Raw genomic sequence first — 57,164 nt, forward strand, 5'->3', positions numbered from 1 at the left:
CGGTCAGTTCCTCCCCGTCACCGACATCCATCGCCTGGCCCGCACCTCCAGCCTCACCCGCCTGGTCATGAACTCCGACGGTGAAGTCCTCGACGTCGGACGCAAAGCCCGCCAAGCCACCAGAAGGCAACGCCGCGCCATCCTCGCCCGCTACACCAAATGCATGGTCGACGACTGCGCCCTGCCCGCCCACCTCTGCCAGATCGACCACGTCACCAACTGGTCGGACGGAGGAGCAACCGACCTGCGCAACCTCGGACCCACCTGCCAGTTCCACAACCGCGACCGCTACCGCAACCCCCAGAACTACCGCCTCCACCGGGTGGGCAAAGACCGATGGGGATTCACCTACATCGGCCCCCGAGCCCAACGCCTACAGGCCGGATGACACCACCGCGCGTGCCAAGGGTTCCACTACATCGGCCCCGCCGGATGCGTGCCGACAGGGCGACACCAACGGGCGGATAAGGGGCCGGTGGGGGTCCACCACGTCGACCCCGCCCGATGCGTGTAGGGCCGTGTGACACCACCGGAGCGCGCAAGGGGCCGGTAGGGGGTTCCCCTACGCTGGCCCGTCCGATCGCGTGCGGGCCGGGTGACACCACCGGCCCGGCATGGACCAGTGGAGATCCACCTACATCGGCCCCCGTTCCAGAGGCCACCACGACCGGCAGGACCAAGCACGACATCTCACATGGCTCGACACCAGCCGCTTGATCTCCAGCACCGCCCCGGGGCAGGCAACCGGCCTCAGCACCACCACTCTGGGGGCATGCGTACCGGTCCGGCCTGAGCGGGGGCCTGACCGGGTGCCAATCCCCTCACCAACACCGCCGGAGGTCAAGCAAACACACGCCTGACCCCCAGCACCACCAAGTAGACGACAAGCCCCACCCCGAAGCATGCGCACCCGGTCCGGCCTGACCGGGTGCCAATCCCCTCACCAGCACCACCGGAGGTCAAGCAAGCACACGTCTAACCTCCAGCAGTAACACACCGGGGGCATGCGTACCGGGTCCGGCCTGAGCGGCGGCCTGACCCGGCGCCGGCCGCCTCACGAGCACCACGGGAGGCGACCGGCCTACCACCACCGGGTAGGCGACCGGCACCAGCGCCACCAGCCAGGGAGCATGCGCACGGCCTCCGGCCGAGACCACCTGCCCGAGCGGCACCAACCCCCGTGCGCGACCTTCGAGCACGTGGTCACCGTGGCGGTCGCGCACCGCTCTGGGGCCTCGGGAGCCTCGTCGGCTCGATCGAGGTGGGCAAGGCAGCTCTGGCCGTGACTGGGAGTCAAGCCGGAGGGGTGGTCACCGTGACCGGCGGCGGCGTGCCTTCACCCTTCGGCTCGGCGAGTCACGGGACGGGGCCGTCAGCCGAGGGCTCCCGGGATGCGTCCGAGGACGTCGAAGGAGGCCAGGCCGTAGGCGTAGAAGTCGACGGCCTCGGCTCCGGCGGCCTTGGCGGCACGGACCTTGGCCGCGAGCCGATCCTCTGAGTCGGTGTCGGGCGGCCCCGGACGCAGGACGGCGCGCAGTTCCCGGTCCTTGCCGACCGACCGTTGGTAGGCGGCGACGTCGTCGGCCACCCGGGCGGCGTCCCTGGCGTACGCGAGCACCGCGAACGACGGCACGATGTCACCGAGGGCGACGAGGTCCACCCCGAGCTGCCAGGCGTCGTGGGCGGCGAGACCGGCGGACGGCAGGCCGTCGGCGTAGCCCTTGCAGGCGCCGGTGGCGTCCATGAAGGTGAGCCGCGCGCCTTCGGCGCTCACCGCCTCGGAGACCTCGGCCACCAGTGACGTCACCGTCTCGGAGCGAGCCCGGGCGTAGGCGACGACCTCGGGTCCGGCGTACGCGGTCAGCGCGGCGCGGGTCACCTCGCCCTGGGCGGGCGGGTCGCCGTCCAGGACCCCGCCCACGATACGGGCGCATTCCTCGCGGGCGACCTCGGCGTTCACACCTAGGTCGGTGGCCCGGCGCATGCAGTGGTCGCAGAAGCACAGTCCGAAAAGGAACGCGTCCATCGGCCCGAGCGCGACGAAGCATCGCTCGTGGTGGTAGCCGTGACCGAAGGTGCCGAAGTGCAGCGCCTCCGCGACGACGCTGTCCACCCCCTGCCGGGCGGAGGCACGGCCGAGCGCCACCGCGTACGCGCGGACGTCGGGGTGCGCGGGGCAGAGGTCGGCCGGGGATCCCCGGTCGCCGAAGCAGTTCCGCACGGTGACGTCGGGGAAGGCCAGCCCGAGCGTCGTGTTGTGCAGGAAGATCGTCCAGCTGTGCGTCTTGAGCCCGCGTTCGGCGCAGGCGCGACGCAGTTCGGCGACCGGCTCCTCGTCGGCGCCCTCCTGCACCGGGGGGACCAACCGCAGCCCGTCGAAGAGGTCGCCCGGCGGCGGGAAGTGGACGCCGTCCCGCCTTAGCGTCACCCGGGAGGCTCCGTGCGGCGTGACGTCCCTGGCGCGGTGGTAGGCGGCGGCGATCGTCACCCCCTGGACGCCGTACGCGGCCGCCCGGTCGAGGACCTTGTCCGTTCCCTCGCCGCGCAGGTCCTCGACGAAGACGTAAAGCGAGCTGTCCACGTCAACGGCCCTTGTACGCCACGAAGTCGATCTCGACCAGGATGTCCATCAGGTCGGAGCCGACCGTCGTCCGCACCGGGTAGGGCGGGGTGAAGTACGACTTGTAGACCTCGTTGTACGCGGGGAAGTCCTCTTTGAGGTTCTGCAGATGGACGGTGGCCTTCACGACGTCGTCGAAGGTCAGCCCCTCGGCGGCGAGCACGGCGCCGAGGTTACGCATCGTCCGGTGCGTCTGGGCGGCCACGTCCTCGCCCACGACCTCCCCGGTCTCCGGGTCGAGCGGGCCCATGCCGGAGGTGTAGAGGAAATCACCGATGACGAGCCCCTGCGAGTACGCCCCGACGGGGGCGGCGCCCTCGGTGGTACGGATCTCCCGCTTCATGTCACACAACTCCTGGTAGTCCCTAGAAATACGTTTTGATCAAATCAGTCACGACATAGTCGTCGTCAACCACCGGGATGACCCGCCACTTGTCGAACGCGGTGCAGGGATGCGACAGGCCGAACGACACCAGATCTCCCGGCCGGATCCCCGTCTCCCCCGGCGGGAAGCGCAGGTAGGTGTGCTGGTCCAGAACCTTGACGACCTGTGCCTCCTCCAGCCACCCGACCGTCCCGCCGTTCAGGGTCCGCACCGCCGGCAGGTCGATGTCGTACGGAACGTCCCGCTTGCCCATCCCGAGCAGTGCGAGGCCGGGCTCGGGCACGGACAGCACCTGCGCCCAGGCCTCCAGGGCGGGGAGCAGGTGGCCGTCGATCCGGTTGTACGGGGTGACCTCGCGATAGAAGCCGTCGTCGTGGGCGACGTAGGCGCCGCTCCGCAGGAGGACGAGCGCGTCGAGCCCCGCCTCCTCGCGCGGGCGGGCCAAGGGGGCCAGTTCCTCGGCGACCAGGTCGAACCAGGCGCTCCCGCCGGCGGAGACGACGACCCGGCCGCCAGAGCACGGGGACGCGGACAGGGAGGCGGGCGGCGAGGCGGGCGGGGAGAGAGGGGGGACGTGGGGCGCGACGGCCTCGGCGGCGGCACGCAGGTCACGGAGGATCCCCCGCACCTCGTCCGGGCCCGGGCAGGTGCCCTCGTAGCACGCCACACCGGCCAGTTCCACGCCGGGGGATCTCCGTACGGCCTCGGCGACCGCCAGCAGCTCGGGGAGGCCACGGCAGCCGGTCCGGCCACCCGGGTGGCCCAGCTCGACCAGGACCCGGAACGGCACCGCGCCGGCGGACTCGGAGAGGATCCGCACCCCTTCGACAGAGTCGGCGTAGCAGAGGAACTCCAGCCCGCGTTCCACCTCATCGGCCAGCATCCGCAGTGCGGCTCTGTCGACGATCTCGTTGGCCAGGAGCACCCGCGGCACGCCGAGGCGGCGGTAGACGAGCGCCTGCCCCGGCGTCGCCGCGCTGATCCCCCAGGCCCCGGCGTCGAGCTGAGCCTTGAAGATCGCGGGAGCCATCGTGGTCTTGCCGTGCGGAGCGAACGCGATCCCGTGGGCGCGCGTGAAGGCGGCGAGCGTCGCGATGTTGTGGTCGAGCGCGGACCGCTTCAGGACCATGACCGGCCAGGTGAACGACCCGTCGAACAGGGAGTGCCGCGCCGCGGCGAACTCCCGCCCGCTGACGGGCTCACCGGCGTGCAGGAAGCCGCGCGTGCTCCAATCGATCACCACGTCAGGATCGGCGGCGAGATCTCCGGCCCGATCCGCGCCGGGGCCGCCGAGATCATTCGCGATGTGCACACCGTCCCCCTTGCCCCGGTATAGACCACCTGGGTGGATCGTACTGGACCGGGGACCCGTCAGACGGGTCGCAGCGCCCGGCCCGGGGTGGCGCCGGTGAGCCGACCCCCCGCGAGCACCGGAACACCGGAGACCAGCACGTCGTCGATGCCGACGCCGACGGAGCGCGGATTCTCGTACGTCGCGGTGTCGGCGACCCGCAGCGGATCGACCACGATCACGTCCGCGACCTGGCCGGGCCGTACCAGGCCACGCTCCGGCAGACGGAAGCGGCGGGCGGGATGGGACGCGAGATGGACGGCGGCCTGCTCCCAGGTGAGGTCGCCGAGTTCACGGACGTGCCGCCCCAGATAGCGGGCGAACGCCCCGAACCCCCGCGGATGCGGATGCCCTCCGACATAGATGCCGTCGGAGCCGCCGGTGTGCCCGGGATCGCGCAGGATCGCGCGGACCGACGCCTCGCCCTCGGGCCCCTCGTCGGGCCGCGCCGCCACGCAGCCCGCTTCCAGGCGCGTCTCGATCAGGAGCGTACGGCAGAAGCCGGCCGGGTCGGTGCCGTGCCGTTCGGCGGCGTCGGGGAGCGTCATTCCCTCCGCCCACTCGAATCCGGGCGCGTGGGACAGCGTGATCCGCCCCCACAGGCCGGCGAACCCGGCCCAGTCCCGTGCCAGCCGTTCCGGCTCGGCCCGCAGGGCGGCGACCGCGCGTTCGGGGTCGGCCGCGGGCACCCACGACGGCAGCACCACCATGGCGAGGATGGTGCTGCTCCGCAGGTACGGATAGGTGTCGAAGGTCAGGTCCACGTCCCGCCGCCGGGCGTCGTCCAACAGCGGCAGCAGCGTGCTCGCCGGGCCGTGGTAGTGCGAGACGTGCACCGGCGCGCCCGACCTGAGGCCGATCTCGGCGGCCTCCGCCATGCCGGTCGCCGCCGTCGCGCCGTACCCCCTCATGTGGGTCACGTACGGCAGGCCGCCCAGCGGCTCGCACAGGTACGCCAGCTCGGCCGCGTCCGCGTACCGCCCGGGTGCGTACTCCAGCCCGGACGACAGGCCGGCGGCGCCCTCGGACAGGCCGCGTTCGACGCGTTCCCGCATGGTCCGCAGCTCGGCCGGGTCGGCGGGCCGTTCCGCGGGCCCGATGACGTCGAACCGGATGGTGCCGTGCGGCAGCAGGTACGCGGTGTTCAGCGCGGTCGCGCGGTCGTAGCCGTCGAGCAGCTCGGAGACGGTCACCGGGCCGTCGACGCGGGGGTGGGCCCCGTTGACCGCCGCGAAGTAGCGGCTCGCGTACTCGAACCCCGCGCGGGTCGTGGTCGGCGCGAAGGACAGCCCGTCCTGCCCGAGGACGAACGTGGTCACCCCTTGCCGCAGCGCCGCGAGCTGGATCTCGGGGTCGAAGACGACGGCGTCGCCGTGCGCGTGGCAGTCGACCAGCCCGGGCAGCACGTACCGGCCGGTCGCGTCGACGACGGTCGCGGCCCGGACCACGTCGTACGGCCCCGCCGGGTCGGCGCCGGACTGGGACGGATCCCTCGCGTCACCGGCGGCGACAGAGGTTTCGGCGACCGGGGCGGTCGGGTCGCTCTGTCCCGGTTCTCCCTGGAGGCGCCGGGTGGCGGAGGTGCGCAGGCGGCCCACCGCCGCGATCCGGCCGTCCACGATGCCGACATCGGCCCGGAAGGGCGGCGCCCCGGTCCCGTCGACCACCCAGCCACCGGTGATCAGCACGTCAAGATGCACAGTGCCCGATTCAATCACTTTCTCGAGAAATCAGCCCTTTTCGTGGTGTCCCGGCAGGAAGACCGGCCGACAAGACCAGCCGAGAAGACCGGCCGAGAAGACGGGCCGACAGGACCGGCCTACTCGACGGGTCAATAGGAGAATCTCTCCGTACGGTCCGGGCACTCGACGTCCGCGCGCACCGGATGCCGTCGCAGCACGTCGCGCGCCTGCTCCCTGGCGAGATTCCAGCCGTTCCAGGGGTCGGGCCGGTCGAGACGGTTCTCCGCGACCACGTCCCGCAGGACGCAGCTTCTGAGCGGCTCGGGCAGCCGGTCCAGGACCGGTACGGCCTCCGCGGCGAGACCGGCCAGATAGGCGTGGTCCAGCCGGGTCACCCCGCGCACGGAGAGCTGGGTCTCGGCCACCCGCGCCTCGGGGTTCCCTACGGCGAAGGCCAGCAGCGACAGGCCGGTGACGAGCACGAGCGTCCGGGAGAACCACGCCGTGCCGTGACGCGCCAGCCGTACCGCTCCCGCGACCAGGACGAGCACGAACACCGCGGCCAGCCACCAGAGCGTCGCCTCGACGATGGCGCGCAGCCGGGACACGCCGTACGCACCGGTGTAGAGGTCGAGACGATGCAGCGCCGAGGCCAGGATGACCAGCGTGAACGCGCACAGCGGCCCGAGCAGCCCGGCGAGCAGCCACCGGTCGGCGGCCCCCTTGAGGTGGAGGAAGACGACCGCGGCGGCCACGACGCCGAGGACGAACACGCTCACGGTCACCAGCTCGAAGAACCCCGACCGCGCGTACTCGGCGTAGGTGAGGCCGGCCGTGGAGATGACCCGGCGGCTCCCGCCGAACAGGACGGTGATCTGCACGGCGACGAACGACGCGAAGAGCAGGTTGAGCCCGGCCAGCGGGACCACCCAGACCATGCGGCTGACCGGAGCCCGCAGGTTCGGGGGCTCCGGCTCGGCGACGGGCCGCAGGCCGACCAGGACCGCCGCGACCACGAGCAGCCCGAACACCGCGAAAAGGACCATCCGGTACGGCAGGTCCGCCGTCCAGTCGGGGGCCCGCAACAGTTCGCGCGCGAAGGTGGAGAACACCGCGTCGGCCGAGCTGAACAGCAGCCCGAACACCCCGAGGAGCACGACGGTGAGACCGGCGCTCGCCAGCGCGGACAGCAGCCACCTGCCCTTGAACAGCCGTTTCGCCGGCGCGGAGAGGAACCACGGCAGCGGCGGCAGCGCGAGCAGCACCGACAGCCCGCCTCGGATCACTCCCAGCCATCCGGCGCCCGCGCCGGACAGGCCGAGCGAGGCGACGCCGAAGGCGGCGAGCAGCAGCGGCGTCACCAGCCAGTCGGCGTCCCGGAAGATCGCCACGGACACGAGCGCGTACGCGAGCAGGCCGAACCCCACCGTCCAGGGAGTGAACCGGTGCCGCGCCGTCGGCAGCAGCGTGAGGAACGCGGCCGTGCCGAGGCTGACGGCCGCCACCACGATCCCGAGCCCCATCGGCGCGTACGGCGTCGCCACGGACGCGACCAGGCCGCCGACCGCCGCCGCCGGGAGCATCCATCGCGGCGCCCGCGGCAGTTCGGGGCGCGGGAACAGCGACGGAGGCACGTACACGGGCGGCTCCGGAGGCCGGCCTCCCTCGGACGGGGACGACTCCGCCCCAGAGCCGTCGACCCCAGAGCCGTCGGCCCCGGAGTCGTCGGACCTGAAGTCGCCGGATCTGGAGGTGCCAGCCCTGGAGTCGTCAGACCTGGAGGCGCCGGCCCTGAAGTCGTCGGACCTGGAGGCGCCGGCCCTGAAGTCGCCGGACCGGCCCCTCCCCGGCTCGGGCGTTGCCGGCTCCGGAGCCGCAAGCCCGGGCCCCCCGTCCCCGTGAACGTCAACCCCAGGTCCCTCGGCCCCGGGAACCCCGTGTCCCGGCACCTCGGCCCCGAGGGTCTCGTACGCCGGAACCTCTGCCCGGAGATGCTCATGAACCCCGGCCTCATGAACCCCGGCCCCATGAACCCCGGCCCCAAGAAGCCCGGGCCCAACAAGCCCGGCCGCGAGAACCTCGTGCCCGAGAACCACCGGGCCCTCGGTGCCCTCGATGGCCTCCCAGACGTCGCGGACCTCGACAGCCTCGCAGACCTCCAGGACCTCCCGGATCTCGCGGACCTCCCGGACCTCGCAGACCTCGACGGCGGCCTCGTGGACCTCGTGGACCTCGCGGACCTCGGGAACCTCGCGGGCCTCGGAGAGCTCGGATCCCGGCACCTCGGACATGAGGGTCCTCGACTCGGGCCTCCCAGAGACAGGCACCCCGGCCACGGCCGTCCCGGTCACGGGCACCGCGCCCACGCCCACCTCGGCAGCGCTCCCCCCGGCGGCGTCAGGAGCAGTCACTCCCGCCATGAGCCGCCCAGGCTCCGGGTCGCCCGTCGCACTCCCCTCGGACGCACTCTCCTCGGCCGCACTCCCCTCGGCCGCGTGACTCGCGATTCCGTGGGGCGCTGGCGCGGGGCGAATGCCGGCGGGCGCGAGAGCACGCCCCGAAGCGGCCCCAAGCGTGCCCACGGAGGCGTCGGCGGCAGAGTCCCCGGAGGAAGCCGTCCCCGCGCCCCCCGATGACACGAAGGCGCCACGCTCCCCGGCAGTCCCGGCGGAAGCCGTTCCCGTGCTCCCCGATGACACGAGTGCGCCGGACGCCCCGGCGGTGCCGGATGCCGGTGGTCGTGCCAGTCCGGGCAGCTCGATGACCATGTGGCAGCCGGGGCCGTCCGTGATGCGGATCCGGCCGCCGTGCAGCTCGACGATCTCCTTCGCGATCGCGAGCCCGAGACCGGCGCCTCCGGCGTCGGCGGCCCGACCCGCGTCCAGCCGGGAGAACCGTTCGAAGACCCGGGCGCGTTCCGAGGCGGGAATGCCGGGTCCCGCGTCCACGACCGCGACCTCCATCATGTCCGTGCCGGACGCGCGTGCCGTCAACCGCACCGTCCCGCCGGGCGGGCTGTGCCGTACGGCGTTGTCGAGCAGGTTGGCCAGCACCTGGGCGAGGAGGCCGGGGTCGGCGACCAGCCGGGCGCCGGGCGGGACGTCGCTCTCCACGATGACGTCGTCGCGGGCGAGCGCCGCCTCGCCGGCGGCCTGGCGGCACAGCGACACCAGGTCGAGCGTCTCCGGCTCGATCAGCCGGGCGCCGGAGTCGAGCCGCGACAGGTCGAGGAGCTGGGCGACCAGGCGACCGAGCCGCTGCGTCTGGGCGAGTGCCGTGCCGAGCGTGTCGACGTCGGGAGGCGACACGCCGTCCACGACGTTCTCCAGCACGGCCTGCAGGCCGGTGATGGGGGTGCGCAGCTCGTGGCTGACGTTGGCGACGAGCTCGCGCCGCTGCCGGTCGACCTCACCCAGATCGGCGGCCATGGCGTTGAAGGCGCGCGCCAGCTCGCCCACCTCGTCCCTGGACGTGGCCGACACGCGCATGCCGTACCGGCCTTTGGCGATCGTCTGGGCGGCGGCGGCCATCTCGCGGAGCGGCTTGGTCATCCCCCGCGCCAGCAACTGGACCATGATCAAGGCGAGGACGACCGCGATGGCGATCCGGATGTCCCTCGACAACCCGGAATTGATGCCGACCTCGTTCACCACGAACGCGGCGACCACGGCGAGCACGATCACGATGCCGAGCTTGACCTTGATCCGGCCGAGGAAATCGAGGGGCCTCATGAACGGACCAGCGCGTATCCGACACCGTGGACCGTACGGACGACCTGGGAGCCGAGCTTGCGGCGCAGGGCGCGGACGTGGCTATCCACGGTGCGCGTGGCGGCGGCCTCGGAGAAGCCCCAGATGTCCGAGAGGAGCCGTTCCCGTTCGAAGACCTGGCCGGGACGCTCGGCGAGCCTTCTGAGCAGGTCGAACTCGGTCCGGGTGAGCTGCGCCTCGGCCCCGCGCACGAAGACGCGCCTCTCGGCGGTGTCGATCTCGATCTCGCCGACCCGGATCACCGCGTCCTCGTGGGCGAGGACGGCCGCGCGCTCCACCCGGCGGAGCAGCGTGTGGATCCGGGCGACGAGCTCCCTCATGCTGAACGGCTTGGTGATGTAGTCGTCCGCGCCCACGCCGAGTCCCACCAGTACGTCGGTCTCCTCGCCGAGCGCGGTCAGCATGAGGACGGGCACCGGCCGGGCCGCCTGGATGCGGCGGCACACCTCCAGGCCGTCCAGGCCGGGCAGCAGGCGGTCGAGGACCACGACGTCGGGCTCCGCCCTGGCGTACTCGGCGAGCGCGGCCTCGCCGTCGTGTACGACGCGTACGTCGAAACCTTCGGCGACGAGCCGGTTCCGTACGGCCGCCGCGATCGTCTCGTCGTCCTCGACCACGAGGACACGCCGATGCTGTGAGGGAACCATGCCGGCAGCCTAGGACCGCCATGTGCAGAGAGATCGGGTTCGGATGTGCAGATCCGGTGCAATACGCCCCACCCCGCGTCGTAGTCCTGTCATCCCCTTTCGTACTCGGGGGCTCGACGCCGGGGTCCGCGGTGGCCACCGGTTGTACCGTGAGCGGGTGATCGACCGATATCTCCGCCGGCTGGGCCTGAACGACGACGGGCCGCCCAGCGTGGAGGGCCTCTTCCGGCTGCAGAGAGCCCACGTCGAGCGTGTGCCGTACGAGAACCTGGAGATCTGGCTGGACCGCCCGACGACGGTGGATCCGACGGAGTCGGCCCTGCGGATCGTCTCGGGGAGAGGCGGATACTGCTTCCACCTCAACGGCGCGTTCTCCCTGCTGCTCTCGCGCCTGGGATACCAGGTCACCCGGCACATCGGCGGCGTGCAGAACACGCCGGACGAGCAGCCGGGCGCCGACGGCAACCACCTCGTGCTGGTGGTCTCGGGGCTGCCGTCCGCCGACAATCCGGAGGGCCGGTGGTTCGTGGACGCCGGGCTCGGCGACGCGATCCACGAGCCGCTCCCGCTGGTGGAGGGCGTCTACGAGCAGGGCCCGTTCCGGTACGCGCTGCGTCCGTCGGAGGCCGAGCCGGGCGGGTGGCGCTTCGAGCACGATCCCCGGGGCTGCTTCACCGGCATGGACTTCCGGCCCGAGCCGTGCGAGATGGACGCCTTCGCGGCGAAGCACGAGTACCTGTCCACGTCGCCGGACTCGGGGTTCGTCCGGGTCGCCGCGCTCCAGCGCCGGGACGCGACCGGCCTGGACAAGACGACCGGCCTGGTCCTGACACGGATCGGCGCGGGGCCCGAGTCCTCGCTGACGCTGGACCGGCCGGGCGACTACTTCGCGGCGCTGGCCGACGTCTTCGGCCTCACCCTCGACGACGTGACCGCCGCGGAACGGGAGAAGCTGTGGCAGCGCCTGTACGGGGCGCACGAGCGCTGGCTGAGCCGCGACGATCCCTCCTGAGAGGTTTCGGCTGGTAGGGGCGGGTAGGCCCACTCAGGACCCGGAAGGAGGAGCACATGGACCGCCAGACGACGCCTGAGACGATGCGGGAAAACGACGTCATCGACCTGCTCCTGCGGCAGCACACCCTCATCAGGGACCTGTTCGACGAGGTCGACAAGAGCCAGGGGGACTCCCGCAAGGAGTCCTTCGCGCGGCTGCTGCGCCTGCTCGCCGTACACGAGACGGCGGAGGAGGAGATCGTGCACCCGTTCGCCCGGCACAAGCTGGTCGACGGGGAGTCGATCGTCGACAGCCGCCTGCACGAGGAGCACGAGGCCAAGGAGATGTTGTCCAGCATGGACGGCATGGACACCTCGACTCCCGAGTTCTCCCGGCAGTTGCAGATCCTGCGGGCCTCGGTGTTCGCGCACGCCGCCGCCGAGGAACGCTACGAGTTCGCCGAGTTGCGGGCCTCGACGAGCCAGGCCGAGCGGCGCGCGCTGGCCGTGGGGGTCAAGGCGGCGGAGGCGCTGGCGCCCACCCACCCGCACGCGGGGGTCGAGTCGGGCGCGGCGAACCTGCTGCTCGGGCCACCCGTGGCGATCATGGACCGGGCGCGGGACGTGATCCGCAAGGCGATGGGCAAGACGACCACCGGCGAGTAGACGAGCGAGGAGAACGGCGGACAGGACGGGCCAGGAACTCGGCCGGCTCCGCGGACGTTGTCACAGGCGACGCTCTGGACGGAAAGGCCCGGACAATGTCTCCACTCGGGAAGTACTACATCGGCGCGGCTGCGGTTTCCGTGCTCTCGCTCTGGCTGCTGCCGAGCCTGATCGCCTGGCTCGTCGTGATCGGCGTGCTCGGCGCTCCGGTCGTCGCCTACTTCATGCTCGACGAGTCCCAGCGGAAGCGGCTGCGCCGGATCAGAGGCCGCCAGATCGGACGCTGACCCGCCGGCTCACGTCGGCTCTCGCTGACGACACGCGACGGCGCCCGCGACCTTTCGAGGTCACGGGCGCCGTCGTCGTTCTGCCTCGCCCGTCTTCACCCGGGAACCGGGGTCACGCTGGGGAGGTCACGCTGTGGACGCGGCCGCCTCGATGTCGCGCTGCACTCGCACTGTGGCGTTCTTCTCGACGACGAACGACAGGAACGGGATCGTGCCCGCGATCAGCACCAGCAGCAGGTAGCCCACCGGCCAGCGTGCCTTGAGCCCCAGGTTGAGCGCGGCCAGCAGGTAGACCATGTACAGGAAGCCGTGGATCGGCCCCACCACCGCGACGAGGGCGCCGTTGTCGAACACGTACTTCACGACCATGGCGACGCAGAGCAGGAGGAGCATCACGCCGACGATGTAGGCCATGACGCGGTACGGCTTGAGCGCTGATTGCACGACGATCATTACCTCTGCTGGGAAAATCTGTCCTCACACGATATCCGCGACCGGCGCCGGTCCGTCCGCCGGTCCGGCCGCCCCGCCACGGGGACCCGCCTGCGGCGCCTCTTCCCGTGACCGGCGTACGGCGTCGCGGACGAAGTGGTACCACATGAACACCGCGAAGATCGCGAAGATCCACCACTGCGCGGCGTAGGCCAGGTTGCGCCAGGTGAGCCCGCTGCCGATGACGGGACCGGGCACCGCGACCGGCTTGGCGGCCGAGGGCGGCTCCTGGGCGGTGGCCACGACGTAGCCGCTGCGCACCTTTCCGTCCGACCACAGGTTGATCAGCTCGCTGGTGGAGACGGTCGCGACCTGGCCCGCGGGCAGCGTGCCGGACCGCTGCACGGCGTCGGTCTGCTCGGACGGGCGGAGCCGCCCGGTGACCGTGACCGTCCCCTGCGGCACGGCGGTCGCCGGATCGGTCGCGGTGGGCACCCAGCCCCGTACGACGGGGATGATCGTCCCGTCGGTCAGCCGCAACGGCGTGAGCATCCAGAAGCCCCGCCCCTTGGCGACCCGGCCGCCCGGCGCCGAGACGTCGGCCTCCCGGTCGGCGACCAGGAGCTGGCCCTGAGCGTCGAAGGCGCCCTGCGCGGTCACTTTGCGTCCGGCCACGTCCGACTCCGTGTGGCCGTCCAGCCGGGCGAGCTCGGTGACGGCGACGGGCGCCGGGTCGGCGGCCGCCTTGGGCAGCCCGGACGCTTCGAACTCACCGAGCTGCCAGCGCCCCAGCAGGTAGAAGGAGACCAGCACTCCGACCACCAGCAGGTGAAGGCCCATCAGCCGGGGCGAGAACAGGGTGCGGAGCATGGCTAACACGCTATCCGGCGCCCGCACCGGTCCGGCACGCGCGGTCCCGCGCCCGGATCCGCGCAGATCCGCGCCCGGATCCACGTGCGGGACCGCGCCGCGCGGCGCTCCGGCCGGGCCGGTCCGCGGAGGCCGCCGGCGTCTCGAAATCCGACAAAACGGTGCCATGGAGGCGAGAGATCTCGGTAGAGTGCCCCTCATGTCCGAACCGCAGATTGACCCGGCCGGGAACACGCAGGCGTTCCGCGCGTTCGCTCGCGAGCAGGAAGTCGAAGCCGCCAAAGAGCAGCCGTCCCGGTTGCCGATCTGGATCGTCGTGGGAGTCGTCGCGGTGGTCGCGATCGCCGTCGTGGCGTACCTCCTGATCTCCTGACGTCCGGTCTCCGACCGCGCTCTCCAGACTCCTCCGTCTCCCGCCGCCCGTCTCTGCACGGCGGACATCCGCGCACCCGCCGCCGACGACCGCGCCCGTCGGCGGCTTTCGCGCGTCTCCGGTCACGCCCGCGCCCCGCCGCCTGGCCGTACGACGTTCTGGACCGGGCGGGCCACCGGGATTAGAGTCGGGACTGAATTGGACAATTATTCCAATTGAGGTGTTTCCCGAGGGTGTGAGCAGGCCGAGGGGGTCGCATGGGGATCGCGATCATCGGGGCGGGCTTCGCGGGGCTGTGCATGGCGATCAAGCTCAAGGGAGCGGGCTACCACGACTTCGTGATCCTCGAGAAGGCCGCCGACCTCGGCGGGACCTGGCGGGACAACACGTATCCGGGGTGCGCCTGCGACGTGCCGTCGCCCATGTACTCGTTCTCGTTCGAGCTGAACCCCGGCTGGTCGCGGATGTTCTCCCCCCAGGAGGAGATCCGGGCGTACCTGCGCGGATGCGCCGAGAAGTACGGCGTGACCCCGCATCTCCGGTTCGGCGTCGAGGTCACCGGACTGGAGTACGACGACGAGCGGCACGTGTGGCGGGTGTCCACGAACACGGGAGAACCGATCACGGCGAACGCGGTCGTCTCGGGGATCGGGGCACTGCATATCCCCTCATTTCCCGATATTCCCGGAAAGTTCGGCGGGCCGGCCTTCCACTCGGCCCGATGGGACCATTCCGTCGATCTCGCCGGAAAGCGGGTGGCGGTGATCGGGACCGGCGCTTCGGCGATCCAGTTCGTGCCCCGGGTGGCCGAGGTGGCGGCCGAGCTGCGCCTGTTCCAGCGCACGCCGCCGTGGATCCAGCCCAAACCCGACGTGGTGCTCTCCGAACGGGCGAAGCGCATCCTCCGGCTGCCCGGAGCGGCCAGGACGGCCCGCAACGCGATCTACTGGCTGCTGGAGACGCGCGCTCTCGGCTTCACGGTCGACCCCCGGCTGATGAAGGCCCACCGGCGCATGGCGGAACGGCACCTCGCCCGGCAGGTGGCCGACCCGGCGCTCCGCGCGAAGCTGACCCCCGACTACACGATCGGCTGCAAGCGCATCCTGCTGTCCGACGACTACTATCCCGCGCTGACCAGGGACAACGTCGAACTCGTCACCGACCCCGTCACCGAGATCCGCGACCACTCGGTCGTCGACGCGACCGGCCGCGAGCACGAGGTCGACGTGATCGTCTACGGCACCGGCTTCAAGGTCGCCGACGCGCTGAGCGAGCAGCGGATCGTCGGCAGGAACGGCCGGAAGATCCAGGAAGCCTGGCAGGACGGCGCCGAGGCGTACCTCGGCATCACCGCCTCCGGCTTCCCGAACCTGTTCTTCCTGCTCGGCCCCAACACCGGCCTCGGCCACAACTCGGTCGTCTTCATGATCGAGTCCCAGGTCCGGTACGTCGTCGACTGCCTGCGGCTGCTGTCCAGGACCGGCGCCAGGGCGCTCGACGTGCGGCCCGAGGTCCAGCGGGCGTACAACGAGCGCCTGCGGCGGCGGCTGGACCGCCTGGTCTGGTCCGACGGCGGCTGCACGAGCTGGTATCTCGATGAGCGCGGCAGGAACAGCACGATCTGGCCCGGTTTCACCTTCGAGTACTGGACCCGCACCCGCAGGATGCGGCCGAGCGCCTACGAGCTGCTGGGATAGGCGGGGGCGCGCCCCGGTTCATCGGCCGCGGTCAGAGCCGGGTGGTCACGTAGGTCTTGCGCACGGTCTCGTGGACGTGCCACTCCCCCCGCCAGCCCTCAGGCATGATCAGCGTGTCTCCGGGGCCGACCTCCTGCCTGGTGCCGTCCGCGCCGACGACGGTGGCCCGCCCGGCGAGGATCTGGCAGACCTCGTGATAGCCGTCGCGTACGGCGGTGAAGGTGCCGGGGGTGCACTCCCACACCCCGGCGGCGGTCCTGCCGTCCGCGGAGGTCCACGCCCTGAGCGTCGCCTCCCGCTGCACTCCGGCGATCGGGTCTCCGGCGATCGAGGTGGGCTTGGGGGTGTACGGCCCCAGGTCGGCCGTGATCGCGTCCGACACGACGATGCTCCGCAATGCTCTTCTCCTTCTCAGCGAGTTACCGGCGAATCCGGTCAGTGGCGGCGGGCCACCATGTCGGCGACCTTGGCGATGGGCGACGTCGTGGGACGGCCCTCCACGATCTCGGCCCGGTCGGCGGCGCGGTAGGCCGCGTACATGCCGCGCACGCCGATCCAGCGCAGCGGCTCCGGCTCCCACTTGCGCACCTTCCGGCCGACCCAGGGCAGCCGGGTGAGCTCGGTGTCCGCGCCGAGGACCAGGTCGCGCAGGGTGCGGCCGGCGAGGTTGGTGGTCGCCACGCCGTGCCCCACGTACCCGCCGGCCCAGCCCAGCCCGGTCCTGCCGTCGAGCACGGCGGTGGAGCACCAGTCGCGCGGCACGCCGAGCACACCGCACCAGGCGTGCTCGACGGCCGCGTCGCGCACCGCCGGGAACAGCCGCACGAGGGCGTCGCGGAGCGCGCGCACCGTGGCGGCGTGCGTGCGCCCGTCGTCGTCCGTGCGGGAGCCGAACCGGTACGGCACGCCGCGCCCGCCGATCGCGATGCGGTCGTCGGCGGTCCGCTGGGCGTAGATGTAGGCGTGCGACATGTCGCCGAGCAGCTCGCGGCCCTCCCAGCCGATCTCGTCCCAGATCCGCTGGGGCAGCGGCTCGGTGACGATCAGCGAGGAGTTCATCGGCAGCCAGGTCCGGCGCTCGCCGCTCAGCCCGGCGGTGAACCCCTCCGTCGCGCGCAGCACGAACTTCGCCCGCACGGCGCCGTACGGCGTGCGCGCCTCGTGCGGCACGATCTCGGTGACGGGGGTGGACTCGTAGATGCGCACGCCGAGGTCCTCGACGACCCGGGCCAGCCCCTGGACGAGCTTGGCCGGCTGCACCCGGGCGCAGTGGGGGCTGAACGAGGCGCCGAGCGCGCCGTCCACGCGGATCCTGGCGGTGGTGCGCCGGGCGTCGAGCAGTTCCAGGTCGTCGTCCCCCCAGGAGCGGGCGGTCCGCACGCCGGCCACGAGCCGCGCGAGGTGCGACGGGGCGTGGGCGACTCGCAGGATGCCGCCCTTGACGATGTCGGCGTCGATGCCCTCGGCGTCCGCGACCCGGATGACCTCGTCCACGGTGTCGTTCATGGCCCGCTGGAGGGCGTGGACTCCCTCGCGGCCGTGGGTCTTGGCGAATCTGCGGGGCGATCCGGCGAGCGCCGCCGTCAGCCAGCCGCCGTTGCGCCCGGACGCGCCGTATCCGGCGAACTTGCGCTCCAGGACGACGACGTCGAGCCCGGGGTCGGCCTTCTTCAGGTAGTAGGCCGTCCACAGACCGGTGTATCCGGCGCCGACCACGCAGACGTCGGCCGTGGTGGAACGCTCCAGCGGAGGACGCCGGGCGGGGAGCCCGGTCTCTCGGTACCAGAACGACACTCCGCCGTTGACGGTCACGTGAAGATCCTTTCAATGGTCGGGTCGTCGGGCAGCAGGACGCCGTCGTCCGGATGCCAGGTCAGGGTGGCCCGGTCGCCCGCGCGCAGCCCGCTGAGCGCGCCCGCCTGCTCGCGTACGAGGCCCCGGGCGCCGCCGGGCAGGACGACCTCCAGCTTGCGGGCCGCACCGAGGTAGATCTCCTCCAGCACCGTGACGGGGACGGCGTTCCCTCCCGGCGTGCCGCCGGAGGCGCCTCGGCCCGCGCTCCCCGGCTCGTCCGGGATGAGCCGCAGCCGCTCCGGGCGCACGACGAGCGCGGCGTCCCGGCCCGCGTCGACCCGGCCCGGCGCCCGTACGGCGAAGCCGTCGCCGGTCAGGGTCGAGCCGGCGCCCTCGGGACGCGCCGCGCCGCGCAGGATGGTGGACTCGCCGAGAAAGCGCGCCACGAACAGCGTGGCGGGCCGCTCGTAGAGCTCGTGGGCGGTGCCGACCTGCTCGATCTTCGCGTTGTTGAACACCGCGATCCGGTCGGAGAGGATCAGCGCCTCCTCCTGGTCGTGGGTCACGAAGACGAACGTGGACCCGACCTCCCGGTGGATGCGCTTGATCTCCAGTTGGAGGAACTCGCGGAGCTTGCGGTCGAGCGCGCCGAGCGGCTCGTCCATGAGCAGGACGCGCGGGCTGAACACGATCGCCCGGGCCAGGGCGACCCGCTGCTGCTGCCCGCCGGACAGCTCGCCCGGGTAGCGGGCGGCGTGGCCGGGCAGCTGCACGGTCTCCAGGGCGGCGGCGACCAGCCGCCGGCGCTCGTCCTTGGAGATCTTGCGCTGGCGGAGCGGGAACGCGATGTTCTCCGCGACGGTCATGTGCGGGAAGAGCGCGTAGTGCTGGAAGACCACGCCGATGTCGCGCTTGTGCGCGGGCGTGTCGCCCACCGGGCGGTCGTCGATCTCCAGCGTGCCGGCCGTGATGTCGGTGAACCCGGCGATCATGTTCAGCGTGGTGGTCTTCCCCGAGCCCGACGGGCCGAGGAAGGTCATGAACTCCCCCGGCTCGACGGTCAGGGTGACGTCGTCGACGGCGACGGAGCCACCGAAGCGCTTGGTCATCCCACGCAGGTCGATGCGGGCCCCCTTGACGGCGGGCGTGGTCCGGTCAACGGGCACGGTTCCTCCTTGAGGACAGGGCGAGTCCACCGGTGACCAGGACCGTGGTGAGCGCCAGGATCATGGTCGCCGCGGCGGCGAGCGTCGGGTCGGTCTCGCGGGTCACGCTCGAATACATCTGCACGGGCAGGGTGACGAGGGACGGGCTCTGGATGAACAGCGAGACCACGACCTCGTCGAACGAGGTCACGAAGGCGAACAGCGCGCCCGACACGACGCCGGGCATGATCAGCGGCAGCGTGACCCGGCGGAACGTCGCCAGGCGGCCCGCGCCGAGGCTCGCCGCGGCCGTCTCCAGGCGTACGTCGAAGGTCTGCAGGGACGCCGTCACCGAGACGACCACGAACGGCAGGGCGAGCACGGTGTGCGCGGCGACAAACCCGGCCAGGGACCCGGCGAGCTGGAACTTCAGGAAGACCGCGTACACGCCGATGGCGACGATGATGCCCGGGACGATCATCGGGGCCAGCAGCAGCACGCTCGCCGCCGCCGCGCCGCGCCTGCTCGTCCAGCGGGTGAGCCCGAACGCGGCGGCGGTGCCGAGGACGGTCGCCACGACGGCCACCAGCACGCCGACCAGCAGCGAGTTGGCCAGCGCGGCCACCCAGGCGGGGTCGCCGAAGAAGTTGGCGTACCAGCGGGTGGACCAGCCGGTCGGCGGGAAGGTCAGCGAGACCTTGTCGGTGAAGCTGAGCGGGATCACCACCAGGGTGGGCGCGACCAGCCAGGCGGCGACCAGCACGCCGGTCACCCACAGCGCGGCGCGCGCGAGCCGGGCGCTCATCGGGCGCCTGCCCGGGTGCGGCGGCCGGCGCGCATGGCCAGGCCGAGCAGGCCGGTCAGCAGGAGCGTGGTCGCGAAGAGCACCACCGCCATGGCGCCGCCCCTGCCCCACATGAGCATGCCGCTGACCTGCGTGTACATGAACTGCGAGATCAGCGCCTCACTCGGCGAGCCGAGCAGCGCCGGGGTGACGTAGAACCCGAGCGAGGTGATGAACACCATGGTCGATCCGGCCGCGACCCCGGGCAGCGACAGCGGCACGAAGATCCGCAGCAGCGCGACGACCGGCCGGGCCCCGAGGCTCTGGGCGGCGGTCAGCAGCCGCCGGTCGATGCCGCTCATCACCGAGTACAGCGGCAGCACCATGAACGGCATGAGGATCTGCACCATGCCGATGAGCACGCCGGCCTGGCTGCGGACGAGGCCGACCGGCCCCAGCCCGAACAGCCCGAGGAAGCCGTTGACCACGCCGGTGTCCTGCAGCAGCACGAGCCAGGCGAAGGTCCGCACCATCAGGCTGGTCCAGAACGGCAGCATCACGATCAGCAGCAGCGCCGCCCGCGCCCTCGGCGACGCCACCGTCATCAGGTACGCGTACGGGTAGGCCAGGGCCAGGCAGATGAGCGTCGCCCACAGCGCGGTCGAGAACGTCCGGGTCAGCACGGCGACGTTGGCCGGCGAGCCGAAGAACCAGGTGAAGTTCTCCGTGCCGGGCTTCGGCGTGGTGAACGCGCCGACGAACGTGTGCGCCACCGGATAGACGAAGACGGCCAGCAGGACGAGCAGCGCCGGAACGATGAGCAGGAACGGCCAGTGCCGCCCCACCCCGCCGGACCGCCCGGACGGCGGGGGCGCCGTCCGGGTCTGTCCTCCGGGGGCGACGGGACTCAGGAGAGCAGCCACTGCTGGAACCTGTCGTTGACGGCGTCCCGGTTCTCGCCCCACCACACGTCGTTCACCTTGATCTGGGTGTCGAGGTGGGTCGTGGGCAGGTTGTCCTTGGCCGAGGGGTCGATCTTGTCCTGCGCCCCGACGTTGACCGGCCCGTACGGCAGGTACTTGGTCAGCTCGGCGGTGGGTTCGGCGGAGGTCATGTGCGCGATGAGCTTCATCGCCTCCGCCTTGTTCTTGGTGCCCTTGGGGACCACCCAGTAGGCCTCCTGCGACAGCCACGAGTCCCAGGCGATCGCGATGGGCGCGTTGGCCGCGGACTGGAGGGCGCGGGCGATCCACACCATGCCCATGACCGCCTCGCCGCTCTCCAGGTACTGCTGGGCCTGGGCGCCGGTCTCCCACCAGATGAGCTGGTCCTTGATGGTGGCGAGCTTCTTGAGCGCCCGGTCGACGTCGATCGGGTAGAGCGCGTCGGGGGCGACGCCGTCGGCGAGCAGGGCCATCTCGAAGATGCCGCCGCCCACGGACTTCCACGCGGTGCGCTTGCCCGGGTACTTCTTCACGTCGAAGAAGTCGTCCCACGGCTTGGGCGCCGCGCCGCCGGTCTTGTCCGAACGGTAGGCGAGGACGGTGCCCTCGACGTCGGCGCAGATCCGGTAGGTCTGGGCGTACCCCTCGATGATGGACGCCTTGTCGATGACCGAGTAGTCGATCGGCTCCAGCCATTTCGCGTCGGCGTCGCTGCCGAAGTCGTTGCCGACGACCACGATGTCCCAGGTCGGGTTGCCCGACTCGGCCTGCGCCTTGATCTTGGCGTTGTCCGAGGGGCCGTCTTCCTTGATCGTGATGCCGTTCTTCGCCGCGTACGGCCCCCACAGGGCCTTGGCCTGGAACTTCTGGTAGTCGCCGCCGTAGCTCGCGATGGTGAGGGTGGTGCCGCCACCGCCGCCGCCGTTCGAGGACGAGGAGAAGCCGCCGCCGCAGGCGCTGAGCAGGCCGGAGGCCGCGAGCAGGCCGAGCCCCTGGCCGCCGCGGACGAGCAGGGTCCGGCGGGAGAGCCTCCCGTGGGCGCCGGTGTCACTCACTGGTTCCTCCTGAGGAAGATGGCCGCCCAGCCTGGCCGGGCGAGAGGGGGTGTTTCGAAATTTCCGCCGGTGCCTCCGGCTGTGCTCCCGGGCGCGTTTCCCGCGCCGCCGGGTTCCCGGGCGACCAGCGGGCCAGCCGGGCGCCCTCCTCGGCGCCGGTCGCCAGCGCCTCGGCGGGGTCGGTGATCCCGGCCGCGCCGCCGGCCACGGCCACGCCGTCCGGCAGCGCGGCGCCCGTCCCCGGGCCGTGTCCCGTGTCGAGCGTGACGTCGCCGTGGTAGAGCCGCTGGAGGAGGAGCTCGTCGGCCGGACGCCGTCCCGCCGACACCACGACGACGTCGCAGGCGAGCCGCACCGCGCGGCCCCCGCCGGCGGGCCGGACCACGAGGCCGGTCACCCGGCGGCGGCCGAGGGCCTCCCCTACGAGGTGTCCCGTCAGGTGCGGCACCCCCGAGGCCGCGACCCCGGACGGGAAGGACGCCTCCGCGTCCGCGCGGGCCCGCTCCGCCGGCCGCGGGTCGACCAGGGCGGCGATCTCGACGCCGACCGCGCGGAGCTGCGCGGCCACCGCGTAGCCGTACGCGTCGGAGGTCACCACCACCGCGCGCCGGCCGGGCCGTACGTGGTCGACGTTGACGAGCCGCTGGACCGCGCCCGCGAGCATGATCCCGGGGCGGTCGTTGCCCGGGAAGAGCAGCGGCTGCCCGTAGTCGCCGGTCGCGACCAGGAGCCGGTCCGGCCGCAGCGTCAGCACCCCGGCGGGGGTGTGCACCGGCAGCACGCCGCCCTCGTACCAGCCGAGCGCGGTCGAACCGGTCAGCACCTCGATCGAGGGATGCGCGGCGGCCCTGGCGGCCAGTTCGGCGGCCAGCGCGAAGCCCGGCGCCTCCCCGCCGTCCGGGATGCGGACCGGGGCCGTCTCCGCGCGCAGTGTTCCGCCCGGCTCGTCGCCCTGGTCCACCAGGACGACCTCCAGGCCGGCGTCGGCGGCGGAGAGCGCGGCGGCCAGCCCGGCCACGCCCGCGCCGACGACGGCCAGCGCGGCGCGCCGCCCGCCCAGGCCGGGCCGAACGGCGCGGGCGATCGCGTCGGGGGTGACCTCCCGCGCGCCGCCCGCGACCAGGCCCATGACCCGCTCGGCGAGGTGGGCGAGGCGCGGTGAGCGGCGGAACAGCCGGAACTGGAAGCCCGCGGGCACGAACGCGGAGAACCGGTCGATCAGCCCGAACAGGTCGTGGTCCGCGCTGGGCCAGGCCCGCTCGCGCCGCACCGACTCGCCGCCGCGCAGCGGAGTCGCGCAGCCCGGCACGCCGTACTGGCCGTCGACGGCGAGCTGGCAGTTGGGGCACGACGGCGCGCCGCAGGTCAGCCCGATGCCCCGGGGGCGGTGGTACTTGAAGCTGCGCGACAACACCCGGACCCCGGCGGCGTGCAGGGCGGTCGCCAGGGGCTCGCCCTCGTACCCGTGGAGGGTGCGGCCCTCGAAGGTGAACCCGACCCGGCGGGTCCGCGCGTACGGCGCGGCCGGATGGTCGGTGATCCGCAGGTTCACGCGGCCTCCCCCTCCTCGGCGGCGACCACGAGGGCGCCTTCCTGGATGAAGCGGCCCTCGTGCAGCCGGGTGACCGAGAAGGGCCGGATCAGCTCGGGCATGACGCCGTCGTGGATGCCCCGGGCGAGCAGCGCGCCGGTGGCGGGGGCGCCCATGAAGCCGTAGACCCATCCGCAGGTGAGGTAGAAGCCGCCCACCTCGGGAACCGGCCCGATCACCGGGGAGAGGTCCTCGCTCTGGTCGACCAGCCCGGCCCAGTGCCGCAGCAGCCGGACCCCGGCCAGGCGCGGCAGCAGCCGGACGAACTTGGCGGCCATGTCCAGGAGCAGGTCGTAGGTGCCGTTGAGGCTGTCGCTGACGTCGGGGACCGGCAGCTCGGTGCCGCCGACGAACTCGCCCCTCGCGGTCTGGTGGCAGTACCCGAGCAGTTCCAGGGTGGCGAGCGCGGGCCGCAGGAACGGTGCGACGGACTCCGTGACGATCATCTCCAGGCGGCAGGTCCGGGTGGGCAGGTCCACCCCGGCCATCCCGGCGATCTGCCGGGCGGCGCCGCCCGCCGCGTTCACCACGATCGGCGCGGAGACGTTCCCCCTGTCGGTGCGCACGCCGCGGACCTCTCCCCCGGCGACGTCGACGCCGGTGACGGTCACCCCGGTGTGCAGCTCGACGCCCAGCCGGGCGGCGGCCCTGGCGTATCCCCAGACGACGGCGTCGTGGTGGGCGAACCCGGCGTGCTCCTGGTAGACGCCGCCGAGGGCGAGATCGGGGTTGACCTCGGGGGCGATCTTCCGCGCCTCCTCGGCGGTGACGAACTCCGAGCGGACCCCCAGCTCGGCCTGCCGTACGACGTCGGCCCGGCAGCGGTCGACCTGCTCGGGCGTGGAGGCCAGCACGAGGTAGCCGCTGCCGGAGAACAGCACGTTGAAGTCGAGCTCGGCGGAGAGGGTGCGCCAGCGGCGCAGCGACTCGTCGAACAGGCCGCTCCACTCGCGGGAGCCGAACGCCGAGCGGATCATCTCGCCGTTGCGTCCGCTGCCGCCCCCGCCCGGGTAGCTCCGGTCGAGCACGGCGACGTCGCGGATGCCCAGCTTGGCCAGCTCGTACGCGAGGGCCAGCCCCTGCACGCCCGCCCCGATGATGACGGCGTCGTACGAGCGGCGCAGCGGGGTGCGGGCGGCTCCGGGAATCGCCATCGCTCAGGCACCCCCCGTCCGCACGTCGCCGCCGGTCCCGGAGGCCGCGGCTTCCGCGGCCTCCGCTTCCGCGGCGGCGGCGAGCAGGCCGAGGGCGACGGGGCGCAGCGGCGGGCGGGCGGTGGGACGCCGGGTCACCGGCGCGTCCCGCCCGCCGGTCAGCTCGCGCAGCAGCGCCATCACGGCGCCGGCGCAGTGCTTGCCCTGGCACGGCCCCATGAAGGCGGCGGTCGCCCGCTTGAGGGTCTCGGGATGGGTGTAGCCCGCCGCGTGCGTCGCGCGGATGTCCTCGACGGTCACGTCGTGACACGGACAGACGATCGTCTTGCCCATCGGCCCCCTCCGGATCGGTCGCTCGCCGGACGCTCACCTGCTGGCGAAGCCGCTGCCCAAGCGGGCCGTCCGGTAGTACCGCATTATTAGAGGAGGGACCTTATCGCCTTGTCAATAGGGGTTTTGAAGTTCCTTTCAACCGCGATCCGTGGTTATATATCGGACCGGCGCGACAGACGCGCCAGGTCGCCCGCCGCGTACGGCGCGGCGGAGAAGGGGCAATGGGTGGACGCCGCACTGCAGTTACGGACCGACGGCCAGCGAGGCCGGATCCTCGCCTCCGTCATCGAACTGGTCTCCGAGATGGGCTACGAGCGGGTACGGCTCCGCGACGTCGCCAAGCACGCCGGAGTGTCCATCGGAACGCTGCAGCACTACTACGAGACCCGCGACGGCCTGATGCTCGCCGCCTTCGCCCACCACACGGGCAAGATCGTCCAGGGGCTGGAGGAGATCGCCGGCCGGTACGCCGAGCCGTGGGACCGCATCCGGGGGCTCGTGGAGTACATCACCCAGCCGCGCGGCTTCCGCAACCGCTGCCTCGCGTTCATGGAGATCGCCGCCGCGTCGGCCAGGGACAAGGAGCTGCGCCGCCTCTTCGGCCTGCAGTACGACGGCTGGCGGGCCCCGATGAAGGCCGCGATCGAGGAGGGGGTGGCCGCCGGCGCGTTCCGGCTGTCGTCCGACGTGGACGAGACCGTCGACCTGATCCTCACCCAGATCGACGGCCTGGAGATCGCGGTGGCGACGCAGGTGGCCGGGATGACCCGGACGCGCATGCGCGACGCCCTGCTCCGCGTCATCTCCGTCCACCTCGGCCTGCCGCCGTACACGCCCGACGCGTCCTAGGGACGATCGACCCCGCGCGCACCCGCGCCTCGGCGAAAGCCGCCGGCGACGACCCCCGCGACCAGCTCGCCGTCGTGTTCGACGCCCTCCAGCAGTGGTACGACGACCCGGTCTTCCGCGGTTGCGCGATGCTGAACGCGGCCGCCCAGCACCACGTCGAGCCCGTACGCGCCATCAGCGCGCGCCATCTCGACCGCTACCTCGAACTGCTGACCGGCATCGCCGAGCGTGCCGGAGCCGCCGATCCACCGGTCCTGGGGCGGCAGTTGTTGATGCTGGTCGAGGGCGCGACCGTGGTCGCCGCGCACCACGACGGCGCCGGCGCGGGTGAGCACGCCCGCCGGGCCGCGCTCACCCTGCTGTCCGCCGCCTCCGCGGCCGGCGTCAGGAGCTCGTGAGGATGACGAGGCGCTGGGTCGCCCGGGTCATCGCGACATAGCGGTCGACCGCTCCTTCGATGCCCTCGCCGAACCTCTCCGGGTCGACGAGGACGACCAGGTCGAACTCGAGCCCCTTCGCCAGCTCCGGGGTCAGCGACCGGACGCGGGACGTCTCCCGGAACGTGGGATCGCCGATGACGCAGGCGATCCCTTCGTCGTGCGCGGCGAGCCAGTCGTCCAGGATCGAGCCCAGCTCCGAAGCGGACCCGTGTACGACGGGGACGTCGCCGCCGCGGATGGAGGTCGGCACGTTGGCGTCCGGGAGCACGGCCCGGATGACCGGCTCGGCTTCCGCCATGATCTCTCCCGGCGTCCGGTAGTTGACGGTCAGGGAGGCCAGGTCGATCCGGTCGAGCCCGATCCGGTCGAGCCGTTCCCGCCACGACTCGGTGAACCCGTGCCTGGCCTGGGCGCGGTCGCCGACGATGGTGAAGCTCCGGGACGGGCAGCGGAGCAGCAACATCCGCCACTCCGCGTCGGTGAGTTCCTGGGCCTCGTCCACGACGATGTGCGCGAACGGGCCGGCGAGCCGGTCCGGGTCGAGGGTGGGCAGCTCGGACTCGTCGACCAGGTTTCGCTGGAGGTCCTCCCGGCGCAACTGCGTCACGAGGCCCTCGCCGTCGTCGTCGGCCTCGATCAGGTTGTCGACGACCTGGGCCATGTGCTCGCGCTGGGCGGCGAGAGCGGCTTCCTGCCGGCGTTTGCGTCGTGCCGCCTCCGGGTCGCCGAGCCGCTGCCGTGCCGCGTCCAGGAGCGGCAGGTCGGACACCGTCCAGGCCTGGGGGTCCTCGCGTTGCAGCTTCCGGACGTCGTCGAGGCTGAGCCAGGGAGCGCACATCCGCAGGTAGGCGGGTACGGTCCACAGGTCTCCGACGAGGTCGGCCGCTTCGATCAGCGGCCACGCGCGGTTGAAGGTCGTGAGCAGCTCCCTGTCCCGCAGCAGCGACTTCCTGAGCAGGTCGGCCGGTGCGCCGCCGTCGTGCTTGTCCACCAGGATCCGGACCAGCTCCTCCCAGATCTGGTCGCGCGCCTCGTTGTGCGGAGTGCCGGGTTCGGCCGCCTCGAACGCCTCGGCCCAGTCGTCGGGGCTCAGCCGGACGTCGTCGGACCAGGGGGTCGCGATCGTCATCTCCTTGGCGGGCGGGTTCTCGTAGAACCTGACGGCCGGTTCGATCGCCTTCACCAGGTCCGCGGACGACTTCAGGCGGGCCACGTCGGGGTCGGTCTCGATCCCCGCCGCGGCTCCCTCGGCGACGAGGTCCCGCAGGGTGCAGGTCTGCACGCCCTCCTCGCCGAGGCTCGGCAGGACGTCGGCGACGTAGGCCAGGTAGGGCTGGTGCGGGCCGACGAACAGCACGCCGCCGCGGCGGTGACCGAGGCGGGGGTCGGAGTAGAGGAGGTACGCGGAGCGGTGCAGGGCGACGACGGTCTTCCCCGTACCCGGGCCGCCGTCGACGACGAGAGCGCCGCGCGATCCCGCGCGGATGATGGCGTCCTGGTCGGCCTGGATGGTGCCGAGCACGTCGCGCATCCGGGGCGACCGGCTGGAGCCCAGGCTGGCGATGAAGGCGGACTGGTCGTCGAGCGCGGCGTGCCCTTCGAACCCGTCCGGGGTGAACACCTCGTCCCAGTAGTCGCTGATCCGGCCACGGGTCCAGCGATACCTGCGGCGGCTCGCCAGCCCCATCGGGTTGGCGTGGGTGGCTCCGAAGAACGGCTCGGCCGCGGGGGAGCGCCAGTCGAGCAGCAGCCGGCGACCCGCGCTGTCCGTGAGGCCGAGCCGTCCGACGTAGACGGGCTCGGAATCGTCCGCGCCGACCATGCGTCCGAGGCACAGGTCCAGACCGAAGCGACGCAGTACGCGCAGGCGGGCGGTCAGCCGGTGGATCTCCATGTCCCGGTCCAGCGCCTGCCGGCCTTTGCCGCCGGGCGCCCTGCGCTCGGCCTCCAGGCGGTCGGACAGGTCGGCGATCGACCGCTCGAGGCTCTCCGCGATGGCCGCGAAGTGCCGCTCGTCTCCGGCGATCAGCGTCGGGTCGGCCTTGCGGGAGAGGCGGCCGGGAAGGTCGAACACGCTGTTGTCAGTCACGGCGTTCACGTCATCAGCTCCGATCTGGGGTCGCTCGCGACCGGTACGCACCAAGACATCCGAACCGGCATGTCGGCGCGGACTCCGCGGCCGTGCGGACACCACCCGCATTTCACGTCCCCCGTTTCCGCAGGTTCTGGCTTCGGCGGACGATTCTGCGGCACGACGGGGGTCTTGCCGCAAGCCCCCCGGTCCGCTATACGTTGAGAGTGGAAAGGAGCGGTTACTCCCCTTTTCCCGCATCCCCGCCCTCGCCGATGCCGCTGCCGATGTGCTGACCGCGCGTCATCCGGGGGATCGATTCGACGTCGTCCTGCGCCCGCCCCCGCGTCCGGGGCGTCCCGGTGCTCAGGTTCGCGCCGCCGCGAGGTCCTCCTCGTCGCGGGAGCCGCCCGACTCCAGGCGTCGTACGGCGGGCACCGCGAGCACGAGCGCCGAGGTGGCGACCTGCCACACCGCGCCGAAGCCCAGGACGGCGGCGACCCCGACCACCGACGCGACCGGCCCCGCGGCGGCCAGGCCGAGCGGGCCGAGGGCGAACGCGCCCAGCGTGGTGATGGAGGTGACGCGGGCGAGGACCTCGGGCGGCAGATGGCGCTGGTTGGTGGTCGCGTAGAGCACCCCGCAGACGGCGGATCCGACGCCGGCCACCAGCGCCGCACCCGCGAGCGGCACCGCGGGCAGGCCGGCCGCCAGGGCGGCCGAGGGCAGCGCCCAGCCGACCGTCGCGACCGTCGCGACCACCAGCGGGCGGCGGGGCGTCCGGCCTCCCATCGACGCCAGCCCTCCCAGCACGGCGCCCGCGCCGTACAGGGTCATGACCAGCCCCCACTCACGCGCACCCCCGGGGCGCTGGTGCGCGACCACCGGGCCGAGCACGAGGAACGGCGCCCACACGAGCAGGTTGAACAGCGTGAACTGCGCGGTCGTGACCCACAGCCAGGTGTGGGAGCGGAACTGCGCCCAGCCCTCGCGCACCGCCGTCCACGCGGGCGTGGCCTCCGCCCCGTCGTCCGGCGCGGTGGGCCGGTCCCTGACCCGCAGCAGCGCGAGGCAGACGGCTCCCACCGCGTACGTGACCGCGTCGAACGCGATGACCACGCCCGAGCCCAGCGTCGCGACGGCGACTCCCGCGAGGGCGGGCCCGGCGACCGTCGACGTCGACTGGGCGAGAGCGGCCAGCGCGTTGGCGTCGCGCAGCGTGTCGCCCCGGTGACCGCCGTTCCCGGCGATCCGGGGGATGAGAGCCGCCTGGGCCGGGTGGGAGAACGCCTCGCCGACGCCCCACAGGGCGACCAGCACGACGAACGTCCAGACGCCGGGACGGCCGACGAGCAGCGCCGCCGCGAGGGCCGCCTGCGTGGCGCAGCGCAGGATCTCGGAGGCGACCATCACGCGCCGCGGCCCGAGGCGGTCCGCGATCACCCCGCCGACCAGCAGGAACACCACCATGGGCACGATCCGGGCGGCCATCACGTAGCCGAGCTCGGCCTCTCCGCCGCCGCTGTCGAGCACCGCGAACGGCGTCGCCACCGACGCCGTCGCCGAGCCCAGCATCGACACCGCGGCCCCGACGAAGAAGAGCCTGAGGTCGCGATGGGCCAGAGCGGCCAGCCGTCGCCGTGTCCATGTCATCGCCATGGTCACCAAGACTGCGCCGCCGCCGGCCGCTCCTGCAACGCTCTGACGCAAGAAGGCTGAGTCCCTTTACTGCATGTTCCGCACGCGTCGGCAGACCCGTCCCGGCCTGGTATTTTCCGGGGGAACGGCATCGTGCGGCCCTGTTTTTTACTGCGGTAGGTGGGAACACGCCATGACGACACCCCCGGCACCGGTCGAGTACGCCGTGGCGGTCGACCACTATCTGGCGACGCTGCGGCTCACCGAGGCCTCCCGCCGCGTCTATCGCATCGCCCTGGCGAGCTGGACGTGGCCGCTCGTACGGCGGGCCGCCCCGCCGGGCCGGGCGCGGCGCGGCGCCGCCGCCCCGATCGTGCCGCTCGCGCTGCTCGACGCCCCGGACGCCGCGGACCGGCTCGCCGACGCCCTCGCCTGGCGCGCCGCCGTCGCCGATCCGCGTACGGTGAGCCGCGAGCTGTCGATCCTGCGCGGCGCGGTCACCTGGTGGCGGACGCGCGGCTGGGTCCGGGGCGACCCGCTCGCGCGGCTGCGCGCGCCCGCGACGCCGCGCGCGGCGCCTCGCGGCCTGTCCCCCGAACAGGTCGCCGCGATCTTCGATCTCCCCGCCGGCCTGCGCGAGCAGGCGTGCTGGCGCCTGGTCTACGAGACCGCCGCCCCCGTCGAGCGCCTGCTCGCCCTCAACGTCGACGACCTCGACCTCGTCCGGCGGCGGTTGCGCGCGGACCCCGGCGTCCGCTGGGGGCCGGGCGCGGCCCGGCTGCTCCCCCTGCTCCTGGTCGGCCGGAGCCAGGGCCCGGTGTTCCTCGCCCGCAGGCGGGCCTCTCCCGGCACGCCGGTCCGCGACCGCTGCCCGGTGACCGGACGGGGCCGCCTGTCCTACCGGCGCGCGGCCGAGCTGTTCACGACCGCGACCCGCCCGCTCGACCCGGACGGGCACGGCTGGACGCTGCGCCGGCTGCGCGCCGCGGGCGTCGCCCATCGGTCCGGCGAGGGGCGCGGCCCGTCAGGCGGGGCCGTCCCGGCCTGACGGGTGCGCGGCGGATCGAGCCCGCCGCGCACCTGTCTTGTCACCGCGCGGGGGACACGACCAGGGCGCTGCCGCCGCCTCGGCGCACCGGCTCGGCGACCGCCTGCACCCGGTCGCGGCCGAGGAACTCCAGTGCGGTGGCGGCGCCGATCTCGGGCGTCGTGGTGAACGTGTGGCCGAGCGCGGTGAGCGCCGGGCCGTACCGCTCGACGAAGGCGGGCTCGGCCTGCGTCGCGGCGGCGTTGCGCTGCGAGGCGCGGGGCGCGGCGAGCGCCTCGGGCAGGGACATCCCGAGGTCGAACCGGTTGACGAGGATCTGCAGCACGGTCGTGATGATCGTCGCGCCGCCGGGCGAGCCGACCGCGAGGAGCGGCCTGCCGTCCTTGAGCACGATCGTGGGAGCCATCGACGAGCGGGGCCGCTTGCCTGGTCCGGGCAGGTTGGGGTCCCCGGGGGCCGGGCCGAACGTGAAGTCGGTCAGCTCGTTGTTCAGCAGGAACCCGCGCCCCGGCACGACGATGCCGTTGCCGCCGGTCTGCTCGATGGTGATGTTGTACGCGACGACGTTGCCCCACCTGTCGGCCACGACCAGGTGCGTGGTCTCCGGACCCTCCGGCTTCTCCTCCTGAGCGCCCTTCTCCTGGGCCCCCTTGTCCGGAGCCGTCGTGTCCCGGCCGCCCGCGGGGGACGCCGCCGGGCAGGGGGCGTACGTCCCGTCGGGCGTGCCGGGCGGGGCCGGGTTCGGCATGGCCGCCGGGCCGATGAGGCAGGCCCGCTCCTTGGCGAACCCCTCCGACAGCAGCTCGTCCAGCGGCACGTCCACGTACGCGGGGTCGCCGACGTACGCGTTCCGGTCGGCGAAGGCCAGCCTGGACGCCTCCAGGTACGCGTGCAGCGGGGCCGCCGCGGTCTCGCCCGTCGCGGCGAGGATGCCGAGCGCCTCGCCGACGGTGGAGCCGCCCGACGACGGCGGCGCCATGCCGTACACGTCGAGCCCGGAGACCGTGACGTGCGTCGGCGGGCGTTCGATCGCCCGGTACGCCCGCAGGTCGGAGAGCTCCATCAGGCCGGGCCTGATCACGCGGGACGAGCCGGGCGTGACCGGCGGGCGCTTGACCGTGGCGACGACCTCCGCGCCGAGCGCTCCGCCATACAGCCAGGAGGGGCCGCGCCTGCCCAGCTCCCGGTACGTCGCGGCGAGGTCGGGGTTGCGCAGCACGGACCCGACCGCGGGCGGGCTCCCGCCGGGCAGGTAGAGCCGCGCGGTGGAGGTGAAGTCCTTGAACCGGTCGGCGTTCTCCGCCGTCTGGTCGTGGAACGTCTGGTCGACGACGAATCCGCGCTCCGCGACCTGGATCGCGGGCCGCAGGGCCCGGCTGAGCGGCATCGTGCCGAACCGGCGGAGCGCGAGGTCCCACTGCGCGACGCTGCCGGGCACGCCGGCCGAGAGCCCGCTCGTCACCGCCTCCGCGAACGGGACGCCCTCGAACGCGGTGGCGGTCATGGCCCGGGGCGCGGTCTCCCGGCCGTCGATCGTGGAGACGCTTCTCTTCCGGGCGTCGTAGTGGACGAGGAAGCCGCCGCCCGCGAGACCGGCCGAATACGGCTCCGTCACGCCGAGGGTGGCCGCCGCCGCGACGGCGGCGTCCATCGCGTTCCCGCCCTGTTTGAGGATCTTCAGTGCCGCCTTGCTGGCGTCCAGGTCCACGGTGGCGACCGCGCCGCCGTACCCCTCCGCGACCGGGACCTTTCCGGCCCCGGCGTGCGGCGGCGCCTGCGGGAGGCGCGGGAGTGCGGTCTCCGGCGTCGCGTGGGCGGGGGGTGCGACGAGACCGGTGATCGAGGTGACAGAGGTGACGAGGACGAGCGTGAGAGGCGCGACGGCGCCGCGATGTGCCTTGATCCGCATAAGTGACCTCCGTAGATCACTCAAGCATGACCGAGCGGGTCAGAAAGCGCCATGGTGTGAGCCCGCCCGTCCGGGCGCGCAGCGGTACGGGGGCTACGAAGCCTCGGGCGCCCGCAGGTTCCCCAGCGCCGGGGCGAGCCGGGCGATCTCGGCGAGCATCGCGTCGGCGGCCTGGGTCATGACGTCGTTCGGCCGCACACGCCCCTCCTCGTCCAGGAACTCGCGGACGAACGGGATGGTGACCGCCTCGACGACGGGCAGCATCTTCAGGCCGGAGACGACCTGCTTGAGCATCTGCACGGCGCGGGTGCCCGCGGACACGCCGCCGTAGCTCACGAAACCGGCCGGCTTGTACTGCCACTCGCCGTGCAGGAAGTCCAGGGCGTTCTTGAGCACCGCGTTGAAGCTGTGGTTGTACTCCGGGGTGACGAACACGAACGCGTCGGCGCGCTCGACCGTCGCGCTCCACTCCTTGGTGTGCGGGTGGACGTACTGGCGAAGGCGCGGGTGGTGCGGCTCGTCCAGGAACGGCAGGTTCACCTCGGCGAGGTCCACGATCTCGACGTCGAAGACGTCCTGGGCGACGGCGCGGTCGCGGAACCACTCCGCCACCGGGAGGCCGACCCGGCCGGGACGGGTGCTCGCCACGATGATCTGCAGAATCGGCCTGGACATAACGCTCCTTATGTTGCGCGCCGAAAATCGGTTGAAACTTCAACATATCGTGCGCCCCGGAGTACTCCCGAAGGTGTATCCACAGGTCCGGCGGTGGGCGGATGAAGCGGTCGGCCGCAGTGGCTAGCGTGCTGATGTGCGCAACCGCTCCCCGTGGCGCCGCCTGACCGGCTCCCTCCTCCCGCTGACCGTCGCCCTCGTCCAGACGCTCGGCTCACACGGCGCGGAGTACAGCCAGGTCTCGGTCGAGAAGCTCGGACGCGTGCCGCTGGACTGGCGGGGCTACGCGCTGCTGCTCGCCGGCCCGCTCGCCATCGCGGTCCGCCGCCGCTTCCCCGTCCCCGCCCTGCTCGTCACGCTGGCCGCCACCTGGGCGTACCTGCTGCTCGACTTCGCCTACGGTCCCGTGTTCGTCAGCCCGGTGGTGGTGCTCTTCTGGGCGGTCGTCTCGGGGCACCGCCTGGCCGCCTGGCTGGCCGGAGGCGTGACGTTCCTGTTCTTCGCGGCGTACTCCACGTGGCTCATCCCCGAGCCGCAGGGTTGGTTCCACCACACGGCGATCGCGGCGTTCCTGCTGCTCACCCTCACCGTCGCCGAGTCCTACCGGGCCAGACGCGGGCGGCTGATCGAGCACGAGCGGGTGACCGCGGAGGAGGCCAGGCGGCAGGCCAGCGAGGAGCGGCTCAGCATGGCCCAGGAGCTGCACGACGTCCTCGCGCACAACATCTCGCTGATCCACGTCCAGGCGTCCACCGCCCTGCATCTGATCGACGACCATCCCGAGCAGGCGCGCACCGCGCTCGCCACGATCAAGCAGGCGTCCAAGGACGTGCTGACCGAGATGCGCGGCGTGCTCAGCGTCCTGCGGGACGGCGCGCCGCGCTCCCCCACCGCCGGGATGGACCGGCTGGACGAGCTGGTCGAGCGCAGCGGCCTGCGGGTGAAGGTCACGGTCGACGGCGACGTCCGGCCGCTCCCCGCCGGGGTGAACCGCGCCGGATACCGCATCGTCCAGGAGTCCCTCACCAACATCACCCGGCACGCGCCCGGCTCCCGGGTCACCCTCAGGGTCACGTACGGCCCGCGCGAGCTGGCCGTCCTCGTCGAGGACGACGGCGCGGGGGCGGCCAAGGCCGTGCCGGGCCTCGGCGGCGGCAACGGCATCCCCGGGATGCGCGAGCGGGCCGCCGCGCTGGGCGGCTCCCTGACGGCCGGTCCGCGGCCGGAGGGCGGCTTCCGGGTCTCCGCCGCGCTTCCCCTGCCCGCCCCGTCCGACGAGGAGCAGAAATGATCACGATCGTGCTGGCCGACGACCAGGCCCTGGTCCGGGCCGGGTTCCGCGCCCTGCTCGACGCCCAGGACGGCATGACCGTGGTGGGCGAGGCCGGCGACGGCGCGCAGGCCGCGCGTCTCGCGCGCGAGCTGCGCCCCGACGTGGTGCTGATGGACATCCGGATGCCCGGCGTGGACGGCCTGACCGCCACCAGGACGATCGGCGCGGACCCCGACCTGGACACCACCCGGATCATCATGCTGACGACGTTCGAGCTCGACGAGTACGTCTTCGAGGCGCTGCGGAACGGCGCGAGCGGCTTCCTGGTCAAGGACACCGAGCCGGCCGAGCTCATCCAGGCCGTGCGGGTGGTCGCCTCCGGAGACGCGCTGCTGTCCCCGAGCGTGACCCGCCGCCTCATCGCCGAGTACGCCGCGCGGGCGAAGTCGCCGGGCGCGGCGCGCGAGCTGGGCGTGCTGACCGACCGGGAGCGCGAGGTCCTCGCCCTGGTCGGCACCGGCATGACGAACGACGAGATCGCGGGCGAGCTGTTCATGTCCCCGGCGACCGCGAAAACCCACGTGAGCCGCACCATGATGAAGCTCCGCGCCCGCGACCGCGCCCAGCTCGTCGTGATCGCGTACGAGTCGGGCCTGGTCCGGCCGGGCTGGCTCTGACCCGCGACCTGCGGGATTCCACCGGGATTGACGAAGTCAACCCCGATCCGCGACCTCGGATGACAGCGAGCATCCGCGAATGGCCGTACTGTCCTGTGTTCAGTTAACGATCGGTTACGGCACGGAGAACAGCACATGGATCCGCAGTTCGATGACATTCCCGAGGTCAGCACCGAGTTGTACCGGGACATCGTCGATTTCGCCGGGAGGACGCCGCACTGGTTCCAGGTCATCGCAGACGTCGGCACGGACGCGGTGCTCTTCGTCTTCGCCGCGCTCTTCCTCGGCGCGTGGTGGCGGGCCAGGAGGCGGGACGACCGCACGATGGCCCTGGCGCTGCTCGCGCCCGTCGCGATGGTGACGGCCTATGTGTTCAGCGAGGTGATCAAGACGTTCATCCGGGAGGACCGGCCCTGCCGGATCGTGTCCGGCGTCACCACCATCGCCGAATGCCCTCCCCTCGGGGACTGGTCGCTGCCGAGCAACCACTCGACGCTCGTCGCCGCGGCCGCGGCCGCCCTGGTCGTCGCCTGGCGTCGCACCCTGCCGTACGTGACGATCCTGGCCGTGCTCGGCGCGTTCTCCCGGGTCTTCGTCGGCGTCCACTTCCCGCACGACGTCCTGGCGGGGATGTTGCTCGGCGCCGTCGCGGCGCCGCTGCTCATGCTGGTCCTGGCCATGCCCGTGACCTCGATCGCCGGATGGGCGCGCCGGACGCCCCCGCTGCGCGTCCTGCTCAGCGACGCGCGGACGAGTCCGTCAGCCCTGCCTCATAGGCGATGAGCGCCGCCTCCACACGGTTGCGCGCCCCCAGCCGGCCCAGGATCGTGCTCATGTACGTCTTGACGCTGCCCTCGGCGAGGTGAAGGCGGCGGCCGATCTCCGCGTTGGACAACCCCGCGCCGGCCAGGGCGAGCACCTCGCGTTCCCGGCCCGTGAGCGCCTCGATCCGCTCGCGGGCCGCCGCTCCCCGGGCCAGCAGGTCGCCGGCCAGCTCGCCGACGACCCGCCGCGCCACCTGGGGTGACAGGTACGCCCCGCCCTCGGCCGCCGCCCGCACCCCCATCGCGAACTCTCGGGGGTCGCCCGTCTTCAGCAGGAACCCGGCGGCGCCGTCGGCGAGCGCCCGCGCGATGTAGGCGTCCCGGCCGTAACCCGTCATCACCAGCACCGCCGTGCCGGGGGCGGCCCGGCGCAGCTCGCCGATCGCGGCCAGACCGTCCAGCTCGGGCATCCGGATGTCGACCAGCGCGACGTCCGGCCGGTGCGCGCGGACCAGCTCGACCAGCGTCCGCCCGTCCGCCGCCTCGGCGACGACCTCGATGCCGGGGTCGGCGGACAGGACCGTGCGGACCCCCGCCCGGATCAGGGCCTCGTCGTCGGCCAGCACCACTCGGACCATCGCGCTCCTCCCCCGGAATGTCGCCTGAACTCTACGAAGCCAGGTCGTGTGGGAGGAAATCCTTGCTCGCCAGCCGCCCTCCCGAGCGGCACAGCCGGTAGAGCTCGTACCGCCGCTCGTCGAACGGGTTCGGGTGGGTGCCGTAGTACCGGCACACCGCCCCCGCGGGCGCCGGCGGCTCCGGCCACACCGGGTCGTCGATCCGGGTACGGCCCGGCAGCACGGCGGCGACCTCGCTCCACGCCTGCCCGACCCGCAGCCGGTCGAAGTCGGCGGGCCGCAGGACGGAGGTGACCGCGTCCCACACCATGAATCCGAGCACGAACGTCACCCCGGCCGCCACCATCGCCAGGGCCGCCCCGACAGCCGCGAAACGGCTGCGGTGGACCCGCCTGCGCGCCTCGGCCAGGTGGACGGACGACCGGGACGGCGCGGCGGCCTCCGCGACCGCCGCGACCGCCGCGGGGCCGGAGGTGTGCGGCAGCCGGGCGACCAGCTCGAACCGGCCGTCCCGCACGCCGGCCGTGAGGCTGCCCCCGCACAGACGGACCCGCTCGGTCAGCCCCGCGAGCCCGCGTCCCCCTCCCGTCACGCGGCCGCCCCAGGCGTACGGACCGGACGGACCCGATGCGGGGGCCTCGAACTCGGGTGGGGTGGACACCGGCCCGTTCGACACGGGCGCTTTGGGCCCGGGCCTGTTCGGCACGGGCGGGTCGGACACGAGTGGGCTGGTCACGGGCGGGTCGGACACGAGTGGGCGGGTCACGGGCGGGTTGGACACGGGCGGGTCGGACACGGGCGGGTCGGACGCGGGCGGGTTGGACACGGTCACCACCGACTCGCCGGCGGTGTGCTCGATCCGGACCGCCACGGGGGCTCCGGGGGCGTGTTTGGCCGCGTTCGTCAGCCCCTCCTGGACCACGCGCCGCAGCGCCCGCTCGGGCATGGGCCGCAGCCGTGTCCCGTCGCCGGGCGCCTCCCGGCCGTGCAGTTCGACCCGCATCCCGGCCGCCCCGGCGCGCTCGACCAGCTCCGCGACGCTCTCGTGGGACGGCCCCGGATCGGAGTCGTCGCGCAGCACCTCGACGATCTCTCGGAGGCGTTCCGCCGCCGCGGTGACGGCCGTCCGCGCCATCCCCGCCGCCTCGCGATGACGCGGGTCGAGGTCCGGCGCGACCTCGAGGCCGCCGATCCGCAGGGCGACCAGGCTCAGCTCGTGGCCGAGCAGGTCGTGCATGTCTCCGGCGATGCGGTTGCGCTCCCGCAGCCGGGCCTGCTCGGCGACCATGCGCTGCTCCAGCTCCAGCCGTTCGGCCCGTTCCCATCCGGCCCGGGCCAGGGCCAGGTGCTGGTGCCGCGCCCGCCCCGCCAGCCAGGGGACGAGCCCGAAGACGGCGATCCCCGCGACCGCGAAGAACAGGGCGCCGAGGTCGCGGCCGAGCAGGGGCACCAGGACCGCGGCCGCTCCGGCCGCCCCGGCCATGCCGTACAGCGCGGGCCGGACCCGCTCCATGCGGGAGCCCGCCAGGTAGCTCATCACCGCCAGCGGCGGGAACAGCACCGTCGGGTCGCCCCGCCAGGCCACCGAGGCCACCCAGACCAGCGCGGCGAGCAGCAACGCCGCGAGGGGGCGGGACCGGCCGACCGCCACCTCCACCGCGATGAGGAGCAGCCCCGCCCCCACCTCCCACCCGGCGTACGGCTCGGCCAGCAGCGACGTTCCGGCCCACAGGAGCGGCAGGGACAGGCCCGCCCACAGCAGGGCGTCCCCGAGCGCCGTCACCCTCCACTTCACGCCCGCAACGCTATCCAGCCCCCGGCACCCACCCGTTCATCACTTTCGGTTGACATCTCCACAGCGATCCATAACTCTTATATCGAGCCGCTCCCAACGGGAAGCGGAAGTCGTGGAGCCGGGAACCCCCGCACAGCCGGGAGCCCGGCTCGGCGCGTTCAACGGCCCTTTCGCTTCTCATACGCGACCTCGACGAGGGTCGTGTGCGTCTCGTACCAGCTCGACCAGTTGCTCTTGTCTTCAAGGAAGGCACGCCGCCAAGCCGCCGCGCACGAGTCGGCGACCCACAGCAGAGGATCCGCGGACGGCGGCGCCTGGTGGACGGCGATGTCCGGCAGTTGACCGGCTGACCGCAGATGCGCGACCGTTCGCATGTCGGCCGCGCGGAGAGCGGCATCCTCTCGCTGCTCGATCACGATCTGTTCGGCTCCCGCTTTGGCCAGCCACGGCAGCAGGCCGTCCAGAACGAGCCGTCGAACATGCTCGCGCTCCCTGGGATCCCCATATCCGGCACAACGGCCGACCCAGAAGGTGATCCCGCGCAACATCCCGAGGGTCGCCACGATCCGGGTCTTGCGCTGCTTGTCCTTGATCCTGGAGACGTGCAGTCTCCCGAAGCCGTGCTTGGGGTCGACGTCCTCTTGCTGAACCAGCGACCGGAGGAAGGTCCTCAGCAGGTTGGCTTCAGCGTTCTCCACGAGCGCGGCCGCGACGAGATAGATGCCCTGTCTGCTCTGTGCCGGTTCCACATCGGCCTCGTCGAGGAAGGCGGCCAGGGGGCTCATGGTGCTCCTTAGAAAATGGGGAGCACCAGCCTAGAGCTGCACGAAGTCACGCATGGTCAGATCGCATAACTCTGTGCGACAAGGCGTACAACCGGCTGGAGTGCGGCGGAGCGAGGGGAAACACCGCCGGGACGGCAGGCTGGGACGGTCCGCTCAGGGCGCGGGAAAAGGAGGGAAAGGACAGGCTCGGAGCCGTTCCACCCGCGACCGCCGAGCCGCACCCCGGCAGGGACGACCGCCACCGCCGCCACCACCACCAGACGTCGGAAGGACAGGCCGAGAGGCCCTCGATCCGTCGATCGCGGCCGGGTGATGTCCTGGCGAGGCCACCCAACTGTTACTGGTCGTCTCGTGGCGGCCACGTTACGTTGCGCGGGAAGCCCACCCCCAAGGAGGAGCACGTGAGGTCGATCGCGCGTTTCTGCGGCAACTGCAGCTGCGGCTGCCCCGAACTCTTCGTCGACCCGTCCGCGCCGCCGGAGCGCCAGGTGGTGATCACCGATGACTTCGGGCAGCGGGTGGAGATGAGTCTCGACCAGTTCGGCTCGATCGTCGAGGCCGCGAAACAGGGCAGCCTGGACGATCTGGCGCTCGTCACCTGAGCGTGGGCCCGGCCGCACTCTTCGCGGGCGGGCTCGCCGCGGGGCTCGCGGCCGGCACCGCCTCGTGCGCGGCGGTCCAGGGGGGCCTGCTCGTCGCCCTGACCGGGCGCCCCCGGCCGTCCGCGCGCCCAGGGTCCCCGCCCCCGGCCGATCAGGTGGCAGGACACTCCGGGTCCGGGGCCGGTCGGGTGGCCGCGACGCGGGCCGACGCCGCGGCGGTGGGGGCGTTCCTCTCCGGAAGGCTGGTCGCCCACACGCTGCTCGGCGGGCTGCTCGGCCTGGCGGGCTCGGCCGTACGGCTCGGGGCGTCCGTGCGGGCGGTGCTGCTCGTCGGCGCCGGGCTCATGGTCGTCTTCCACGCGGTCCGGCTCATCCTCCGTCGCCGGGCCCCGGCCTGCTCCAACGACTGTCCCGATCACACCGATCCCCCCGGGGAGCGCCTCGGCGATGTCGAGCGCGTGAAGGACACGGAGCGCGGCGGGGGCCACGAGCACGGGGAGCACGCCTTCGCGCCCGGCCGGGGCGTCCGCGCACCCGTACGGCGGGGCCTGGTGCTGGGAGCGGGCACGGTGCTCGTGCCCTGCGGCGTGACGATCAGCATGGAGGTCGCCGCCGTCTCCAGTGGATCGGCGCTGACCGGCGCGGCGGCGATGGCCGGGTTCGCGCTCGGCACGGCGCCGGCCCTCGCCGTGCTCGGGCTGCTGCTGCGCCGCCTCTCCTCGTCCCGGCTGGCCGCCCTGGCCGGGGTCGCGGCGCTGGTCGCCGGTCTCTTCACGGTGTCGTACGGCCTCAGGCTGGGCGGGTGGCTGCCCGACCCGGGAGCGCCCGGCACCGGTCTCGCGGCGGCGGAGTCCGCGACGGACACCACGGCACGCGCCGCGCCGGGCACCGTGGCGTCGCCCGGGCCCGGCGGGGTGCAGCGGATCACGATCTGGGCGACCGAGCGCGGCTTCCGGCCCGGCATCGTCACCGCCCGCGCCGGCCTGCCCTTGGAGATCGTCTTCCGCACGCGCGACAACAACGGCTGCACCCGCACCGTCACCGTGGACGGCCGTGACGTCGTGCTGACCGTGACCGGCCAGGACGTCGTACGGCTGCCGCCGCGCCCGGCGGGCGACCTGCGCTATGCCTGCGGCATGGGAATGTACGCCGGATTCATCCGGTTCGCCTGACAGCGGGTCCGTCTGACCGCGTGCGCGGTGTCCCCCGAGACACCGCGCGAGGAGCGATCAGGCGCGGATCAGGCGGCGAGCACTTCCGCGACCCGGGTGAGCGGCAGGCCGTGCGCGACCGCCACCGGCTCGCTGGTGACCCGGCCCGCGTGGGTGTTGAGCCCGAGCCGGAGCGCGGGGTCGCCGCGGAGCGCCTCGCGCCAGCCGAGGCCGGCGAGCTTCACGGCATAGGGAAGGGTGGCGTTGGTCAGGGCGTACGTCGAGGTGTTCGGGACGGAGCCCGGCATGTTGGCCACGCAGTAGAAGACCGACCGGTGCACCTGGAACGTCGGGTCCGCGTGCGTGGTGGGGTGGGAGTCCTCGAAGCAGCCGCCCTGGTCGATGGCGATGTCGACGAGCACCGACCCCGGCTTCATCCGGGAGACGAGGTCGTTGGAGACGAGCGTCGGCGCCTTGGCGCCCGGGATGAGGACCGCGCCGATGACGAGGTCGGCGTCCAGCACCGCCCGCTCGACGGCGTACACGCTGGAGACGACGGTCTTGAGACGGCCCTGGTAGATGGCGTCGATGAAACGGAGCCGGTCGAGGCTGATGTCGAGGACGGTCACGTCGGCGCCCATGCCCACGGCGACCTGGGCGGCGTTGAGGCCGGAGACGCCGCCGCCGATGACGACGACCTTCGCCGGGGCCACGCCGGGGACGCCGCCGGGCAGGATGCCCCGCCCGCCGTTGAACCGCATCAGGTTGTACGCGCCGACCTGGGGGGCGAGCCGGCCTGCCACCTCCGACATCGGCGCGAGCAGCGGCAGGCCGTTCCCGACCTGCACCGTCTCGTACGCGATGGCGGTCGTCTTCGACGACAGCAGCGCGTCGGTGCAGGAGCGGGAGGCGGCGAGGTGCAGGTACGTGAAGAGCACCTGGTCCTCGCGGAGACGGTGGTACTCCTCCGCTATCGGTTCCTTGACCTTGAGGATCATCTCCGACTCGCCCCAGACGGCGTCGGCGGTGTCCAGGATCTTGGCACCAGCGGCGAGGTACTCCTCGTCGGTGATGTGCGAGCCGAGGCCGGCACCACGCTGTACGTGGACGTCGTGACCGTGGCGGACGAGTTCGTGAACTCCCGCGGGGGTCGCAGCGACGCGGTACTCGTGGTTCTTGACCTCGGCAGGCACTCCGATTTTCATGGGCGGTTTCCCTTCATGCGCGGTTTCCCTTCACGGGTCACGCTTTCACAGCCGGGCCCAGGCCTCCGTGAGCACCGAGCGGAGGATCCCCTCGATCTCGTCGAATTCCTTGGGTCCGCAGATCAGCGGCGGCGCGAGCTGGACCACCGGGTCGCCCCGGTCGTCGGCGCGGCAGTAGAGGCCCGCGTCGTAGAGGGCCTTGGAGAGGAAGCCGCGCAGCAGCCGCTCCGACTCGTCGTCGTCGAACGTCGCCTTCGTCGACTTGTCCTTGACGAGCTCGATCCCGTAGAAGTAGCCCGAGCCGCGGACGTCGCCGACGATCGGCAGGTCGAGCAGCTTCTCCAGGGTGGCACGGAAGACCGGCTCGTTGGCGGTGACGTGGCCGAGCAGGTCCTCGCGCTCGAAGATGTCGAGGTTGGCCAGGGCGACCGCCGAGGCGACCGGGTGGCCGCCGAAGGTGTAGCCGTGCGCGAACGTCTCGGTGCCCTTCTTGAACGGCTCGAACAGCCGCTCGGAGGCGATCATCGCGCCGATGGGGGCGTAGCCGCTGGTCAGCCCCTTGGCGCAGGTGATGATGTCGGGCACGTAGTCGAACTTCTGGCCGCCGAACATCGTGCCGAGGCGGCCGAAGGCGCAGATGACCTCGTCGGAGACGAGGAGCACGTCGTACTGGTCGCAGATCTCGCGCAGGCGGCGGAAGTATCCGGGCGGCGGCGGGAAGCAGCCGCCGGCGTTCTGGACCGGCTCGACGAAGACGGCGGCGACGGTGTCGGGGCCCTCCATCTCGATGGCCCGGCCGACCTCCTCGGCGGCCCAGCGGCCGAACGCCTCGGGGTCCTTGTCCGAGCCGGCGAAGCCGGTGATCTCGTCGGCGCGGTAGATGTTGGTGTTGGGCACCTTGATGGCGCCGGGCACCAGCGGCTCGAAGACCTGCTTGAGCGCGGGGATGCCGGTGATGGAGAGCGCGCCCTGCGGCGTGCCGTGGTAGGCGATGGAGCGGCTGACGACCTTGGTCTTCAGCGGCTTGCCCTGGATCTTGAAGTACTGCTTGGCCAGCTTCCAGGCCGACTCGACGGCCTCGCCGCCGCCGGTGGTGAAGAAGACGCGGTTGAGGTCGCCGGGGGTCAGCCCGGCGAGCCGCTGGGCCAGCTCGGCGGCCTTCGGGTGGGCGTAGGACCACAGCGGGAAGAACGCCAGATCGCGCGCCTGCTTGGCGGCGGCCTCGGCCAGCTCCTCGCGCCCGTGGCCGACCTGGACGACGAAGAGTCCGGCCAGACCGTCGAGGTAGCGCCTGCCGTGGATGTCGTAGACGTACGCGCCCTCACCCCTGACGATCATCGGCACCTCGGCGTCCTGGTACGCGCTGTGCCGGGTGAAGTGCATCCACAGGTTGTCCTGTGCGGCCTTAAGAACGTCGGGGTCCGTCATCGCAACCTTCCCTAGGGTGATCTGGTGCTCGCTTCAGTCTGCACGCCGAAGCGGCAAATGCCAAGCGATTACGTGGCTTCATTGTGCATGAACCTCGAATTTCGCGATATTGACATGTAAGCACAACGAAATCCGTCAGGCGATTCCCGTAGAAGCCAGACCTCGCTCACCGCTGGGACACGCCGGGCATGTGGTGCAATGAGGCGCAGCCAACAGCGTCCGACGAAGGGGTCGGAGAGGGGAAACGCATGACACCAGAAGAGATCGAGAGCGCCGTAGAGGCCGGCATGCCGCAGGCCGTGGAGGAGCTCCGGCGGCTCGCCGCCATCCCGTCCGTGGCGTTCCCCGGCCACCCCGACGAGCCGGTGCTCGCCGCCGCCGCCCTGACCGAGGAACTGCTGCGCGGGGCGGGTCTGCCGCACGTCCGCCAGGTGCCGGTCGCGGGCAGCTTCCCCGCCGTGTTCGCGGAGGCCCCCGCCCCGCCCGGCGCGCCCACCGTCCTCCTGTATGCGCACTACGACGTGCAGCCGGCGGGCGACCCCGCCCTGTGGCGCACCCCGCCGTTCGAGCCGACCCTGATCGACGGCGCGCTGTACGGCAGGGGCACGGCCGACGACAAGAGCGGCGTGATCGCGCACGTGGCGGCGCTGCGCGCCTTCGGCGGCGAGTTCCCGGTCGGCGTCAAGGTCATCGTCGAGGGCCAGGAGGAGTACGCCGGGGAGCGTCTCGAGAGCTTCGTCGAGGCCAACGCCGAGCTGGTGAGGGCCGACGCGATCGTGGTCGCCGACTGCGGCAACCCGCGCCTGGGCGAGCCGGCTCTGACGACGTCGCTGCGCGGGATGGCCGCCTTCACCGTCGAGGTGCGCACCCTGCGCGAGGCCGTGCACAGCGGCGCGTTCGGCGGCGCCGCCCCCGACGCCCTCGCCGCGCTGATGCGGATGTTGTCCGCCCTGCACGACGAGCGCGGCGACGTGCGTGTGCCCGGCCTGCCGCGCGGCACGTTCGACGGCGGGTCGGACGAGACCGAGGACGAGTTCCGCGCCACCGCGGGCGTGCTCGACGGCGTCTCGCTGGTCGGCTCCGGAGAGCTGGCCGACCGCCTCTGGGCGTCGTACGCAATCACCGTGACGGGGCTGGACGTGCCGACCGTGTCGGGCGCGGTCAACGCGGTGCAGCCGGCGGCCCGGGCCCGGGTCACGATCAGGATCCCCGCGGCGGGCGACGCGAAGGCGGCGCTCGACGCGGTGACCGGCTTCCTGGAGAAGGTCGCGCCGTGGGGCGCGCAGGTGACGTTCTCCGACTTCGTCACCGGCTCGGGCTTCCTGGCCGCGGGCGGCGGGAAGGCGCGGGCGGCGATCGACGCGGCGATGGAGCGCGCCTTCGGCCGCGCGCCGCGCGACGTCGGGCAGGGCGGCTCGATCCCGCTGGTCGCGAAGCTGTCCGGCCTGTTCCCCGAGGCCGAGATCCTGCTGTACGGCGCGGAGGACGGCGACGCGTCGATCCACGCCCCGAACGAGCGGGTGGAGCTCGACGAGCTGCGCAAGGTCATCACCGCCGAGGCGCTCTTCCTGGCGAGCTACGGCGCCTGACGGGCGCGCCCGCGATTCCACGGCCGTGCGGTCCCCTTCACCGGGGCCGCACGGCCGTTTTCGTATCCGGCTTCCCATTGGTTTAGATTTGCACTGACCGGTCAGTTCATAAGCACTCATCGACGAGGAGGCCGTGGTGTTCCCTGGAGCCGAGGTCGTGGCGAAGGACCTCACGCTGAAGGGCGGGCACGGCGTCGTCTACTCGGGCGTCTCCCTCACCGCGAAACCGGCGGGCCTCGCCGCCGTCGCCGGAGCGGCGGGCAGCGGGCGCACCAGCCTCCTGCTGACCCTCGCCGGCCGGATGAAACCCACCTCCGGCGCGCTCTCGGTGGGCGGGCAGACCGCGCCGCGCCGCGTCCAGCGGATCGCCGCGCTCGGCCTGACCTCCGGGGTGAACGAGCTGGACGGCGCGCTGTCCGTACGCGAGCACCTGCACGAGAGGCTCGGGCCGTGGGGGCCGCCGTGGCGGAGGGGGCGGTCGCGCGCGGCCGGAGAGGCGCTCGCGCGGGCCGGGCTCGACCTGTCCGCCCTGCCGGGCGGCGAGCGCACGCTCGCCCGGGCGCTCACCCGCGACCAGGCCGTACGCCTCGGGATCGCGCTCGCGCTGCTCGACCGGCCGGGGCTGCTCCTGGTCGACGACCTCGACCTCGGGCTGCCCGAGGCGCGCGCGGACGAGCTGTGGCGGACCCTGCGCGACCTGTGCGGCGCCGGTCTCACCGTCGTCGCCTCCTGCACCGGCCACGGGCTCGCCGTCCGCCACGCCGACGCCGTCGTGGATCTCCCGTGAAGCCGCGCCGCCCTCGCAAACCGCAGAACAAGCCGCAGAACTCTCCTGAAGGATCATTCGTGAAGCCGCTCCCCCTGCACCTCGGCCGCCTGGAGCTGCGGCGGTTCACCCGGTCCCGGCTGACCCGGGTCGCGCTGGCGGGCGTCGTCATGCTGCCGCTGCTGTACGCGGGGCTGTACCTGTGGTCGTTCTGGGACCCGCAGGGCAACCTGAAGAACATCCCCGTCGCCCTCGTCGTGGAGGACCGGGCGGCGACGGCGGACGGCAAGACCGTGGACGCGGGCGGCGACCTGGCCCGCGAACTGCAGGAGCGCGAGGTCTTCTCCTGGCACCGGACCGACGCCGCCGGAGCCGACCAGGGCATGCGCGACGGCACCTACTACCTGTCGCTGACGATCCCGCGCGACTTCAGCGCGAACCTCACCTCGCCCTCCGGCGACGGGCGGCCCCGTCCCGCCCTGCTCGGCGTACGCGTGGACACCGGGCGCAGCTACATCATGCGGACCATCTCCGACGCCGTCTTCGACGAGGTGAAGGCGGCGGCCGGGCGCACCGCCGTGAAGGGGTACCTCGACCAGATCTTCCTGTCCTTCGCCGACCTGCACGACGCCACCGCGAAGGCCGCGGACGGCGCGGACAAGCTCCACGACGGCTCGGCGAGCGCCCAGAAGGGCGCGATCAAGCTGGACAAGGGCCTCGGCACCGCCCAGACCGCCGTGCGCAAGCTCTCCACCGGCGCGACCACGCTGCTGGACGGCTCGGGCACGCTCGCCCGCGGCCTGGACGAGGCGTACAAGGGCTCCACCAAGCTGGCGGGGGGCCTCGCGACGGCCGGCAAGGGCGCGGCCGACCTGCGCGGCGGCCTGTCGGCCCTCGACAAGGGCGCGGCGAAGCTCGCCGAGGGCAACCGGCAGGCGTACGAGAACGTGCACGCGCTGGCCCCGACGATCAACCAGGCGGCGGACAAGTACGCGCCGATCCTCAAGGAGAACGGCCCCGCCATCAGGTCGGCGGCGCTGGCGGTCGCCGAGGGCGCCGACACGATCGCGAACGCGCTCGGCGACCTGCCCGACGCCGTGCGGAACCAGGCCGGGGCGGCGCAGCGCGACCTGCGGGCCGTCGAGCGATGGCTGGACGCGCATCCCGACGCGGACCCGGAGCTGCGTTCCCTCGTGGGCCGCGCGTCCGGCTCGGCGGGCGAGCTGGCCGGTACAGCCGGGCGGCTGCGGGACAAGGTCGCGGCGCAGTCCGGCGCGGTGGACGACCTCGCCCGCAAGGCGCGCGCCCTCGCGTCCGACGCCCGCGCGCTCGCCGAGGCCGCGCCCGCGCTCGGGAACAGGCTGGACAAGGCCAGGGGCGACTTCAACACGCTGGACGCCGGGCTCAAGCGGCTCGCCAAGGGCGCCTCCGACCTGCACGACGGCACCGGCGAGGCGCTGAAGGGGGCGACCTCGCTCGCGGGTGGCATCGGCGAGCTGCGCGGCGGCGCCGGGACCCTGTCGGACGGCCTGCGCAAGCTGGACGGCGGCGCGGAGCGGCTCACCGCCGGGCTCGGCACGCTCGCCTCGGGCGCGGGCAAGCTCGGCGACGGCATCGGCGAGTTGCGCGGCGGCGCCGGGAAGCTCGGCTCCGGGCTGGGCGAGCTGACCGACGGCTCCGGCGAACTGGCCGCGAGGCTCGGCGACGGCGCGGCCCGGATCCCGTCCTACGACGCCGCCGACCGCGGCGGCCGTACGGACGTGATGAGCGACCCGGTGCGGCTGGCCACCGAGGTGGACAACGAGGTGCCGAACTACGGGACCGGTTTCGCGCCGTTCTTCGTGCCGCTGGCGCTGTGGGTCGGGGCGATGGTGACGTACATGGTGCTGCGGCCGCTCAACCCCCGGCTGCTCGCCGGCTCCGCGCCCGCCTGGCGCACCGCCCTCGCGGGCTGGCTGCCCGGCGTGGCGATGGGGGCGCTGCAGGTCGCGGTGCTGCTCGCCGTGCTGCGGTTCGGCCTGGGCATGGAGGCGGAGCGCTGGGCGGGGGCGGCCGCGTTCCTGCTGCTCACGGTGGCGGCGTTCCTCGCGATCGTGCAGGCGGTGAACGCGCTGGCCGGGCCGCCCGGCCGGGTGGTGGTGCTGGCGCTGCTGATGTTGCAGCTCACCTCGGCCGCCGGGACGTACCCGATCGAGACCTCGCCCGGGTTCTTCCAGACCATCTCGCCGTGGTTGCCGATGAGCTGGGTGGTGGCGGGGATGCGCCGGTTGATCAGTGGCGGCGACACGCTCGTGGTGTGGCAGGCTTGCGGCGTGCTTTCCGCCTTCGTCGCCGGCGGCCTCGCGCTGACCATGCTCGCCGTACGCGGGGGCCGCACCTGGACCATGCGCAGGCTCAAGCCGGAGCTGGCCCTGTGACCCCCTCCGTGAGCTGTGAGGAGACGCCGTGAGCCGCGAGGACACCAGGAGCCGCCTCTTCCGGGCGGCGGTCGAGCTGATCGCCGAGCAGGGGTTCGCCGGGACGACGGTGGACGCGATCGCCGAGCGGGCGGGCGTGGCCAAGGGCACCGTGTTCTACAACTTCGGCAGCAAGGACGCGCTGTTCGCCGCCCTGCTCGACCACGGGATCCAGCGGCTCGCCCTCTCCCTGGCGGAGGCCGCCGAAGGTCCCACCGGCGCCTCCCCGCTGGCCCGGCTCGACGCGGTGGTGCTGGCGCAGCTCCGGTTCTTCGACGAGTACGGGCCGTTCGCCCGGGTGCTCTTCGGCGAGATGTGGCGCACGGCCTGGCAGGACGCGGTCGTGCGGCTCCGGGAGGGCGCGCTCGGCGTCTACGAGCGGGTCCTCGCGGACGCGGTCGCCGCCGGGGAACTGCGCGCGGGATTCGACACCGGGACCGCCGCGACCGCGCTGTTCGGCATGGTGCTGACGGTGTCGATCGAGCGGCGGGCGCTGCGCCCGGACCGTCCGGTGGAGGAGGTCCACGCCACGCTGGTCGAGCTGATCCACGGCCGGGTGGCCGGCGCGTGAACATCATCCGGTGACCAAATCGGTCGAAGCGGGTTAGCCGTCCGAGACGATCTGCAACTAACGTTGTTCGCCGTTCGTCAGGATAAATAACGATCTCAGCGGCCGGATCGAGGTCGTGCCCCGCCTTCCCCCGGAGGACGCGTGTACCAGTCCCAGCAGCCGAGGCGACGTCGCAGCTTCGCTCCGTTCATCGTCGCGATCATCCTCGCGGGCGCCCTGATCGTCGGACTGAAGCTCTTCTTCGGTGGAGGCGTGAACCTCGGGTTCGGCGGCGACTCCGGCGGCGACGGCGACGCCACGGGCCAGAAGCTCGCCTGCGGCGACGGCGGCACGACCGTGACGGTCGCCGCGTCCAGCGAGAAGGCCGAGCTGCTCAGGAAGATGGCGAACCGCTACAACGGCCGCGAGGTGAACGGCCGCTGCGTGGACGTCGTGGTCGCGTCCAAGCCGTCGGGCGGCGCGATGCAGGCCCTCGCGCGCGGCTGGGACACCGAGCAGGACGGTCCCAAGCCGGACGTCTGGTCCCCGGCCGGCACCGGGTGGATCACCCTGCTGCGGCAGCGCACCGAGGGCACGGACCGGGGGCAGATCGTCACCGGGGACAACCCGTCGATCGCCACGACGCCGCTCGTCATCGCCATGCCCAAGCCGATGGCGCAGGCGCTCGGCTGGCCGGGCAAGAAGCTCGGCTGGTCCGACATCCTCGAACTCGCGAACGACCCCAAGGGCTGGGCGAAGTACGGCCACCCAGAGTGGGGCCGGTTCCGGCTCGGCAAGACCAACCCCAACTTCTCGACCGCCGGGCTGAACGCGACGGTCGGGGCGTACTTCGCGGCCACCGGCCTCTCCGGCGACCTGTCGGAGAAGAACATCGGCGACCCCAAGACGCGGCGGTTCGTCCAGGGTGTCGAGCGGTCGATCGTCCACTACGGCGACACCACGCTGACCTTCCTCGCGAACCTCCAGCACGCCGACGACCAGGGCACCGCGATGTCGTACATCTCCGCGGTGACCGTCGAGGAAAAGTCGGTCTGGGACTACAACCAGGGCAACCCGAGCGGTGACCCGAAGACGCTCGGCGACCACCCGAAGCCGAAGGTGCCGCTGGTGGCGATCTATCCCAAGGAGGGCACGCTCTTCTCCGACAACCCGTACGCGGTGTTGTCGTGGGCCGGGGACGACAAGCGCGCCGCCGCGCAGGACTTCCTGAAGTTCCTCCACGAGGACGAGCAGCAGAAGGAGTTCGCGTCGTATGCCTTCCGCGCCGCCGACGGCAAGGCGGGCGAGCTGATCACGGCCGCGAACGGGCTCGACCCGAAGCAGCCCGCCACCACGCTCAGCGTCCCGATCCCGAACGTGCTGGACAGAACGCTGAAGAGCTGGGCCGAGCTGCGCAAGCCCGCCAACGTGCTGATCGTGATGGACACCTCCGGCTCGATGGGCGCCGATGTGGCCGGGACCGGCAAGACCAAGCTCGACCTCGCCCGCGAGGCCGCGATCAACGCGCTGCCCCAGTTCGGCCCGAACGACCGGGTCGGCCTGTGGATGTTCTCGCTCAAGCAGGACGGCAACAAGGACCACCTCGAACTCGTCCCGATGGGCAGGAACAACGCCGCTGCCCTGAAGGAGCGGCTGAACGGCCTCATCCCCGACGGCGGCACCGGCCTGTACGACACGACGCTCGCGTCGTACCAGCACGTGCTGTCCCGGCGGGACGGCGACGCGATCAACGCCGTGGTCTTCCTGACCGACGGCAAGAACGAGGACAACAACTCCATCTCGCTGAACACGCTCATGTCGAGGCTGAGCAAGGAGCGGGGGCAGGAGACGGTCCGGGTGTTCACGATCGCGTACGGCGCGGACGCCGATCTGGAGACGCTGAAGAAGATCTCCCAGACCACGGACGCCGCGGCCTACGACTCCCGCAAGCCCGGGAGCATCGACGAGGTCTTCACCGCCGTGATCTCCAACTTCTGAGGCAGGAGCGCTCCCGTGTCCCGTTTCACCGACGAGCTCCGCGACCCCTGGGGGCTCCTCCTCGGCGTCACCGCGGGCGGGGCGGCCTGGGCCGTCGACGTCCACCCGGCCGCCTCGGCGGCCGTCGGGATCGCGGTGTGGCTGGCCAAGGCGTTCGCCTCCGCCTGGGTGTCCACCGGGGGCGAGCGCCGCCCCTCGGATCCGGAGCCGCCGCCGGTGGCCAAGGGCAGCGCGGAGGAGGGGTGGCTGCGCCGGGCCGAACGGGCGGCCCGCTCCTTCGCCGAACTGACCGCCTCGATGCGCGGCCAGATCCTGCTCGACCGGATCGCCGCGATGACGCCGCAGGTGAACGACACCGTGGCGACGCTGCGGCGGCTGGCCGGCCAGGCGTCGGTGACCGGCTCGGCGCTGGCCCGGTTCGACCCGCGGTTCCTCGGCCAGGAGCGCGCCCGGCTCGACCGGGCCCGCCGGGCCGCCGGGCCGGACGTCGCGGGCGAGCTGGACCGGTCGATCGCCGCGCTGAACGCGCAGCAGGAGGTGGTCGACCGGCTGACGGCGGCGCGCGGCCGGGTGCTGGCCCGCCTGGAGTCCGGCGCGATCAGCCTGGAGGGCCTGGTGGCGCGGGCGGTCGAGGTGTCGGCGATGACCGCCACCTCGGCGGTGGACAGCGGCCGGGCCGCGCTCGACGAGCTGACCTCCGAGCTGGAGCTCACCCGGCAGAGCCTCCGCGAGGTCGAGGAGGCCACCCGCGACGACCTCGCCTAGCGCGATCTCGGTCAATTCGGCAGCAGGCGGGCGAGCTCGGCGGGGCCCGCGTTGGCCCCGGTGCAGACCACGGCGACCCTGCTTCCGGCGAACTCGTCGCGCCGGGCGAGCAGCCCGGCCAGCGCCGCGGCTCCCGCTCCCTCGGACAGGGTGTGGGCGTGGGTGACCAGCAGGCGCTGCGCCGCGTGGATGTCGTCGTCACCGACCAGCGTGAAGTCCGACAGGCTCTCGCGCATGATGTCCTGGGGCAGGGCGAAGGCCGTCCCCGTGGCCAGCCCCTCGACCGTCGTCTTCACCGGCCGCCGGACCGGCTCGCCGAGACGCCAGGAGTCGTACGCCGCGGGCGCCTGCGCCGACTGGACCGCGATGACCCGGCAACCGGGCGCGAGGGCCCGGGCCACGACGCAGGCGGCGGCCGCGCCGGTGCCCGACCCGACCGGAACGAAGATCGCGTCCAGGTCGGGCCGTAGGGCGAGGATCTCCAGGTAGAGCGTGCCGACCCCGGCGATGATGTCCGGCTCGTCCGCCGGGCCGATCAGCCGCATTCCCTGCCGCGCGGCGCTCTCCCGCGCGTGGTCCGCCGCCTCCACCATGCTCGCCCCGGCGATCTCGACGGTCGCGCCGAGGGCCTCCACTGCCGTGACCTTGGCCGGGTTGGGGTTCTCCGGCATCACGATGGAGCAGGGCACGCCGAACAGCCGCGCGGCGTACGCCACGGACTGGGCGTGGTTCCCGGTCGAGTACGTCAGCACGCCGCTCGACCGGTCCGCCATCCCGGCCAGCAGCGTGATGCCGCCGCGCACCTTGAACGCGCCGGTCGGCTGGACGTTCTCGTGCTTGACGTGCACCTCGGCCCCGGCGACCGCGTTCAGCACGGGATAGGACCACATCGGCGTCTCGGGCAGGTGCGGAGCCAGGAGCGTCCGAGCGCGCAGGACATCGCGAAGATCTGTCATGCGCTCCAGCGTCGCGGGTCCGGCATTCATCAGTCCAACAGAGATTTTCGCGGTTTCATATAGAAAGGGGTGATATTTCCATTGGATCGGCGAGAGGGCGACGATGCTCGATCCCGTACGGCTCCGGGTGCTGGTCGCGGTCGCGGCGCGGGGCTCCGTCACAGCCGCGGCGCGCGAACTGCACTACTCGCAGCCCTCGGTGAGCCATCACCTCGCCCGGCTGGAGGCGGAGACCGGGGCGAAACTGGTCCAGCGGGTCGGCCGCGGCATCCGGCTGACCGAGGCCGGTCGGCTGCTGGCCGAACGCGCGGCGGAGATCCTCGGCCGTATCGAGTCCGCCGAAGCGGAGCTCGACAGCCATGTCGGGCTCCGCGCCGGCCGGGTGCGGCTGGCCGCCTTCCCGTCCGCTCTCGGCACCTTCGTTCCGGCGGCGGCGGTCCGGCTCGCCGACGAGCACCCGGGGCTGGACCTGCGGCTCGCGGAGGCCGAGCCGCCGGAGGCGTTGCGAATGCTCCGCGCCGGCGACGTCGACGTCGCCGTGATCTTCCGCTACGAGGAGACCGGCCCCGAGGACGACGGGATCCGGCTCACGCGTCTCTTCGACGACCCGAGCTGCCTCATCACCCCGGCCGGCACGGCGGACACGACTGCGAAGGGCGTCGGCGCGCACGCGCGTTCGCGCTGGATCGCGGGCTGCGACCGTTGCCGGTCCCACCTGCTCGACCTCTGTTCGCGGGCGGGGTTCGAGCCACGCGTATCGTTCACCACTGACGACTACGTCGCCGTTCAGGCGATGGTGGCGGCCGGCCTCGGCGTCGCCGTACTTCCCGCGCTGGCGCTGTCCGCGCATCGTTCTCCCGGGATCCGGGCGGCCGAGCTGCCGGGGTCGGCCCGGCGCGTCTTCGCCGCGACATACGGCGAGCCGCCCGACCCGCCGGCCACCACCGCCCTCCTGACCGCTTTGACGCTCCCGGCTGAGCCGTGACGGGCCGAGGGGCGTCTCGAGGGGTGGGAAAACCGGATGTCGCCGGGGCGGGGTGCTTGGTTATGCTCCGCTGCATGCCCGAGATCACCACTCTCGCTCTTTTCGCGGCGGCCACGCTGGCGCTGCTCGTCGTACCGGGCCCGGCCGTGGTCTACATCGTGACCCGCAGCGTCGCCCAGGGCAGGTCCGCCGGGCTGGTGTCGGTGCTCGGCGTCCACGCGGGCTCCGTCGTCCACGTCGTCGCCGCCGCGCTCGGCATCAGCGCGCTGCTCGCCGCCTCGGCCACCGCCTTCACGATCGTCAAGTACGTCGGCGCGGCCTACCTGGTCTGGCTGGGTGTGCGCAAGCTGATGAGCCGGGCGTCGGACGGCGGCGAAGCGGAGATCCGGCGGGCGTCCCGGGCCCGGCTGTTCGCCGAGGGGTTCGTGGTCAACGTGCTCAACCCCAAGACGGCGATCTTCTTCCTGGCGTTCCTGCCGCAGTTCGCCGACCCCGCGCGCGGCCCGATCGCCCCGCAGATCGTGCTGTTCGGCGCGATCTGGATCGTGCTCGGGATGGCCAGCGACGGCACGTACGCACTGCTCGCCTCGGCGCTCGCCGGGCGGCTGCGGCGCTCCGCCCGCGCCCGGCGGCGGCTCGACGTGGGCAGCGGGGTCGTCTACCTGGGGCTCGGCGCGGTCGCCGCGCTGGCGGGCGAGGGCGCCAAGAAGCTCTGAGCCGGACCGTCCGCCGTCAGGTGGCGGCGGCCCGCATGGCGGTCTCCCTGGCCCACCGGTAGTCGGCCTTGCCCGCCGGCGAGCGGAGCACCTCCTCCACGAACGCGTACGTCCGGGGCACCTTGTAGCCCGACAACCGCTGCCGGCAGTAGGCGTCGAGGTCCTCCCGGGTCGGCGCGGTCCCCTCGTACGGTTGGACGACGGCGGCCACCCGGGCCCCCCACCGCTCGTCGGGGATGCCGGTGACGACGACGTCGAACACGGCCGGGTGGCCCTTGAGCACCGCCTCGACCTCCTCGGGGAAGACCTTCTCCCCTCCGGTGTTGACGCACTGGGAGCCGCGGCCGAAGACGCGGATGGTGCCGTCCTCCTCGACCAGGGCGAGGTCGCCGGTCAGCAGCCAGCGGGTGCCGTCCTCGTCGGTGACGAAGGTGCGGGCCGACTTCTCCGGATCCTTGTAGTACGCGGAGGCGATCCGCCCGGTCTTGGCCACGGTGCCCATCTCGCCGGATCCCGGCTTCACCGGGCGCAGCGCGTGGTCGAGCACGGCGATCGTCGAGTTGGCGTTGGGCTGGTATTTCATGCCGGACTCGGGCGAGGAGTCGGACAGCGCGGACGCGGTGTACCCCGACTCGGTGGAGCCGAAGTTGTCCACGATCATCACGTGCGGCAGCGCCTCCTGAAGGCGGTCGCGGACCGCCCCGGTCAGGATGGCGCCCGTGGAGCTGATCACGCCGAGTGAGGACAGGTCGTAGGAGCCCGACGCGATCTCCTCGGCGAGCGGGCGGGCCATCGCGTCGCCGGTGAGGTTGACGGTGAAGACGCCGTTGCGCTCGATCGCGCGCAGGGCGTCGGCCGCGTCGAACTTGCGGGTGTAGACGATGGTCCCGCCGAACCACCAGGCGATGTACGTCGCCATCTGGGCCGCGCCGTGCATCAACGGGGCCGCCGCCATCATGATCAGCGGGCCGGAGTTCCTGGCCTGCTCGATCAGCGCTTCCGGCGTCTTCACCGGCTCGCCGTACGGGTTGCCCGCGCCGAAGGCCATGAAGAGGTCCTCGACCCGCCACATCACCCCCTTGGGCATGCCGGTCGTGCCGCCGGTGTAGATGATGTAGAGATCGTCGCCGGAGCGCGGCGGGAAGTCCCGGGTGGACGGGCTCCCCGCGAGCGCCGCCTCGTACGGCACCGCGCCGGGCACGCGGGACTCGCCGCCGACCGCGACGAGGTGGCGCAGCTCGGGCGCGTCCGGGGCGACGGCGGCGACCCGGTCGTCGAACTCGACGTCGAACAGGAGCGCCGCGATGTCGGAGTCGCGGTAGAGGTAGAGCAGCTCGGACTCGACGTACCGGTAGTTGACGTTCACCGGCACCGCGCGGATCTTCAGCGCTGCCAGCAGGCCGGTGACGTACTCCACCCCGTTGTACAGGTGGAGCCCCACGTGGCGGCCGGGGCCGATGCCGTGGGCGGACAGGTGGTGGGCCAGCCGGTTGGCCCGCTCGTCCAGGTCGGCGTAGGTCACGCGCTCGTCGCCGCAGACGACCGCCGTGCGGTCCCCGATCGCGTCGGCGAGCCCCTCGAACAGATCGGCGTGGTTGAACTCCATCCCGGGGGCCTTCTTCCCTGCTGGTCTGGGGGTACCTAGGGTTTCCGGTTGCTCACGATCCACATGGCGAAGAACTGGGCGCCTCCGCCGTACGCGTGGCCGAGCGCGGTGGCGGCGCCCTCGACCTGGTGCTCCCCCGCCATGCCCCGCACCTGCAGCGCCGCCTCGGCGAACCTGATCAGCCCGGATGCGCCGATGGGGTTGGAGCTGAGCACGCCGCCGGAGGGGTTCCACGGGATGTCGCCGTCGAGCGCCGTGCTTCCGGCCTCGGTGAGCTTCCATCCCTCGTTCTCGGGGGCGAAGCCGAGGTTCTCCAGCCACATCGGCTCGTACCAGGAGAAGGGGACGTAGACCTCGGCGACGTCGATGTCCCTGCGCGGGTCGGAGATCCCGGCCTGGCGGTAGACGTCGGCGGCGCAGTCCTTGCCCGCCTGGGGGCTGACGGTCTCCCGCCCGGCCCGCGCGAGCGGCTCGGACCGCATGGCGGCGCCGTGGATCCAGGCGGGCGTCCCGGTGACCGCCTTCTCCGACGCCAGCACGATCGCGCAGGCGCCGTCGGAGGAGGGGCAGGTCTCCAGGTAGCGGATCGGCTCCCAGAGCATCGGGGTGGACTCCACCATCGCCCGGTCGATCCCGGGGATCCGCAGATGGGCGTAGGGGTTCTTCAGCGCGTTGCGCCGGTCCTTGACCGCGACCAGCGCGCCGATGTGGTCGGGCGCGCCCGACCTGCGCATGTACTCGCGGATGTGCGGGGCGAAGTAGCCGCCCGCGCCGACGACGAGCGAGGCGCCGAACGGCAGGTGCGTGGACAGAGCCCAGGTGGCGTTGGACTCCGACTGCTTCTCGAACGCCACGACGAGCACCCGGTCGTGGACGCCGCCCTGGATCAGGGACGCGCCGACGAGCGCGGTCGAGCCCCCGACGGAGCCCGCCGTGTGGACGCGCATGACGGGCTTGCCCGCGCCGCCGAGCGCGTCGGCGAGGTACGCCTCCGGCATCATGACGCCCTCGAACAGGTCGGGGGCCTTGCCGACGACGACCGCGTCGATGTCGGCGAAGGTCAGCCCGGCGTCGTCGAGGGCGCGCTGCGCCGCCTCCCGGACCAGGCCGGCGATGGAGACGTCCAGGCGCTTGGTGGTGTAGCGGGTCTGCCCGACGCCGATGACGGCGCAGCGTTCACCCACGTCCGGCTCCTTCCTGGGGGCGCGGCGCGGACTCCAGCACCGCGACGAGGTTCTGCTGGAGGCAGGGCCCCG

At 72.6% G+C, this 57,164-nt stretch carries 52 protein-coding genes (1 of these 52 running past the window's edge); 22 read left to right on the plus strand and 30 right to left on the minus strand.

Features of this window, described 5'->3' with window-relative positions:
• The coding region (locus AWQ70_RS42100; protein ID WP_084517798.1) for an HNH endonuclease signature motif containing protein at positions 1-388 on the plus strand (388 nt) is incomplete at its 5' end.
• 984 nt (positions 389-1,372) lie between these two features.
• Here AWQ70_RS42100 and AWQ70_RS25375 read toward each other — a convergent pair.
• The 6 genes from AWQ70_RS25375 to AWQ70_RS25400 all read right to left on the minus strand — a co-directional run bounded on the left by AWQ70_RS25375 (position 1,373) and on the right by AWQ70_RS25400 (position 10,455).
• On the minus strand, positions 1,373-2,581 hold the full coding sequence (locus tag AWQ70_RS25375; RefSeq protein ID WP_067180729.1) for a hypothetical protein: 1,209 nt from the start codon (positions 2,579-2,581) through the stop codon (positions 1,373-1,375).
• Between the two features lies 1 nt (position 2,582).
• Positions 2,583-2,963, minus strand: a complete 381-nt coding sequence (locus tag AWQ70_RS25380) for a RidA family protein (RefSeq protein WP_067180732.1) — start codon at positions 2,961-2,963, stop codon at positions 2,583-2,585.
• A gap of 22 nt (positions 2,964-2,985) precedes the next feature.
• On the minus strand, positions 2,986-4,311 hold the full coding sequence (locus tag AWQ70_RS25385; protein WP_373282377.1) for an alanine racemase: 1,326 nt from the start codon (positions 4,309-4,311) through the stop codon (positions 2,986-2,988).
• Between the two features lie 65 nt (positions 4,312-4,376).
• Entirely contained in the window at positions 4,377-6,056 is a 1,680-nt protein-coding gene (locus AWQ70_RS25390; RefSeq protein ID WP_245647144.1) for an N-acyl-D-amino-acid deacylase family protein, read from the minus strand.
• A 131-nt stretch (positions 6,057-6,187) separates the two neighbouring features.
• Positions 6,188-9,769 carry a DUF4153 domain-containing protein gene (locus AWQ70_RS37980; protein ID WP_084517799.1) on the minus strand — a complete coding sequence of 1,194 codons (3,582 nt, stop codon included), beginning with the start codon at positions 9,767-9,769 and terminating at the stop codon, positions 6,188-6,190.
• Entirely contained in the window at positions 9,766-10,455 is a 690-nt protein-coding gene (locus AWQ70_RS25400; protein WP_067180736.1) for a response regulator transcription factor, read from the minus strand. The genes AWQ70_RS37980 and AWQ70_RS25400 overlap by 4 nt, the downstream gene beginning before the upstream one ends.
• Positions 10,456-10,612: 157 nt before the next feature.
• Between AWQ70_RS25400 and AWQ70_RS25405 the strand changes: the two genes are divergently transcribed.
• The 3 genes from AWQ70_RS25405 (at position 10,613) to AWQ70_RS25415 (ending at position 12,401) form a co-directional block, all read left to right on the plus strand.
• Entirely contained in the window at positions 10,613-11,467 is an 855-nt protein-coding gene (locus tag AWQ70_RS25405) for an arylamine N-acetyltransferase family protein (protein ID WP_067180739.1), read from the plus strand.
• Positions 11,468-11,523: 56 nt separating this feature from the next.
• Positions 11,524-12,114: a hemerythrin domain-containing protein gene (locus AWQ70_RS25410; protein WP_067180742.1), complete on the plus strand. Its 591-nt coding sequence runs from the start codon at positions 11,524-11,526 to the stop codon at positions 12,112-12,114.
• Positions 12,115-12,209: 95 nt separating this feature from the next.
• Positions 12,210-12,401, plus strand: coding sequence for a tail-anchor membrane protein (locus tag AWQ70_RS25415; protein ID WP_067180745.1), 192 nt, complete (start codon positions 12,210-12,212; stop codon positions 12,399-12,401).
• A 126-nt stretch (positions 12,402-12,527) separates the two neighbouring features.
• Here the strand turns inward: AWQ70_RS25415 and AWQ70_RS25420 are convergent, their stop codons facing one another.
• Positions 12,528-12,845, minus strand: coding sequence for a DUF3817 domain-containing protein (locus tag AWQ70_RS25420; RefSeq protein ID WP_218004658.1), 318 nt, complete (start codon positions 12,843-12,845; stop codon positions 12,528-12,530).
• Positions 12,846-12,878: 33 nt separating this feature from the next.
• A complete protein-coding gene (locus AWQ70_RS25425; RefSeq protein ID WP_067180750.1) occupies positions 12,879-13,703 on the minus strand; it encodes an SURF1 family protein in 825 nt (274 codons plus the stop codon).
• A 199-nt stretch (positions 13,704-13,902) separates the two neighbouring features.
• On the opposite strand from AWQ70_RS25425, the gene AWQ70_RS39970 reads away from it, so the two are divergent.
• Both AWQ70_RS39970 and AWQ70_RS25430 read left to right on the plus strand, forming a co-directional pair.
• Entirely contained in the window at positions 13,903-14,076 is a 174-nt protein-coding gene (locus AWQ70_RS39970; RefSeq protein ID WP_169808739.1) for a CcmD family protein, read from the plus strand.
• Positions 14,077-14,333: 257 nt separating this feature from the next.
• Positions 14,334-15,773, plus strand: a complete 1,440-nt coding sequence (locus AWQ70_RS25430; protein ID WP_067180753.1) for a flavin-containing monooxygenase — start codon at positions 14,334-14,336, stop codon at positions 15,771-15,773.
• A 31-nt stretch (positions 15,774-15,804) separates the two neighbouring features.
• Here the strand turns inward: AWQ70_RS25430 and AWQ70_RS25435 are convergent, their stop codons facing one another.
• The 9 genes from AWQ70_RS25435 to AWQ70_RS25475 are packed head-to-tail and all read right to left on the minus strand — an operon-like array spanning position 15,805 to position 24,573.
• Positions 15,805-16,170 (minus strand): cupin domain-containing protein, encoded by a 366-nt coding sequence (locus AWQ70_RS25435; RefSeq protein WP_067180756.1) that lies wholly within the window; start codon positions 16,168-16,170, stop codon positions 15,805-15,807.
• 38 nt (positions 16,171-16,208) lie between these two features.
• The gene (locus tag AWQ70_RS25440; protein WP_067180759.1) at positions 16,209-17,585 is read right to left on the minus strand and encodes an NAD(P)/FAD-dependent oxidoreductase; all 1,377 of its coding nucleotides are present in this window, start codon (positions 17,583-17,585) and stop codon (positions 16,209-16,211) included.
• Positions 17,582-18,733, minus strand: coding sequence for an ABC transporter ATP-binding protein (locus tag AWQ70_RS25445; protein ID WP_218004659.1), 1,152 nt, complete (start codon positions 18,731-18,733; stop codon positions 17,582-17,584). The genes AWQ70_RS25440 and AWQ70_RS25445 overlap by 4 nt, the downstream gene beginning before the upstream one ends.
• Positions 18,723-19,517: an ABC transporter permease gene (locus AWQ70_RS25450; protein WP_067180762.1), complete on the minus strand. Its 795-nt coding sequence runs from the start codon at positions 19,515-19,517 to the stop codon at positions 18,723-18,725. The genes AWQ70_RS25445 and AWQ70_RS25450 overlap by 11 nt, the downstream gene beginning before the upstream one ends.
• On the minus strand, positions 19,514-20,419 hold the full coding sequence (locus AWQ70_RS25455; RefSeq protein ID WP_218004660.1) for an ABC transporter permease: 906 nt from the start codon (positions 20,417-20,419) through the stop codon (positions 19,514-19,516). The genes AWQ70_RS25450 and AWQ70_RS25455 overlap by 4 nt, the downstream gene beginning before the upstream one ends.
• Entirely contained in the window at positions 20,404-21,495 is a 1,092-nt protein-coding gene (locus AWQ70_RS25460) for an ABC transporter substrate-binding protein (RefSeq protein ID WP_169808740.1), read from the minus strand. The genes AWQ70_RS25455 and AWQ70_RS25460 overlap by 16 nt, the downstream gene beginning before the upstream one ends.
• Positions 21,488-23,047 carry an FAD-dependent oxidoreductase gene (locus AWQ70_RS25465; RefSeq protein WP_067180765.1) on the minus strand — a complete coding sequence of 520 codons (1,560 nt, stop codon included), beginning with the start codon at positions 23,045-23,047 and terminating at the stop codon, positions 21,488-21,490. The genes AWQ70_RS25460 and AWQ70_RS25465 overlap by 8 nt, the downstream gene beginning before the upstream one ends.
• The gene (locus AWQ70_RS25470; protein WP_067180768.1) at positions 23,044-24,240 is read right to left on the minus strand and encodes an NAD(P)/FAD-dependent oxidoreductase; all 1,197 of its coding nucleotides are present in this window, start codon (positions 24,238-24,240) and stop codon (positions 23,044-23,046) included. The genes AWQ70_RS25465 and AWQ70_RS25470 overlap by 4 nt, the downstream gene beginning before the upstream one ends.
• Positions 24,241-24,243: 3 nt before the next feature.
• Entirely contained in the window at positions 24,244-24,573 is a 330-nt protein-coding gene (locus AWQ70_RS25475; RefSeq protein ID WP_067180771.1) for a (2Fe-2S)-binding protein, read from the minus strand.
• Positions 24,574-24,696: 123 nt separating this feature from the next.
• Here AWQ70_RS25475 and AWQ70_RS25480 point away from each other — a divergent pair, with 123 nt between their 5' ends.
• The gene (locus AWQ70_RS25480) at positions 24,697-25,422 is read left to right on the plus strand and encodes a TetR/AcrR family transcriptional regulator (RefSeq protein WP_157530373.1); all 726 of its coding nucleotides are present in this window, start codon (positions 24,697-24,699) and stop codon (positions 25,420-25,422) included.
• A gap of 74 nt (positions 25,423-25,496) precedes the next feature.
• A complete protein-coding gene (locus tag AWQ70_RS25485) occupies positions 25,497-25,820 on the plus strand; it encodes a hypothetical protein (RefSeq protein WP_218004661.1) in 324 nt (107 codons plus the stop codon).
• On the opposite strand, the gene helR is transcribed toward AWQ70_RS25485, so the two are convergent.
• Together helR and AWQ70_RS25495 are read right to left on the minus strand one after the other, a co-directional pair.
• Positions 25,807-27,951, minus strand: a complete 2,145-nt coding sequence (gene helR / locus AWQ70_RS25490) for an RNA polymerase recycling motor ATPase HelR (protein WP_373282375.1) — start codon at positions 27,949-27,951, stop codon at positions 25,807-25,809. The two genes, AWQ70_RS25485 and helR, sit on opposite strands and share 14 nt — an antisense overlap.
• A 348-nt stretch (positions 27,952-28,299) precedes the next feature.
• Positions 28,300-29,592 (minus strand): MFS transporter, encoded by a 1,293-nt coding sequence (locus AWQ70_RS25495; RefSeq protein WP_084517803.1) that lies wholly within the window; start codon positions 29,590-29,592, stop codon positions 28,300-28,302.
• A 172-nt stretch (positions 29,593-29,764) separates the two neighbouring features.
• Here AWQ70_RS25495 and AWQ70_RS25500 point away from each other — a divergent pair, with 172 nt between their 5' ends.
• Positions 29,765-30,619, plus strand: a complete 855-nt coding sequence (locus AWQ70_RS25500; RefSeq protein ID WP_067180780.1) for a site-specific integrase — start codon at positions 29,765-29,767, stop codon at positions 30,617-30,619.
• A gap of 40 nt (positions 30,620-30,659) precedes the next feature.
• Here AWQ70_RS25500 and AWQ70_RS25505 read toward each other — a convergent pair whose 3' ends face one another.
• On the minus strand, positions 30,660-32,528 hold the full coding sequence (locus AWQ70_RS25505) for a gamma-glutamyltransferase family protein (RefSeq protein ID WP_067180783.1): 1,869 nt from the start codon (positions 32,526-32,528) through the stop codon (positions 30,660-30,662).
• A gap of 93 nt (positions 32,529-32,621) precedes the next feature.
• Positions 32,622-33,203, minus strand: a complete 582-nt coding sequence (locus tag AWQ70_RS25510; RefSeq protein ID WP_067180786.1) for an NADPH-dependent FMN reductase — start codon at positions 33,201-33,203, stop codon at positions 32,622-32,624.
• A gap of 136 nt (positions 33,204-33,339) precedes the next feature.
• Here AWQ70_RS25510 and AWQ70_RS25515 point away from each other — a divergent pair, with 136 nt between their 5' ends.
• The 3 genes from AWQ70_RS25515 (at position 33,340) to AWQ70_RS25525 (ending at position 35,936) form a co-directional block, all read left to right on the plus strand.
• Complete coding sequence (locus tag AWQ70_RS25515) at positions 33,340-34,494, plus strand: histidine kinase (protein ID WP_067180788.1); 1,155 nt, start codon at positions 33,340-33,342, stop codon at positions 34,492-34,494.
• Positions 34,491-35,153, plus strand: a complete 663-nt coding sequence (locus AWQ70_RS25520) for a response regulator (protein ID WP_067180791.1) — start codon at positions 34,491-34,493, stop codon at positions 35,151-35,153. The genes AWQ70_RS25515 and AWQ70_RS25520 overlap by 4 nt, the downstream gene beginning before the upstream one ends.
• A 135-nt stretch (positions 35,154-35,288) precedes the next feature.
• Positions 35,289-35,936, plus strand: coding sequence for a phosphatase PAP2 family protein (locus AWQ70_RS25525; RefSeq protein WP_067180794.1), 648 nt, complete (start codon positions 35,289-35,291; stop codon positions 35,934-35,936).
• Here the strand turns inward: AWQ70_RS25525 and AWQ70_RS25530 are convergent.
• From AWQ70_RS25530 to AWQ70_RS25540, 3 genes are all read right to left on the minus strand, one after another.
• Complete coding sequence (locus tag AWQ70_RS25530; protein ID WP_067180797.1) at positions 35,890-36,555, minus strand: response regulator transcription factor; 666 nt, start codon at positions 36,553-36,555, stop codon at positions 35,890-35,892. The genes AWQ70_RS25525 and AWQ70_RS25530 overlap by 47 nt on opposite strands.
• 31 nt (positions 36,556-36,586) lie before the next feature.
• Positions 36,587-38,350, minus strand: coding sequence for a sensor histidine kinase (locus AWQ70_RS25535; RefSeq protein ID WP_157530375.1), 1,764 nt, complete (start codon positions 38,348-38,350; stop codon positions 36,587-36,589).
• A 158-nt stretch (positions 38,351-38,508) separates the two neighbouring features.
• Positions 38,509-39,135 carry a hypothetical protein gene (locus tag AWQ70_RS25540; protein ID WP_067180803.1) on the minus strand — a complete coding sequence of 209 codons (627 nt, stop codon included), beginning with the start codon at positions 39,133-39,135 and terminating at the stop codon, positions 38,509-38,511.
• 401 nt (positions 39,136-39,536) lie between these two features.
• Here AWQ70_RS25540 and AWQ70_RS25545 point away from each other — a divergent pair, with 401 nt between their 5' ends.
• Together AWQ70_RS25545 and AWQ70_RS25550 are read left to right on the plus strand one after the other, a co-directional pair.
• Entirely contained in the window at positions 39,537-39,737 is a 201-nt protein-coding gene (locus tag AWQ70_RS25545) for a hypothetical protein (RefSeq protein WP_067180806.1), read from the plus strand.
• 2 nt (positions 39,738-39,739) lie between these two features.
• Positions 39,740-40,909: a sulfite exporter TauE/SafE family protein gene (locus AWQ70_RS25550; RefSeq protein WP_067180809.1), complete on the plus strand. Its 1,170-nt coding sequence runs from the start codon at positions 39,740-39,742 to the stop codon at positions 40,907-40,909.
• Between the two features lie 68 nt (positions 40,910-40,977).
• Here the strand turns inward: AWQ70_RS25550 and ald are convergent, their stop codons facing one another.
• Together ald and AWQ70_RS25560 are read right to left on the minus strand one after the other, a co-directional pair.
• A complete protein-coding gene (gene ald, locus AWQ70_RS25555) occupies positions 40,978-42,093 on the minus strand; it encodes an alanine dehydrogenase (protein WP_067180812.1) in 1,116 nt (371 codons plus the stop codon).
• Positions 42,094-42,138: 45 nt separating this feature from the next.
• Positions 42,139-43,521 carry an aspartate aminotransferase family protein gene (locus AWQ70_RS25560; RefSeq protein WP_067180815.1) on the minus strand — a complete coding sequence of 461 codons (1,383 nt, stop codon included), beginning with the start codon at positions 43,519-43,521 and terminating at the stop codon, positions 42,139-42,141.
• A gap of 248 nt (positions 43,522-43,769) precedes the next feature.
• Here AWQ70_RS25560 and AWQ70_RS25565 point away from each other — a divergent pair, with 248 nt between their 5' ends.
• From AWQ70_RS25565 to AWQ70_RS25590, 6 genes are all read left to right on the plus strand, one after another.
• Positions 43,770-45,110 (plus strand): M20/M25/M40 family metallo-hydrolase, encoded by a 1,341-nt coding sequence (locus AWQ70_RS25565; protein ID WP_067180817.1) that lies wholly within the window; start codon positions 43,770-43,772, stop codon positions 45,108-45,110.
• A gap of 136 nt (positions 45,111-45,246) precedes the next feature.
• On the plus strand, positions 45,247-45,897 hold the full coding sequence (locus AWQ70_RS25570) for an ATP-binding cassette domain-containing protein (protein WP_169808741.1): 651 nt from the start codon (positions 45,247-45,249) through the stop codon (positions 45,895-45,897).
• A gap of 59 nt (positions 45,898-45,956) precedes the next feature.
• On the plus strand, positions 45,957-48,293 hold the full coding sequence (locus AWQ70_RS25575) for a YhgE/Pip domain-containing protein (RefSeq protein ID WP_067180825.1): 2,337 nt from the start codon (positions 45,957-45,959) through the stop codon (positions 48,291-48,293).
• 28 nt (positions 48,294-48,321) lie between these two features.
• A complete protein-coding gene (locus AWQ70_RS25580; protein ID WP_067180830.1) occupies positions 48,322-48,903 on the plus strand; it encodes a TetR/AcrR family transcriptional regulator in 582 nt (193 codons plus the stop codon).
• 141 nt (positions 48,904-49,044) lie between these two features.
• Positions 49,045-50,880 carry a substrate-binding and VWA domain-containing protein gene (locus AWQ70_RS25585; RefSeq protein WP_067180834.1) on the plus strand — a complete coding sequence of 612 codons (1,836 nt, stop codon included), beginning with the start codon at positions 49,045-49,047 and terminating at the stop codon, positions 50,878-50,880.
• Between the two features lie 15 nt (positions 50,881-50,895).
• Positions 50,896-51,645, plus strand: coding sequence for a hypothetical protein (locus AWQ70_RS25590; RefSeq protein WP_067180838.1), 750 nt, complete (start codon positions 50,896-50,898; stop codon positions 51,643-51,645).
• Between the two features lie 11 nt (positions 51,646-51,656).
• Here AWQ70_RS25590 and AWQ70_RS25595 read toward each other — a convergent pair whose 3' ends face one another.
• Complete coding sequence (locus tag AWQ70_RS25595; RefSeq protein ID WP_067180968.1) at positions 51,657-52,601, minus strand: threonine ammonia-lyase; 945 nt, start codon at positions 52,599-52,601, stop codon at positions 51,657-51,659.
• Positions 52,602-52,704: 103 nt separating this feature from the next.
• Between AWQ70_RS25595 and AWQ70_RS25600 the strand changes: the two genes are divergently transcribed.
• Positions 52,705-53,586: a LysR family transcriptional regulator gene (locus AWQ70_RS25600; protein WP_067180841.1), complete on the plus strand. Its 882-nt coding sequence runs from the start codon at positions 52,705-52,707 to the stop codon at positions 53,584-53,586.
• A gap of 74 nt (positions 53,587-53,660) precedes the next feature.
• Positions 53,661-54,302, plus strand: coding sequence for a LysE family translocator (locus tag AWQ70_RS25605; protein ID WP_067180971.1), 642 nt, complete (start codon positions 53,661-53,663; stop codon positions 54,300-54,302).
• Positions 54,303-54,318: 16 nt separating this feature from the next.
• Here AWQ70_RS25605 and AWQ70_RS25610 read toward each other — a convergent pair whose 3' ends face one another.
• The 3 genes in view from AWQ70_RS25610 to AWQ70_RS25620 are tightly spaced (at most 35 nt apart) and all read right to left on the minus strand, a layout consistent with a single transcriptional unit that may run on beyond the window.
• Positions 54,319-55,908 carry an acyl-CoA synthetase gene (locus AWQ70_RS25610; RefSeq protein WP_067180843.1) on the minus strand — a complete coding sequence of 530 codons (1,590 nt, stop codon included), beginning with the start codon at positions 55,906-55,908 and terminating at the stop codon, positions 54,319-54,321.
• A 35-nt stretch (positions 55,909-55,943) separates the two neighbouring features.
• Positions 55,944-57,092 (minus strand): thiolase family protein, encoded by a 1,149-nt coding sequence (locus AWQ70_RS25615; RefSeq protein WP_067180844.1) that lies wholly within the window; start codon positions 57,090-57,092, stop codon positions 55,944-55,946.
• Positions 57,085-57,164, minus strand: the 3' portion of a protein-coding gene (locus AWQ70_RS25620; RefSeq protein WP_067180974.1) for a thiolase family protein. 985 nt of this gene lie beyond the right edge of the window; only the last 80 of its 1,065 coding nucleotides appear in the window; its start codon lies off the right edge, out of view — the gene reads right to left on this strand; its stop codon occupies positions 57,085-57,087. The genes AWQ70_RS25615 and AWQ70_RS25620 overlap by 8 nt, the downstream gene beginning before the upstream one ends.

Origin of the sequence: Microtetraspora niveoalba (assembly GCF_001570405.1) — a bacterium.
In the GTDB taxonomy this organism is placed as follows: Bacteria; Actinomycetota; Actinomycetes; order Streptosporangiales; family Streptosporangiaceae; genus Microtetraspora; species Microtetraspora niveoalba.

Excerpts from the sequence above, each read along its gene's own strand:
- AWQ70_RS25500 (WP_067180780.1), top strand. The coding sequence starts at position 29,765 with ATGACGACACCCCCGGCACCGGTCGAGTACGCCGTGGCGGTCGACCAC.
- AWQ70_RS25610 (WP_067180843.1), bottom strand. The coding sequence starts at position 55,908 with ATGGAGTTCAACCACGCCGATCTGTTCGAGGGGCTCGCCGACGCGATC.
- AWQ70_RS25520 (WP_067180791.1), top strand. The coding sequence starts at position 34,491 with ATGATCACGATCGTGCTGGCCGACGACCAGGCCCTGGTCCGGGCCGGG.
- AWQ70_RS37980 (WP_084517799.1), bottom strand. The coding sequence starts at position 9,769 with ATGAGGCCCCTCGATTTCCTCGGCCGGATCAAGGTCAAGCTCGGCATC.
- AWQ70_RS25510 (WP_067180786.1), bottom strand. The coding sequence starts at position 33,203 with ATGTCCAGGCCGATTCTGCAGATCATCGTGGCGAGCACCCGTCCCGGC.
- AWQ70_RS25425 (WP_067180750.1), bottom strand. The coding sequence starts at position 13,703 with ATGCTCCGCACCCTGTTCTCGCCCCGGCTGATGGGCCTTCACCTGCTG.
- AWQ70_RS25595 (WP_067180968.1), bottom strand. The coding sequence starts at position 52,601 with ATGACAGATCTTCGCGATGTCCTGCGCGCTCGGACGCTCCTGGCTCCG.
- AWQ70_RS25505 (WP_067180783.1), bottom strand. The coding sequence starts at position 32,528 with ATGCGGATCAAGGCACATCGCGGCGCCGTCGCGCCTCTCACGCTCGTC.
- ald (WP_067180812.1), bottom strand. The coding sequence starts at position 42,093 with ATGAAAATCGGAGTGCCTGCCGAGGTCAAGAACCACGAGTACCGCGTC.
- AWQ70_RS25605 (WP_067180971.1), top strand. The coding sequence starts at position 53,661 with ATGCCCGAGATCACCACTCTCGCTCTTTTCGCGGCGGCCACGCTGGCG.
- AWQ70_RS25470 (WP_067180768.1), bottom strand. The coding sequence starts at position 24,240 with ATGGCGATTCCCGGAGCCGCCCGCACCCCGCTGCGCCGCTCGTACGAC.
- AWQ70_RS25400 (WP_067180736.1), bottom strand. The coding sequence starts at position 10,455 with ATGGTTCCCTCACAGCATCGGCGTGTCCTCGTGGTCGAGGACGACGAG.
- AWQ70_RS25530 (WP_067180797.1), bottom strand. The coding sequence starts at position 36,555 with ATGGTCCGAGTGGTGCTGGCCGACGACGAGGCCCTGATCCGGGCGGGG.
- AWQ70_RS25430 (WP_067180753.1), top strand. The coding sequence starts at position 14,334 with ATGGGGATCGCGATCATCGGGGCGGGCTTCGCGGGGCTGTGCATGGCG.
- AWQ70_RS25380 (WP_067180732.1), bottom strand. The coding sequence starts at position 2,963 with ATGAAGCGGGAGATCCGTACCACCGAGGGCGCCGCCCCCGTCGGGGCG.
- AWQ70_RS25565 (WP_067180817.1), top strand. The coding sequence starts at position 43,770 with ATGACACCAGAAGAGATCGAGAGCGCCGTAGAGGCCGGCATGCCGCAG.
- AWQ70_RS25600 (WP_067180841.1), top strand. The coding sequence starts at position 52,705 with ATGCTCGATCCCGTACGGCTCCGGGTGCTGGTCGCGGTCGCGGCGCGG.
- AWQ70_RS25415 (WP_067180745.1), top strand. The coding sequence starts at position 12,210 with ATGTCTCCACTCGGGAAGTACTACATCGGCGCGGCTGCGGTTTCCGTG.
- AWQ70_RS25560 (WP_067180815.1), bottom strand. The coding sequence starts at position 43,521 with ATGACGGACCCCGACGTTCTTAAGGCCGCACAGGACAACCTGTGGATG.
- AWQ70_RS25495 (WP_084517803.1), bottom strand. The coding sequence starts at position 29,592 with ATGGCGATGACATGGACACGGCGACGGCTGGCCGCTCTGGCCCATCGC.
- AWQ70_RS25540 (WP_067180803.1), bottom strand. The coding sequence starts at position 39,135 with ATGAGCCCCCTGGCCGCCTTCCTCGACGAGGCCGATGTGGAACCGGCA.
- AWQ70_RS39970 (WP_169808739.1), top strand. The coding sequence starts at position 13,903 with ATGTCCGAACCGCAGATTGACCCGGCCGGGAACACGCAGGCGTTCCGC.
- AWQ70_RS25475 (WP_067180771.1), bottom strand. The coding sequence starts at position 24,573 with ATGGGCAAGACGATCGTCTGTCCGTGTCACGACGTGACCGTCGAGGAC.
- AWQ70_RS25410 (WP_067180742.1), top strand. The coding sequence starts at position 11,524 with ATGGACCGCCAGACGACGCCTGAGACGATGCGGGAAAACGACGTCATC.
- AWQ70_RS25525 (WP_067180794.1), top strand. The coding sequence starts at position 35,289 with ATGGATCCGCAGTTCGATGACATTCCCGAGGTCAGCACCGAGTTGTAC.
- AWQ70_RS25450 (WP_067180762.1), bottom strand. The coding sequence starts at position 19,517 with ATGAGCGCCCGGCTCGCGCGCGCCGCGCTGTGGGTGACCGGCGTGCTG.